Raw genomic sequence first — 55693 nt, forward strand, 5'->3', positions numbered from 1 at the left:
GCCAAAGGTCCACTGACTGCTTTCGAAATCACTGTCGACGCCAAGTGCATCGCCAGCAGCGTAGGTTTCAAGCTCGTCATCCCATGTTGAGTAACTTGCAAACACGCGGATTTCAGGACGGTTCCAGAACCCGCCGACCTGGGGCTTGAAGGTGGGCGCTACAGTAAAACGGCTGTAGTCTCCATCCACGGAATTTCTACCCTGATAGCCGAGGGTGGTGAGATCCATGGTCTGCCAGGAGGCCTCGTACTGCATTTCAAAATTCGCACTCAGCTCCTGGGCAACACGGGCATTAAAGGTCAGCCACTGGTATTCGTCGCCCTTGATGTAACGATCCTCACTGGTTTCCGCCAGAATCGCCGGTGCGAAACGCCAGGTTTCGCTGAGGTAGGTGGTGCCGTATACCGCTACACGGGTGCTGACCGCATCTTCGTGCAGGTCGCCATCGGCGCCGATGTTCTTGGTTTCGGCGCCCAGGCCGGTACCGTGAATTATCGCGGCCTTGAAGCTACCGTCTGAGATTCCGAAGAAACTGTCCCCGTGGTAGGCAAGCATGGTGTGCAGGCCGGTCTCGGCGGCTTCGGTCACGCCACCGACTACCCGCAAATCGTTCTCCTGAGCCTTCATACCATTGATCAACCACTGGACGTTCCCGAAGTAGTTATTGGCAGTGAGGATCAGATTGTCAGTGTCTGCGGTGATGTCCTGATCCTGGATATCGGAAGGGAACTCCAGGAAGCTTCGGCCATAGAGGGAGAAGTTGGATTTCAGGCTGTCTGAAAACGTGACGTCGTAAACACCCGCGCCCAGACCTCCCAGGAAAACGATGTCACTGTCGAGCCAGTGGATATCGAAGTTCAGATCCCGGTCGAAACGCTTGCCGGCCCAGATCGCGGCGTCGTCGAAAATACCGGAAAAGCTGGCCAGGTTACTGAATTCCACATAGGCCTGGCGAACGTTCAGGGCACCGTCACCGGCCGTCCAGTCGTTCGAGGACGTGGTTGAGTCGGCAATCATCAGCCTGTAGTGGGATTTGGTCCCGTTCTCGGCCACCTGCTTGTAGTTCAGGATAGCCTCAAGATAGGTATCAGGCTCATTGCCGAGTCGACCGACTGCACCGCCAACGGAACCGGCGGGGGTCAGGTAGGGTCCGCCCGGGGCACTTTGCAGATCGCCGTTCAGAAGCAGGCCGGAGCGCGCATAGGTGTTGAAGGAAAAGCCCTCCAGACCACTGGCCTTCGGTTCAACCTCGGCCAGCTTTGCCTCGAGAGTCGCGAGCCGTTCTTCTACGGTCTGGTCCTGAGCCTGTGCCTGTCCGGTCATCAGGCTAAACGATATCAGGCCAACGGCAGCGGGTAACAGACGTACGTTGGGTGTTCTTTTTGCAGGGTTTGCAGGGGTAGTGCCATAGGTAACATTGAGCATTCTTGACTCCTTGTTTTTGTTTTATTGGCAACGATGGAGTCTATGGCAAGAAACGAACACGCTACGTATCAAAGGGAAATGCCCATGTAACAAGGTTGTTACACAAGCTGTCAGTGGCGGGGCAAGGTCAGCTGGACGTGCAATCCTCCGGTGGGGCGGTTGCTGATCTCCAGCTCACCGCCGTGACTCTGGGCAATGTTTCGCGCTATTCCGAGCCCGAGACCAAAACCCTGATGCTGATTTTTGTCCAGCCTGTAGTAGGGTTCGAAAATGCGGGACAACTGGTCATCGGATACACCGGGGCCTTCGTCCTCCACATGGATCACCAACTGCCCCCCCGTATCTTCAATCCTCACCATTGCTCTGGCCCCGTATTTGACGGCGTTGTCCACGAGATTTCCGAGGCACCGTTTCAGCGCCAGCGGCTTACCCCGATAGGAACTGCAATGTCCCTGCACGATCACCTGTCCGGAGCCCTCGCCCTGGTAGGCTTCAGCCATTCCCCTCAGCATTTGCTCAACATCCACCGACTCGGGATTTTCGTGAATGTCGGTATCCTTCATGGACTGGAGCGCATTTTTCGCCAGCAATTCCAGTTCCCGGAGGTCCGCTTCCAGACGTTCCCGCATCACATCGTCCTCAATCAGATCCACGCGCAAACGTAACCGCGTGATGGGTGTCTTGAGGTCGTGTGAAATGGCACGGAATAGCTGGTTCCGGTCGCTTATGTAACTCTGCAACCGGCGGCGCATGGTGTTAAAGCTGCGGGTCACGGCCAGGATTTCCGCACTGCCCTTCTCGACCAGGGGTGGCTGATTGTCCTCGAGCGGCAGATCCCGGGCCGCCTTGGCGAGCTTCCTTAGCGGGCGCGTCTGTTGCCGGATAAGCCACGCGAGCACGGGAAAAAGGATGGCGATCATCACCACCAGAAACAGAATCTGCTGCCCCGGGATGCCTTCATCCTCCAGTGACACGAAGGGTGCCGGCAGTGCCGCAGCCAGGTACAACCATTCACCGTCTGCGACTTCGATCTGGGTGACCAGCACTGGCGGATTCAAAGGCTCCAGAGTCAGCGCATAGTGGGCCCAGGATTGCGGCAGCGCATCCAGGGGCAATTCAGTGTTCAGGATCCTCAACTCGGCGGGGTCGACAAAATCGACATACAAGTTGATCCGGTTGCCCAGTCTCTTGTGCAGTACCGTTTCAACCTCTTCGGTAACCAGCTGTTTTCGTTCGGTGTCTGGTAACGGCACCATATCGATACGCTTATCATTGAGCGAGACGAAAAAGCGGGTGCCGCCCATGTCACGTAGCTGATCCAGCACAATGTGCCGGTATTCCAACGGAAGCGAGTTAAAAAACTGCGCCGTTGCCGCGGCCGACTGAGCCAGGTTACGGGTGGTGGCCACCAGTCCCTCAACCTGCTGGGCCCGAAACGTGGCTATCCAGGCGGCGCTGGAAATAATCTGGGCGCTGGCCATCGCCAGCAGTGTCAGCAGCAATACCCGTCCAAGCAATGAGGAAGGAAACCAGCGCCAGGATTTCTTTTCCGCTTTACCCGCCTTACTCCGAAACATGAGTCACCGTTGCTGCCAGAAGGTAACCGGCACCCCGGACTGTCTTGATCAGACGGGGATTACGACCCTGATCTCCCAGCCGTTGCCTCAGGCGGCTTACCGCCACATCGACGACCCTATCAAGGGGCATGGACTCCCGGCCACGAGTAACATCCGATATGGTGTCCCGATCCAGAACCTCGTTGGGATGGCTCAGAAACAGCTGCAGCAAGGCAAAGTCCGCCCCGGACAGTGCCGTACCTTGCTGGTTCTCATCAATCAGTTCATGGGCCAGCGTATCCAACCGCCAACGATCGAAGTCGACGTAGCGAGGGTTGTCGGACCGACTGAAGCTGGCCCTGCGGAGAAGAGCTTTCACTCTGGCCTGCAATTCGCGGGCGCTGAAGGGTTTGGCGAGGTAGTCATCAGCACCCAGCTCCAGCCCAACGACACGATCTGTCTCGTCAGAGCTCGCCGTCAACATGATGATGGGCACCCGGCTGTATTCGCGAATCTGCCGGCAAAGGGTGAAACCATCATCCCCCGGCAGCATGACATCCAGCACAATCAGATCGACATGGGAGGAGTTCAGCCGCTCTCGCATCTGATCGCCATCTCCCGCAGTCCTCACGTCATAACCTACACGGGTCAAATGCTCCTCTAACAGCTCGCGGATGGCGGCGTCGTCATCCACGACCAGTACTGATGCTTTTCTTTCGTTCATGGGTTGGACTTTGTTGTTGTTCATGGTTAACAGAATATGTTCTTAAGTTGTGCAGCAAAAGCCCCACATTGGTGCTAGCCTGACATTAGGATTGTTAACACCATGGACGCGGCCCCGACGATGAACCTTCGACTGGCAGTGGGTCTGACAACTGTACTGGCATCACCCCTTTGCCAGGCCCAGCCTCCAATCCTGAACCTCTACACCTTTGAAAGCCCGCCGTATCAGATGGTGGGCTCTGACACGGGTGGAGAAAGTCAGATCTCCGGTGAAACCGCAGACACGGTGATTTGTGCTGCCAACCGGGCCGGCTGGTCAACCCGCATCCGGATTACGCCCCAGAACCGGGCCATACATTCGCTGGAACGCAATATGATCGATGGCTATTTTGCCATTGATCCTTCTGCAGAACTCGACACCATTGCCACCCGGAGCGATCCGGTGGCGCTTGAGAAGTGGTACTTTTTCACTCGCGACGACAAAGCGTTTACCAAAGACCTTCGAATAGGCGTTGTCGCCGGCAGCAACGAAGAGGCCTGGCTGAGCGCTAAAGGCTATGGGATTTTCCTGAGCGTATCCTCCCCCTCACAGCTGTTGGCCCTGCTCAAGCGGGGCCGAATTGATACCGCCCTGATGGATGAGCGAGTCATGGATCGTCTGCGCCAGGCCAAAGAATTGGCCGGCACGCAGCTCCGTGCGCACTTCGTTCGCTATGCCCCGCTCTACCTTTATCTGGGCGAAACCTTTACCTCAGACAACCCCGAATTTCTCGGCATATTCAACCGCACGCTGAACAGCTGTATGGCTGGGCAACTTGCGCTGTCACAGGAAGAAGATCGACGCATTTCCGAGCTGTCGAGCCGGCTTTTCAAGGAAATGAACAGCATCCTCGATGTTCGCCAGATCATCGACGAAGGACCGAGGCAGGAGAGCTTTACTGACGTAATGACCATCGACAGCCAATGGACGGCGCTGTCACCCCTTGCAGTGCCAGATCTGGCAGCGGACATACTGGCACTTCCAGGCTCCAAAGCGCTGCAGGCGTGGCAACATTCCCACCAGGGCCTTGTCACAGAGGTAATGCTGGTCAATGACATGGGAACCCTCGCAGCGATGAGCCAGCTCACCTCGGACTACTGGCAAGGTGATGAGCCCAAATTCCAGAAAGTCATGGAAAATCGGGCAACCCAACCCGGTGGCGATCCACCGATATACCTCTCACCCATTCGGTATGACAAGTCCGCGGCCAGATTCCAGGTTACCGCCAGCAGGCCGGTTTTGAATGATCACGGGGAACCGGCCCTCGGTGTGATCGTGATCGGACTCAGTATCGAGGAAGCACTGAGCAACTCTGAACAATACTGATTGATTCAATCGCCCTCCCGGCAAAGCAGACACTTAGGGCGGTCCGACTTCACAAGCCAACACCAGGGCCCAGAACTCCGAGAAGTCATTGACCACCACATCCGGCTTATCCGGGTGTTTGTGGGTACCCGGAAAAATCTTGTTCAGCCAGGGCAGATCCCACTGGGCTCCGTTGAAGAATACCGAGGTCAGGCCCGCGCGCTTGGCGGCAATAACGTCAGTCGTGCTATCGCCCACGTACCACACACTCGGGTCGGGCGGGTAATCCAGTTTCTGGACCGCCAGCAGCAGTTGATCCGGGTGGGGCTTGCGCAGGGGTGTATCGTCGCCGCAGACGTCAACATCAAACAGATGCGTCCAGCCGGTATCCTCCACCGCCGCCAGTTCGTGCTCGAAAAACTCGCGGTCCCGGTTGGTAATGACACCCACCTGGATGCCCAGCCGCCGTAACCCTTCCAGAACTTCGCGCACCTTCGGCTCAAACGCCTTCACGGTACCGTAGTGTTTCCGGTAGTGGTGGTTGAACGCCTGGTGGGCAATCTGCTTGGCTTCCTGGTCATCCCCGAACAACACCTCAAAGATATCGGTTCGGGAAATCTTGCGGTCTGCCTTCACCTTCGGATGCAGCTTCGCAAACTCCCTGACGTAGGCAACCAGCTTCACATCTTCCGGGGTTTTGCTGTCTTCCGGCGCCACCATGCGGTCCATCAGTTTGAGTTTGTGGAAATCCGGCAGCATGTCGTCCACCGCGTGGTACATGGCGTCGAGGGTATCTACCAGGGTGGCGTGCCAGTCGAACAGGATGACTGCCGGACGGATGAGCTTGACCACCGCCGGGTGCCAGTCCGGCTCAATTCTCGGCTCGGGTCGCTGTGGCGGCGGAAAGGGCCGGGGTCGAACCTCGGCAGGCGTCTGCTCGAAGGCCTCCGGCTGGCTCCGCTCAAGCAGGGCTAAAAGGTCCATGAGGTCCTCAAAGCTGTCCAGAATGGCCGCGGGCGCGTCCCGGTGCGAGAACCAGCTGTCGATCCGGCCGGATTCCCAGCAGGCGCCGTTGTAGAACACGCCCGACACGCCGGCCTTGTTGGCGGTGAGCATGTCGACGTAGCTGTCGCCGACATACCAGGCCGTTTCATCCGCTGGCAGACCGAGCTTTTCAAGCGCCTTGAGAATCACCTCGGGGTCGGGCTTGTACTCGGTTACGTCGTCGGCACAGACCGTGGCATCGAACAGGCGTCGCCATCGGCCTTCGTCAACCGTCTGTAATTCACGATCCAGAAACTCCCGGTTCCGGTTGGTGGATACCGCCAGCCGAATCCCCATCGCTTTCAGGGCGCTGAGGTACTCATACGCGCCAGGTTGAAACGGTTTTACCTGCCCGAAATAACGGCGGTAGGCCTCGTTGTAGGCCTTGTGGGCAATCAGCTTGGCTTCTTTGTCGTCGCCAAAGATGGCATTGAAAATGTCCGTCCTTGAAACCCGCCGCTCTGCCAGAATACGCGGATGCAGGCGCCGGAAGATCCGGATGTAGCGCACCAGGCGCGCGTCGTCGCCGGTACGGCATTTATCCTCCGGCAGCAGCCGCTCCACGAGCCCCAGCTCTTCCAGTTGCGGCAGCATATCTTCCATGGCACTGAACATGGCATCGTGGGTGTCGACGAGGGTGCCGTGCCAGTCAAAGATCAACGCCGACGGTGCTGAAATGGAATCGCAAAATCGGGCCATGCCTCGCCTCCATCAGAAGTTGCCTCAAGCCGGCCTTGAAATCCGCCGCCGGGCCGGCAAAACTCAGCGGTACTGACAAGAAAGATAAACCCGGTTTCCACTGCGTGCACGCATCGAGTCTGATCCATGCCAGTATCGAGCTACCTGCTGCCCTACGACTTTTCACCGCTGACCCTGCTCAGTTATATGCTGGTGCTCGGGTTTTACGGTGTAGCGCTACTGAGGATGCCGGAGCAGGACCGGCCGGGATCGGGCCGTATCGTCACTTTCACGCTCGGGGTCATGCTCTGCTATGCGGTAATGCAGACCCGCTTCGACTACTACTCCCAGTACATGTTTTTCGTTCACCGGGGACAACACCTTATTCTTCACCACCTGGGGCCAATTCTGATTGCGCTGTCCAATCCACTGCCCGTGATGCGATTCTGGTATCAGAGGATCTCCCCGTCTGTGCGTTATTGGCTGCAACCTCTGGGGTGGCTTTACCGCCTATTGCAGCAACCCCTGATCGCCTCGGTACTTTTCGTGGGACTGATCTACTTCTGGCTCTGGCCGTCCATCCATTTTGACGCCATGCTCAGCCGGCAGCTGTACTGGATCATGAACTGGAGCATGCTGCTGGACGGCCTGCTGTTCTGGTGGCTGATCTTCGATCCCCGCAGTCCTGCAGTCACGAATGCGCTTGGCTACGGGAAACGTATCCTGCTGCTGGCGCTGGTGGCGATTCCCCAGATGATTCTCGGAGCCTGGATCGTATTCTCCAGGGGCATGGTGTATGACGTCTACGAGGTCTGCGGCCGGGCATGGCCCATGCCTCCGGAGACGGACCAGTTGCTGGGCGGCCTGCTGACCTGGATTCCCCCGGCCATGATGAGCATCCTGGGCATCCTGATCGTGCTTCGCCGGGCCATGCATGAAGATGGCAAATTCCCGAAAAGCCGCTCTCTGGCGGGAGGTAACGCATGAACAGAATACGGCTACTCTGGCTGATTTTCGTGGCACTGATGTTCACCGGCTGCACCGGGAATGATGAAAGCTGGCACGGCAAAGACATCTCAGGCCTGATGCCCGAGCTTGAGTTCCAGCTCGAGGGCACTGATGGGAATACCGTGACCCCCGCTGACTCACGAGGCACCATCCGGCTATTGTACTTCGGCTTCACCTCCTGCCCGGATGTCTGCCCGACCACGCTGACCGATCTTCGCCGGTCCGTTGGGCAACTGCCCGAAGAGTACCGGGACGATGTAACAACCCTGTTCGTCAGCGTTGACCCGCGCAGGGATACGCCGGAACGCCTGGCCAGCTACGTGGATTTTTTCGGTGATCGGGTTGTTGGCATGACAGCGGAAGAACCCGCGCTTCGAGAGCTCACCAAACGCTATCGAACAACCTTCGGTTACGACAAGCCCGACGCCAGCGGCAACTACAACGTCTCCCACAGCAGCGCCGTTTACGTGTTCGATCGCAGTGGCAACGCCCGGCTGCTGCTACGCCCCGGCCTGTCGCCCGAGCAGATCAGTGAAGATCTGGCCCAGCTGGCCCGGGAATCGGGTTAATCTCACCCTTGACCCTGTAGCAACTACAGGGTTTTGAATGCTCCCCAGAATCATCAAAAAACGGAGAGCAGAAAATGCACAGCCACCACGATCACAGCCACGGGCACGGCCATGCGCAGCATTTCGACACGCATAATCGCTCGTTTGCGCTGGCCGTCGTGCTCAATGTGGTCTTTGTTGCCATTGAGGCGGTCTACGGTGTCCTGTCCGGATCCCTGGCCCTGCTGGCAGATGCCGGCCATAACCTGAGCGATGTGCTCGGCCTTGTCATGGCCTGGGTTGCGAGTTGGCTTGCCACCCAGAAAGCCACCGACCGGAACACCTACGGACTGAAAAAATCCACTATCCTGGCAGCTCTGTTCAATGCGCTTTTTCTGATTGCTGCCGTTGGCGGCATTGCCTGGGAGGCCATTGGCCGTTTCAGCGAACCGGCGGAGGTTACCGGTTTGACCGTCATCGTGGTCGCCGGCATCGGGGTCATTATCAATGGCCTCACGATGCTACTGTTCATGAAAGGCCAGGAGGGCGATCTTAATATCCGCGGGGCGTTCCTCCACATGGCGGCAGACACGGCTGTGTCCGTAGGCGTTGTGGTTGCCGGCCTTGTGATCCTGCTTACCGGCCTTGACTGGATAGATCCGCTCGCAAGTCTGGTGATCGCAGCAGTGATCTTTATGGGAACCTGGCAGTTGCTCAAGGATTCGCTCAATCTTGCGGTAGACGCGGTACCCAGGGACATCAACCCGCAGGAAGTCCTCGACAGTCTGAAAGGACTGCCCGGTGTTGAATCGGTTCATCATCTCCACATCTGGGGGCTGAGCACAACGGAGAACGCTCTCACAGTCCATCTGGTAAAGCCCGACCCGGCCAGTGACGATCAGATCATCGAGCAGGCCACCCGAATGCTGGCAAGTGACTTCAATATCCAGCATGTGACCATTCAATGGGAGCGGGAGGCCAGCAATTGCCCGACACTTGCCTACTGCTGATCCCCGGGAAGGAGCCGGACGTACTATGGCCAGAAACCTGAACGGAGCTCGCTAGTGCCTCACAAGAAGCTGAATCTCCCTGAAAAGACCTGCCCGGTCTGCCAGCGGCCCTTCGCGTGGCGGAAAAAGTGGGCAAAGGACTGGGAAAATGTCCGCTACTGCAGCGAACGTTGCCGGCGCGAGAGGAACGCATCCACATGACGACCGTTGTGTGGTTCAAGCGCGATTTGCGTACACGGGATCATGCCCCCCTGGTGGCGGCAGCCAGCCTGGGAGAGCCCGTCATTCCGTTGTATGTTATCGAGGATGAGTACTGGCAACTGCCGGATACCAGCGGCCGGCAGTGGGCGTTTATCCGGGATTCTCTGGGCGACCTGGACCGACAGTTGCGCAAGGCCGGCAGCCAGTTGCTGGTGATTCGAAGCTCGGTGACCGATGCGTTGAAGCAGCTTCAGGCCCGCCAGGGCATCAACCGCATCTTCTGCCATCAGGAAACCGGCGGACACTGGACCTTCGAGCGAGACAGGGCGGTAATTGGCTGGTGTTCGGAAAACCAGGTGGAATTCCGTGAGTGGAACCAGTTCGGTGTGGTTCGCCGCCTGAGCGACCGGGATGTCTGGGACAGGGCGTGGACCGAGCTGATGCGCCAGCCAGTGCTGGAGGCTCCGACTGCAATCCCGACATCGGATACCCTGAAGACCGATTGGGCTTCCGACAATGGCCAGGGTTTCGAAGTGCCAGACTCATGCCCGGACCGCCAGAAAGGCGGCAGCGCGAGAGGGGAAAAGCTCCTCGACTCCTTCCTGGATCGCCGCTGCGTCGGTTACCAGTACAACATTTCCAGCCCGAACACCGCCGTCAGGGCCTGCTCGCGCCTGAGTCCGCATATTGCCTACGGCACCGTCAGCCTGCGGGAGATCTACCAGGAGGCCAAGGCCACCGGCAACCACCGCAACACCCTGCCCCGAAAAAAGAAAAGCCTGACCAGCTTCCGCTCCCGGTTGCACTGGCATTGCCATTTCATCCAGAAACTGGAAGACGAGCCGGAGTTGGAGTTCCGGGCCATGCACCGGGAAATGGAGGCGTTGAAAACCGGGCCCAATGATTCCGAGCGACTGCAACGCTGGCAGGAAGGCCAGACCGGATGGCCCCTGGTGGACGCCAGCATGCGTGCGCTGGCTCATTCTGGCTGGATCAACTTCCGGATGCGAGCCATGCTGATGGCAATCGCCAGCTACCAGCTGTGGCTGCACTGGCGCGATCCGACCCTTCACCTGGCCCGCTTGTTTACCGATTTCGAGCCGGGCATTCACTACTCACAGACCCAGATGCAGTCCGGCCTGACCGGCATCAACGCCCTGCGAATCTACAACCCGGTGCTGCAGAGCCAGAAACTGGACCCGGAGGGCGAGTTCATCCGGCGGTGGATTCCCGAGCTGGCCGGCGTGCCCAGTGAAATGATCCACACACCCTGGCTGATGACACCGGCCCAGAAAGAGCGTTATGGCGGCAACACCTACATCTCACCGGTGTGTGACCATGAGCAGGCCGCTCGGGTTGCCCGCAAGGCGGTTGGCGACTTTCGCAAGCAGCATGTCAGCAAGACAGAAACAGACCGGGTGCTGTTACGCCACGGCAGTCGCAAGGGACCTGTCCAGAAACGCCCCGGCGTGCCAGCGAAGCAGCAGCCCGATCAATTGTCACTCTTCGACTAGAGGGCACAATCACATCATTTGCGGTTCATTTGCCGTTGATGCTCCAGCATTTGCTCCATCATCATCTGCATCTGGTTTATCCGGTTCTCCATCATCTGAAGACGCTGCTCGTTGTCCATCCCGGGCCCGCCAGAGCGATTGCTCTGGGCATTACCAGACTGCTTTTTACCCTGGCCCTGATTATTCATCATGCCCTGGCCGCTGCCCATCATTCCCTGACTATTGCCCATCATGCCCTGGCCCATCATCCCGGGCCCCATCATGCCGCCACGCATCATCTGCATGTGCTCCTGCATGTACTCCATGTGCTGCTCGCGCAGTCTCTGGCGTTCAGCGTTGGAATTGGCGTTCCGCATTTCCTGCATCATGGCCTGCATGCGTGCCATGTTTTCATTCATCTGCTGCACTTGTTCCTCAGTCATCATGCCGCCGCGAGGCATTTGCCCCGGGTTTCCCTGGGCAAAAGCGAAGGCAGGCAAAGCAACGAGCACGGAACACGCTACGAAACGGGTTAATCTGTTCATGAGATCCTCCTTATAGGCTGCAACTTTGTGCATCCTTATCAGTAAAGACCATGAAACTGAATTGAGGCTGAAAAAGGCCCCTTGAACCCCGTTTAAGTCCTCTCAGGTTGATCTGTGTCATCCAAACGCCCGGGGAGATCATAACTCTCATTGTGATACCCTGAATTCAGGCTTTGCCTTGATGACAGGACTTAAGGCAACCGTCCATTTTCCAGGTCGTGTCTGGGGTATCATGCGATGAAAATCGGTGAATTGGCGAAAGTCACAAACATTCCCGTTGAAACCATCCGCTACTATGAAAAGATCGGCCTACTGCCGGAACCGAATCGAGACAGCAGCGGCTACCGCTCTTACCGTAACGCTCACCTGGACCGCCTTCTATTCATTAAACGCTGTCGCAACCTGGACATGGCTCAGGACGAGATCCGCGAGCTGATCGGGTTGGCCGAACAACCGGAAGCAGACTGCAGCGATGTAGACGCCCTGCTTGCCCGCCACCTGACTCACGTGCGCGAGCGATTGAAAGAACTGGCGAGCCTGGAAGAGACCCTGGTGCGGCTTCAGGAAGCCTGTACTGATGGCAGAACGGTCCGGGAGTGCGGCATTCTTGGCGGCCTGAATTCCGAACTCGGTGCATTGGAGCCAGAGGATCGCCACAACCACGTACCCGGTACCCATGGCCCCGGCCAAAAGTGACCGGTGTTAAAAATTTCGGCAACAACTGTTGACCCTGTAGCAACTACAGGGTTTTAAATAGAGACATTCGAATACAGGAGGTCTTTATGGCGTGCAGTTGTTCTGCCACCGAACCCAAATCCCCTGCCCCGGGCTTTCGCAAGGCATTATGGATTGCGTTGTGGGTGAACCTGGCCATGTTCGTTGTCGAGGGCGTCGCCAGCCTGTCATCCGGTTCTGTCTCACTGATGGCGGACGCCATCGATTTCTTCGGCGACAGCGCCAACTACATCCTCTCCCTGACCGTGCTTTCCATGGGAATGTTGTGGCGCGGCCGGGCAGCCATAGTCAAGGGTATTACCATGACGGCATTCGGCCTGGTGGTCTGGGCACGGGCAGTCTGGGTGGTGCAGGCGGGCATAACACCAGAGCCGCTGACCATGGGAGCGGTTGGGCTGCTGGCACTTGCCGCCAATGTAAGCGTGGCCGCAATGCTGTTCAAATTTCGTGAAGGGGATTCGGACATGCGCTCGGTCTGGCTGTGCAGCCGAAACGATGCCATCAGCAACATCGCCGTTATGGTGGCTGCGCTCGGCGTGTTCGGCACCGGAACCGCCTGGCCCGATCTGATTGTGGCGGCCATCATGGGCACCCTGGCGATTACAGCCGGCATCAGCGTGATGCGCCATGCCCGCAGCGACATTGCCCAAGCCAGGGCCAGTGAAGCGCAACCGGCAGCTACAGCATCGGGCAGCCGCTAAAACGCCAGGGAAATCATTACCGGGATAAACGCCAGGGCAAACAGCGTGGTAAGCAACACCGTACCCGCTGCCTGCCTCGGCGAGGTATCCAGCAGCGTGGCGATAACCACGGTGTTAGCGGCAATCGGGGTGATCGAGATCAGAAACATGGCCTTGTGAACCGCTGGCTCGTATATGCCCAGCATTTCTGAATCAACCCACCAGAACACAATCGCCACCAGTGGCCAGATCACGAACTTCCCGAAAAACGCCAGCGCGGTGAAGCGGACATTGCCCGCCAGTCCACGAAAGCTGGTGATGCTCATGCCGATGATCATCATGCCCAGAATGCTGTAGGCCCCGCGCAGGTTATCGAACAGCGGCACGAAGATATCGGGAATCGCAACACCCGCCAGATTGAGGGCAACGGCCGCCAGGAAGGCATAGACAGACGGGAGTTTCAGCACCCGCCAGAGCGCATCCTTGATGCTGTAGCGTCCTCTCGCCGCCAGATAGAAGCCCACGGAGTTCTCGAACAGTGTGGTGCCCAGCATGCACACGATGTAGAGCCCGAGCCCCTCTTCACCGAACAGCAACAACGCAACCGGCACCCCGAAGTACCCGGTGTTACCGGAACCCACACACAGGGGAATGATGTTGGCACTGCCGTCGGAGAGCACCCTCTTTGCCAGCTTTAATTGCACAATTCCCAGAACAGAAGAAATCCCGAATACCAGAAAGGGCAGCAGGATGACTTCGGGAGAAAGCGGCGCTGCCATAACACCGGAAAAAACCACGGATGGTGTCACGATGTAGAGCATGATGCCGGCAATATGGCGACCACTGGCCTCAAGATAGCGACCGGCGATCCAGCCCAGTGCGACGGTCACATAGAGCGGTATAAGCTTGAAGAAAAGGGCAAGGGCTGCAGCCATCGGAACTCCGTGAGGCAAGGGTAAACTTCCAGCGACAGGAGGCGGAGTCTATCACTGAACTTTCAGCGAATCGCGATATCGACTCAGTGAAAAAGCCTTAATGATTTAAGTCATTTCAAAAGATTCTTCTCTGATACCATAATTGAGGTGACACTCATAACAGGGTCAATGCCATGAACAGTATTTTCAGGCCAGACGTCTCCTCGGCTCCATGCATGCTGGGAGAAAACAACCCGGATATTGTTGAGCAGGATGCCGCACCAGAGTCGGCAGCCCTCCTGCATGGCCTGAGCCGGGTATTCGGTATTCGTCTGGCGGGCCATGAAAATGATCCGGACGCCCGGTTTCTGGCAGACCTTGCACGCCTGTTCCACCTCAGACGGGTGGACCCCGAAACTGCACTGGAAAAGCACGATAAACCCTGGGCAAACGTTTACCTGATTCAGTACGGCATACTCCGGCTTTTCCGGGAAGCGCCAAGTGGCAAGGTGTCGGTGCACCATTTCTTTTCCGAAGGCGATATGGTCTGGCCGGTTTTTGGCCGAACCCGCACGGTACGCAATACCCTTTGCCTGACTACGGTCACGCCGGTGACTACCTGGGTGGCCGACTTCTCGGCTTTCCGGTCGGCGATCCAGTCTCATGGAGAGGGGCTCTGGCCCCAGTTCGCCCTGGCACTGACAGAAGAAATCGCAGAGCTCACCAGCATGAGGGAATTCCGAAAGCACACAATGCCGGCCCGTGATCGATATCGGTTATTGCTCGAGGAATATCCGGAACTGGTCAAACGGGTGCCGGACAATCAGCTGGCGTCATGGCTCGGTGTTGTGCCGGCGACTTTTTCCCGTCTGAAAACCGGAGCCGCAAGAACCTGACTGTGAAGGCGAGGCTCCAGGAGCGCTGCATAAAAAAGGGCAGCAAGCTCTCGCCTGCCGCCCTGAAAAACGCTCAACGCTTTGCTAAAACCTCAGTCTTATCCGTGCAGCTTTACTGCCAGTTCGGCAACGTGCTTACCCTGGAAGCGGGCAATGGCGAGTTCCTTTTCACTCGGTTGCCTGGAGCCATCGCCACCGGCGATGGTTGAAGCGCCATAGGGCGTTCCACCGTTCACTTCAGAGATATCGAAGAACTCTGGAATGCCATACCCGAGGGGCACAATCACCATGCCGTGGTGCGCCAGGGTGGTCCAGAAAGAGCTGATAGTATGCTCCTGTCCGCCCCCGGTGCCGGTAGACGTGAACACGCTGGCTACTTTGCCGTGGAGCTTGCCTTCAGCCCACAAGCCACCCGTCTGGTCCAGAAAGGTACGCATCTGGCCCGCCATGTTGCCGAAACGAGTGGGCGTACCGAAAATCACCGCATCGTATTCTGCCAACTCTTTCGGATCAGCCACTGGCGCTTCCTGATCCGACTTTCCGCCAGCACTGGCAAACGCTTCGTCGCCCATCGTCTCGGGCACGCGCTTGATGGTTACATCGACACCGTCAACGCCTTTAGCGCCGTCGGCAATGGTGTTTGCCATCGTCTCGATGTGGCCATACATGGAGTAATAGAGCACAAGTACTTTTGCCATGAGAAAAACCTCCCGTGTCTTTAAATCGATATACGGATGCTAACCACAGGCAGACTCGAGAGAAATCGGAAGTTTTCCGACAGGTTATTCAGTTTTTCTGAACAGCCTCACAGGATGGTCACTCTGGGCCATTGCGTACACGTGTACGCTCAAGTATTTTATTGGCATGACATATCAGGAAGACCATTCAGTGACAGCGACAGCAACTCCATCCCCGGCACCCAATACCCATCACCGCATTGAGGAATGGCTGAACAGTGCCACCCACGGGCTCGGAGCCATCCTGAGCATTATCGGCACTGCGGCCTTGATCATTGGCGCCAGCCAGTTCGGGGATATTTGGAAGATAGTCAGCTTCAGTATTTTTGGCGCTTCGCTGATCCTGCTATACCTGGCCTCCGCCCTGTATCACAGTGCCAGGCGGCCGGAACTGAAAAGCGCCTTCAAGACCCTGGATCATTGCGCCATTTTTCTGCTGATCGCCGGTACCTATACGCCGTTCCTCCTGGTAAACATGCGAGGCTCAGTGGGCTGGACGCTGTTTGCGGTGATCTGGTCACTGGCGATTACCGGGGTGGTGCTGAAGGTTATTTTCAAGAACCGGTTCAAACTGGCGAGGGTCGGCATCTATATCGCCATGGGCTGGTTGATCACTTTCGCCTCTTCCGATCTGGTGGCCAACCTGAGTGAGACCGCCCTGAACCTGACGATTGCCGGCGGCGTTGTCTACACCGCCGGCGTCGCCTTCTACCTGGCTGACCGCATACCTTACATGCATGCGATCTGGCACCTGTTCGTGATCGGCGGCAGCGCCTGCCACTTCAGTGCCATCTACTATGGCGTGCTGCCCCATGTGGTCTGATCAGAATGCCCAGACCATGGCCATCAGAACACCCCATGCCAGCAAGGACGCTGCCATCACCGTGTAAGTGGCGGACATGACCACCACATCGTTATCGCTTCGCTCGCAAAATGAACGAACGCCCTGGTACACCAGTGCGCAGGAAAGGAACAAAGCAGCGAAAACCGCCACCACGCTCACTGCCAGCACCGGCATCAACAATGCCAGTGATGACAACCAGAGCGGCAGCGGCGCAATTGCGGCCAGCAAATAGGCATCCTGATAGCGGATTTTCAATTGATGACTGTTCATAACCGCGTGAATCAGCCACCCCATCACGAAGAACGTCAGTAGCTCTGCCAGGAAAAGGATCGTGGTTATAAACCGCCACTCTTTGTCACCGAAGCCCTGCATGAAGGCGTCGCCGTAGTGCGTGCCGGCATAATAGAGCAGCACCGGCGGCAGAAACGACATCGGTACTACCACCACCCAGGCCAGGAACGGAATGGAGAGGTCGAGGCGTCGCAATTCGGACCACGCGCCATTGCCGGAAAAAGGTAGACGGGCAAGCTCTGTAATATTCATGATGCACCTTTGAAATGTATCCCGCGTTATTTTTACTGATAGTTTCGGGAGTCTTGGGGGTCAAGAATGCGGCATGACCTGGAGCAACTCACGCCCGCCCGGGTGGAAATGATTGGCTACCTCCACTGCGCTGACAACCGGCTTGCCTACCCCCTTCGGATTATTACCACCGTATCTTTTTGATTTTAATTATTTTTTCAGAGCTCAAACAGCCCTTGAAGAGCGTATAAAAACCGGCCACTCACCCCGCCGTCTTGTCCTTGAGCAATATCAAGAATTAGCCCCCCTCCTGCTTTGCACAATGGCACAAAGCCCTGACGCCTCTGACCGGAGGCAAAGGGGTATGCAAACCGAGGAGCACGAATCATGGCTAACAGTACAGCGAGCGCCGGCCACATTGGCGCAAAGAGCAGGACCAACGCAGACATCGAACACTGGGATGTCGAAAGCGAAGAATTCTGGGAACGGGAAGGCAAGCGTATCGCTTCCCGCAACCTGTGGATTTCCATACCCAGCCTGCTGATGGGCTTTGCCGTCTGGCTGATGTGGGGAATGATCACCACCCAGATGAAGAACCTGGGTTTTCCATTCACCATTGATCAGCTGTTTACCCTTTCTGCGATTGCCGGCCTGTCCGGGGCCACCTTGCGGATCCCGGCCTCGTTCATGATCAAGATTGCCGGCGGGCGAAACACGGTGTTCCTGACCACCGCCCTGCTGATGATTCCTGCTGCCGGTACCGGCATCGCCCTGATGAACCCAGACACACCGTTTATCGTGTTCCAGGCCCTGGCACTGCTCTCCGGTATCGGTGGCGGTAACTTTGCCTGCTCCATGAGCAACATCAGCACCTTCTACCCGAAAAGCAAACAGGGCTATGGCCTGGGCATGAATGCCGGTCTCGGTAACTTCGGTGTCACCACCATGCAGGTGGTCATCCCACTGGTAATGACAGTGGGCATCTTCGGCGCTCTCGCCGGCGACCCGATGCAGCTACAGAGCCCGAGCGGCACCTTGATTGGCCGCATTGAAGCGGGTACCGATACCTGGATCCAGAACGCCGGCTTTATCTGGCTGGTATTCCTGATTCCGCTGGCGTTTGCCGGCTGGTTCGGCATGAACAACCTGAAAGTGGTTACCCCGAACCCGGGCAACCCGCTTTCAGCATTTGGCAAGATTCTCGGACTGTATGGCGTGGGTATTCTCGCTTCCATCGCCGGCGTCTGGGCTCTCAGCGTACTGAACATGTGGCTGGCCCTGCCCCTGACCATCGTGCTCACGCTGATTCTTCTGCGACTGATCCCCGGCGATATCAAACCGAACATCCAGAATCAGTTTGCCATCTTCAGCAACAAGCACACTTGGTCCATGACCGTGCTCTACATACTGACCTTCGGCTCATTCATCGGCTTCTCCGCGGCCCTGCCGCTGTCCATCAGCGTTATCTTCGGCAACATGATGGACGTCGCAGCCGACGGCACCGTGACCCGCGTGGTGAACCCGGATGCGCCAAGCGCACTGACCTGGGCCTGGATGGGACCGTTTGTGGGCGCGCTGATTCGCCCTGTAGGCGGCTGGATTTCCGACAAGGTGGGCGGATCCATCGTTACCCAGATCATCTCGGTTGTGATGGTCGCGGCATCTGTGGCGACTGGCTATGTGATGATGCTGGCCTACAACTCCACCGATCCGAACGCCTACTTTGCGCCGTTCCTGATCCTGTTCATCATCATGTTTGCGGCCAGCGGCATCGGCAACGGTTCCACCTTCCGCAGCATCGGCTTCATCTTCAACCAGCAGCAGAAAGGCCCGGTTCTGGGCTGGACCTCCGCGGTTGCCGCCTACGGCGCGTTCATCGCTCCCCGGGTCATGGGCCAGGAAATCCAGGCCGGCACCCCGGAAGTGGCCATGTACGGATTTGCGGTGTTCTACGCCCTCTGCCTGGTGGTTAACTGGTGGTTCTACCTGCGCAAGGGCGCGTACATCGAGAATCCCTGATACCACGCTCCTAAAAACAGCCGGCGTCCGTCAAGGACGCCGGTTTTTTTACGCCTGATCTCTACTGAAGGCTCCCGCCTCGACTGCCTCGACCGGACGAAATGACGCAAACGCCGGCAAATGCCAGATTCAGAATATTGGATTTAATCCCGATAGAACCAGGGAGCCTGCCATGTCCTTCGAAGAGCTGTTCGACGCAAGCTACGAGCGCGTCCTCAAGAGTCCACCTGAGCTACCTGACTTCTTTGAAGCCTTCTATCGCCGGTTCCTCATGTCTTCACCTGAAGTCCGGGTACTGTTTCGCAACACGGATATGGCGGTTTAGCGAAGCATGCTGAAGAAATCCTTTTTCAGCCTCGTGGCCTTTTACGCCAGCGGCAACGTTGACAATGTCCTCCATCGAATTGCCTGCCTGCACAGCGCCCGCCATCTGAATATCAAGCCCTACCTCTACGACCTCTGGCTCGAATGCCTGACGGACACCGTATGGGCCTATGATCGGGAGTGCAGCGACGATATCGAACTGGCCTGGCGGTTGGTACTGAGTCCTGGAATCACATACATGAAATTCGGATACGATCATTTCTGATCTGAGGTGAGCACCAGATCCAGATTCCCGTCAGATCTGATTTACAGCAAGACCTGCGCCCGGGCCGCGTGAAGACCAACAGTGATCCCCGAAAGACTCCCCTACCAACGAAAAAAGGCCGCCGGGCAGTGCCTCGGCGGCCTTTTCTTCAATAGTGCAGGGTTAGCTGGTCGCCGCAGCCTGTCGACGCCGCTCTTCCTCTTCGATCTGGAGATCCACAGAAGACACCTGATACTCGTCGGCAAACCCGGATTCCGGCTCTTTCAGCCACATGATACACAGTAGCCAGCTGATGAACGCGCCACCGGCAATGATGTAGAAGAATTGAGTCGGGGTTACGAAGGTGAAGATGGTGAGGTACACAACCGCGCCCACATTGCCATAAGCCCCGGCCATGCCTGAAATCTGGCCTGTCAGGCGCCGCTTGATAGAGGGAATAATACCAAAGGTTGCGCCCTCGGCACCCTGTACGAAGAAGGAGGTGAATACGGTAATGCCCACGGCGATAATCAGCGGCCAGTTGGAGTTCATCAGACCCATGAGCGCGAAGCCGACCGAGATGCCGAACATGTAGCTGAGCATCACAAACCGGCGGTTACCCATACGGTCTGAAACCAGGCCACCCATCGGGCGCGCCACCAGGTTCACGAAGGCGAAAGAAGCAGCAATAAGGCCGGCGGCGGTCGCACTCAGGCTCCAGGTTTCCTCGAAGAACATCGGCAGCATGGAGACCACGGCAAGCTCGGCGCCGAAGTTGGCGAAGTACGTGCTGTTCAACGCTGCCACGCTGTTAAACGGGTATTTGTCGTCTTCCGGCACGCCCTGTTTCAGCAAGGGAACGTTTACTCTGAGAATCTGGATAATCTGGTAACACACGATTGCGACAATCACGGCGTAGCAGATGAAGGCGCCGGTGGCACTCAGATAGCCCATGTTCTCGATGCGCCATACCAGAATGGCCAGAACGCCCACCAGCGGGATGGTCCAGAGGATCAGCTTGATCATGTCGACCCAGCTGCTGACTTCCAGCGCAACGGCCTTGCGGGGCTTGCGGTGGACCGTGCCTGCCGGGCCGTCGGTAATCGCAAACCAGTAGTAGACACCATAGGCCGCCATCACGATCGCGCTCTGGGCGATGGCCCAGCGCCAGCCGTCTTCACCGCCATACATGTGCAGCGCGATGGTTGGCAGTGTTATGGCCGCCGCGGCGGAGCCAAAGTTGCCCCAACCGGCATAAAAGCCCTCGGCAAAGCCGATGTCTTTCGGCTTGAACCACATGGCGGTCATGTGGATACCCACCACAAAGCTGGCACCAATGGAGCTGAGCACCAGACGGCTGACCAGGAGCTGGGTCATGGTGTTACCAAAGGCAAACACCAGGGCCGGGATGGACATCAGGACCATCAGAACGGAAAACACGCGACGGGGACCAAAACGGTCCAGGGCCATGCCCACGATGATCCGGGCTGGAATGGTTAATGCCACGTTGCAGATGGCAAACAGGCGTAGGTCATCGGCGGTCAGCCAGTCGACGCTTTTGAGCATACTCGATGCCAGCGGCGCCATGTTGAACCACACGTAAAAGGTAATGAAGAATGCAATCCAGGTCAGGTGCAGTGCCCTGACTTCCGGATTCTTGACGTGGAAAACGTCTGCGACTTTCATGTCAGCCTCCCTGGGCTTTCAATTACAGAAACGGTTATAGCCAGACCTAGCGGCTGGGCAGGATAAGAAGCGGGCACTGGATGCGGCGGGCGAGAAACGAACTCACACTGCCGAAGGTCATGTAATCCAGTTCGTCCACGAAATAGGTCAGTGAGCGGGCAATAAAGCCGCCATCGGGCTCATGGCTGTGACGTGCGAGGACCAGCATGTCGGGATGGATCTTCTTCTCCGCCGCGAACAACAGCATCTTTCTGGGGTCACCCTCCAGAAGCATGTTTGCAGCAGAGATCTGTTCCTGGCTGCAAACCTCCATGGCCTCGGCAAGATGCTTCTTGAGATCGGCAACTTCCTGCTGGAACATATCCTCGTTTCCGGAGGTGATGTCCCGTGGGTTTTCAGCAACTGCGACCAGAGTGATCACAGGCTTGAGGTCGCGGAACATGGTGATGGTCTGTGCCAGTGCCAACCTGGCATTTCGCGAGCCGTCGTAGGCAATCATGATTTTCATTTCTGGGTTCTCCCGAAGGCATTTTCCGGTGCCCTACTCAAGGGCAGATCAAAGGACATCCATTGATATCTGTCAGCATTAGCCCACACTCCGATGCCGCCCATAATTGACGTAAATCAACGCTGACAGCGCGTACCCCACGAGAGAAATCAAGGATCTATCCCTCTCCCTTCAAAATCCCGGAATTGCCTACCACCACTGCACCCAGCAGGAGGTACCTCCAATGCCCCGCACCCGAAATCCCGGGTTTTGATAGGGTTTCAGAGGTGCTTTCAAACATCCTCGATCAACATTCGGAAGGAGGTACGCATGGCCATCAGCCCGTCAAAACCCGAGCAGTATCGCGCCCTGGGTCTGTCCACGTTCGCCTTCACCCTGTGCTTCGCTGTGTGGACCATCTTTTCCATCATCGGCATCCGGATAAGCGAGGATCTGGGTTTATCGGATACCCAGTTGGGCCTTCTGATGGCGACCCCCATTCTCACCGGCTCCATCAGCCGACTCTTCCTGGGCATCTGGACAGACCGGTACGGTGGTCGCTGGGTCTTTGGCATACTGATGCTCACCACCGCTGCCTGCGTTTACCTGCTGACCTTCGCAACCACCTACATCATGCTTCTGGTAGGGGCTCTCGGCGTTGGCCTGGCCGGTGGCGCATTCATCGTGGGCGTTGCCTACACAGCGGCCTGGTTTGAGCCGGCACGGCAGGGAACGGCGCTGGGGATTTTTGGTGCAGGTAACGTTGGGGCGGCGGTGACCAATTTCGGAGCGCCATTCCTGCTGGTCGCATTCGGCTGGGAAAGCACTGCCCAGATCTACGCCACGGTGCTGGCAATCATGGGTGTTGTTTTCATCGTGTTGGCCAAGGAAGACCCGATGGCCGCCGAGCGCGCGGGCGAAAAGGCAAAGTCCTTCATGGAGCAGATGGAGCCGCTGCGGGAACTGAGGGTCTGGCGGTTTGCCCTGTACTATTTTTTCGTTTTTGGCGCGTTCGTGGCCCTGGCGCTCTGGCTGCCGCACTTCCTGATCGGCGTTTACGGCCTGGACATCAAAACCGCCGGCATCATTGCGGCGCTCTATACCATCCCAGCGTCCCTGTTCCGGATTCTCGGTGGCTGGATGTCGGACCGTTTCGGCGCCCGCCGGGTAATGTACTGGACCTTCGGAGCGTCGGTTCTGTGCACGTTTCTGTTGAGCTACCCGCCCACCGATTATGTGGTACAGGGCATTGATGGCGATATCCGCTTTACCCTGGCCATGAACCTGCCCATGTTTGTAGCCCTGATCTTTGTCCTCGGCTTTTTCATGTCCCTGGGCAAGGCCGCCGTATACAAACACATTCCGGTTTACTACCCCATGCACGTCGGCGCAGTGGGCGGTGTAGTCGGCATGATTGGCGGCCTCGGCGGATTCATCCTGCCGCTGACATTCGGCGTACTGAACGATCTCACCGGGATCTGGCAGAGCTGTTTCATGCTGATGTTCGTGATCGTCGCCGCTGCTCTTATGTGGATGCACTACGCAATCCGGTCTGCCGAGCGGGTGGAATGGGCCGCAAACGAGGAAAGAACGGACTTGCCGGAATTGGCTTCGCCACAGTTGTTTTACCCGCTGAACCGCAAAAAGCCGAGAGAACCGCTGGCGCCACCGCCAACCGCGGGACGCTCATGAAGCGTTTCACCAATTACGCCTTGTTGCCCCGCACAGCGGGGCTTTTCCGTATAATTGCCAGGTGCGATGAGGCAGATCCGGAAACAGGGGTGAGACATCATGACGAAGTGGCTGGTTAAATCAGAACCTGCAGAATGCGGCATCGAGGATTTTGCCAAGGCCCCGAACGGTGTAATCCCCTGGGATGGCGTGCGCAACTACCAGGCCCGGAATTTTCTGGCGCGCATGGCAGAGGGTGACGAGGTCTTTCTTTACCACTCCAGCTGCAAACACATCGGGATAGCCGGTATCGTAAAGGTCGTTCGCAGCGCCTATCCAGATCCGACCCAGTTTGATCCTGAATCGCCCTATTTTGATGCCAAGAGCACCGCTGAGAAGCCTCGCTGGCAAGCCGTGGACATGAAGTACGTTCGCTCCCTGCCGAAACTGATCCCGCTGGATAAGCTTAAATCCATGGCCGGGCTTGAGGACCTGCCTTTGGTCCGCAAGGGTAACCGGCTCTCGGTGATGCCCGTGAGCGAGGAGGAATGGCAGATCATCCTGGGCCAGGCTGGCTGACACCAGGGATCTGCCATCAGCTCGTCACTCGTCGTGGGGAATCGGGTCCGGGCTGCGATCCCAGCCCACGAGAGCCAGGGTTGCCACCACGCCTATCAACAGCCCCATCCATGGCTCAAAGAACGCCAGAGCAGCGCCGATCAGAACCACCGTACCCCTTGAGGCATTGTCCCTCGGGATCGACATGGCAATGTAAGCACAGGCAAAACCGGTCAGCACGAGAGTCAGCGACAGCGCAACACCCAGCAGCGGTTTGAGCCCGGTCAGCAGCGGCAACAGGAAGAAGATGAACGGCAGGCCCATCAGGTAGTAGGAGGCCAGGCCGCTGTGCAAGCTGTTCATGGCCTTCGGCCCCTGCTTCCAGCGCTGCACCACAATTACATGTACGCCGGTCCACACCGCTCCCTGGGTAGGGAAGAAGGGCGCCACAACACCCATGATGGCGTTACGGATCGACAGGGAGAAATGGGTGCGGTTCAGGTTGATATCCACGTGCTCGTCCTTGCGCACCTTCAAGCCATCCCGGAGCACTTCATTCCCGGTGACCAGATCGCCAAACAGAATGATGTAGGCAATCAGTGCCAGCGGAATACTCTGGAGAATCATCTCCTGGGACGGCCAGCCGATGGCCAGTGGAGAAACCTTCGCCAATGCCTCGCCCAGTGGTGGCACCAGGATTCCCCATTGAATATCGAAATCCACCTCGCCAACCAAGGGCCCGACGATGGCCGCGGCCAGAAAGCCCGGCAGCAGGCCCAGGGCTCCCAACATAAAGAAGAATCGGCTGCGCTCCTTGAGCTTCTGCATTGGAATGGAGAACGTGAATATCAAACAGATGGCACAGGCAAGACCCGTGGCGATGGGCTGTTCAAGCAGAAAGCGCTCGGCATCGTCCACGAACACCCGCTTGAGCGCAGCTATCGACGCCCCGAGAATGATGCCGGCCTTGAGCGTGTCGGGTAGCCAGATCACGAAGCGACGACCCAGGCCGGTTATCCCGAGAAACAGGACAAGCGAGGCAAACACCAGGCTCAGCGCGGTCATCGCCTGGAACCGGCTCACCGGGTCCTCGTAGCCCCCTATTACAAACGCCAGAATCAGGGGCAACGCGGGGGTAATCCAGCCGCCAGCGTAGGGCTCGCCGAAAACAATCACCGCCGAGGCAATCAGGGAGGCATGGATCATCGACAATGCGACGGCTTCTTCAAAACTGAGGCCGAAGAAGGCGGTCATTACGGGAATCAATGCCAGGCCTGTAGCGGCTGAAACAAACAGCCCTTGCAGGAACTCGGACCAACACAGGCGCGTGTGGTAAAAGGGCACGCGGAACGTGAACGGCCCCCAGCGCCAGCCGGCTAACTCCGGTCTATCTTCCATGGATTGTCACTCGCTTTTTGGTTTTATTGTTTGCGACTTGATTATGGGAAGGGTTTGCGGATCGCACGAATGAATATTTCTGATCAGGCTGAATAAATCCTGCTAATTACACCCAGCGGGACACCTTGCACAACGAACGACCCTTGTTGAGGCTATCCAATTCTGTCCCGGCCCTTTAGAATTCGGCCTTCCCCGAATCTTCTGGAGCCGTCGCCTGCCATGCCGTCCCAACTGAACCCCGCCTCCGGTTTCGAGAAACTCCGCCGCATTGAGTCCAGCAAGGTTTTCCAGGGCGCAGTCATCACCATCATCATCCTGTCGGCACTGACCATCGGCGCCAAAACCTATGATCTGCCTCCCCTGGTGGAGAAGTCGCTCATCGTGATGGACAACGCCATCACCCTGTTTTTCCTGCTGGAAATCCTGTTCCGATTTGGTGTGTGCGCTAACAAGAAACGTTTTCTGTTCGACGGATGGAACCTGTTCGATACCCTCGTGGTCATCGGCAGCCTGATTCCTCTGGATAACTCCGAAGCGGTTCTGCTGGGACGTCTGTTGCGGGTTTTCCGGGTGTTGCGCCTGGTGTCGGTGGTTCCGGAGCTCCGGTTCCTGATCAACTCGCTGCTAAAAGCGATTCCGCGCATGGGCTACATCGCCCTGCTGATGTTCATCATTTTCTACATTTACGCGGCCATGGGTTCGATGTTCTTCGCCAGCGTGGACGAGGAACTCTGGGGCGACGTGGCCATTGCCATGCTGACACTCTTCCGGGTGGCTACCTTCGAGGACTGGACGGATGTGATGTACGCCACCATGGAGCAGTATCCGCTGAGCTGGGTTTTCTACATCACCTTCATATTCCTGACGGCGTTTGTTTTCCTGAATATGATGATCGGGGCAATCCTGGAGGTCATGAGTGAGGAGCAGAACGCCAAGCAGGCCCAGAAGGCCCACGATGAGCGGGACGAAATTGCCCGCCAGCTCCAGGCCGTTCAGGTACAACTGGCGGAGCTGACGAAGCAGATCAGCGAAAAGCGCTGACTCAGAACGGCTTGGCCAGGGCCAGATGAAGAATGGCCGTAACCTGCACCAGGGCCAGTACCGCCGCGGAAATTCGAACGGGCTTTCCGAGGGTGGTTTTCAGGGCGAACACGCCAGCGATGATGTAGCCGACCAGTAAGACAATTTTGGCAATCAGCCAACCCGGCATGGCCGAAGCGTACCCGGCCACAAAAACCAGAGAGATCGCCGCCACCAGCAAAATGGTGTCGTTGATGTGGGGAATAAACCGCAGCGGTGTCTGTCGCCACCCAGGTCTTCCGACGGCGTCCAGGAGCAGACGCAGGGCAAAGAGGGTGATGGTGAGGTACGCGGTGGTCACGTGCAGGTGTTTCAGAATCATGTACGCGGTCATGAAAGTTCCTTAGTTAACAGGCGTTTTGCCGCATTGTACGCAATCTACCTACAAGCAGGTATGGTTAACGCGGTTGTCAGGGTTTAACATATACACAGAATACATGTATATGGGAGACATCTATGCGGGCCATTTCTACTTCCCCTGAACGGGCGTCGGTCAGCGTCAGCCAATTATTTTCCTACCCCTTTCGGATTTTCTTTCTGTCCATGACCGTTCTGGCCCTTGCCGTCATTCCCCTCTGGGTGATGCAGGTCAATGGTGTTATCAGTCTTCCACTGGCCATGCCCGGGTTATTCTGGCACCAGCACGAGATGTTGTTTGGCTTTCTGTCGGCAGCGATCGCGGGGTTCCTGTTAACCGCAGTGTGCGTGTGGACCCAGACGGAACGAACCCATGGATTCAGATTGGTGCTGCTCTGGGGCGTCTGGCTGGCCGGCCGTGTACTGCTGGCAACCGGTGCTGACCTGCCCTTTTGGCTGGTTCAGGGAGTAAACCTGGCATTCCTGCCCCTGGTGATGGTGGATGCCGGCTGGCGTATCTGGCACGCCCGGCAAAAACGACAACTGATGATCATGGTGGTACTCGGCCTGCTTTGGCTGATGCAGATTGGCTTTGTCACCCGCCTCGACATGGCCTTCAGCTATGGTGCCCTGATCATGGCCATGGCACTGATCAGTATTGTCGGTGGCCGCATCACTCCGGCGTTTTCCACCGGCTGGTTGCGCCAGAGGGGACTCGACAGCAACGCTGTAAAGACCATTCCCGCGCTGGACATGGCAACTGTATTCAGCCTGATTCTGCTGATGGCATCCCTGGTGACTGGCTGGCAAACCGTTACTGGTTTGCTGGCGCTGCTGTCCGGTGGGCTTATGCTGGTGCGTCTGGCGGGATGGAAGGGCTGGCTCGTACGCCAGGAGCCCCTGCTCTGGATTCTGCACCTGTCCATCCTGTGGGTGCCGGTGGCCCTGTTCCTGCTGGCAGGCACACTGTTCGCGGGCTGGCCCTCCAACGCCTGGAGCCATGCAGCCGGCACCGGGGCGGTGGCGTGCCTGATTCTGGGGGTTATTTCCCGGGTCGCCCTCGGCCACAGCGGCAGACCGCTGGTGTTGCCGAAGGGAATGGTGTTTGCCTTCGTTGCAATTCATCTGGCCGCGCTGGTACGAGTACTCACAGCCTTCGAGATCATCCCATGGCACCCGGGCATTGGTGGCAGCGCACTGCTCTGGCTGGTCGCCTTTGGTATATTCCTGTACCGCTACACCGCCATCCTGGCCAGCCCCAGACCGGATGGCCGAGAAGGCTGAGCATTTTCCATTCGGTCGCACAAGCACCTTGATGACCATCAAACGGGATTAACAGACGAGTTCGGGGAACTTCAAACCGGCAATCATCCACTAAAGGTCAATAGCAGCTCCCGAAATTCGAGCTAAAGTATGAGGAAATCATTTTGTAACAGAGACACTGGCACTATGAACCCGGATCATTTTGACAAAGAAGACCTGATCAAATGCGGCCATGGCGAGCTCTTCCCCGGCTCCATGCGCCTGCCCATCAACGAGATGCTGATGTTTGACCGCGTCACGCACATTGCGGACGACGACGGCCTCTACGGCAAGGGCAGCCTGGTAGCGGAGCTCGACATCAATCCGGACCTGTGGTTCTTCAAGGTGCACTTCGTTGATGATCCCGTGATGCCGGGCTGCCTCGGCCTCGATGCCATGTGGCAGCTGGTAGGCTTCTTCCTCGCCTGGGGTGGCGGTGAAGGCAAGGGCCGCGCATTGGGCGCCGGTGAAGTGAAGTTCACCGGCCAGGTCTTGCCAACGGCCAAGAAAGTCACCTACCGTCTGGATCTCAAACGCGTGATCAGGCGCAAACTGACCATGGCAATTGCCGATGGCCGGATGGAGGTAGACGGCCGGGAAATCTACACAGCCAAAGACCTGCGGGTCGGCATGTTCACCTCGACCGATGATTTTTAGGAGTTAACAGGATGCGTCGTGTTGTAATCACCGGTATGGGCATTGTTTCCAGCCTTGGTACCAACCAGAAGGAAGTCGCCCAGTCACTCAGGGAATCCCGCTCAGGCATCGGCTTTAGCGAAGAGGCCCGGGACAATGGTCTGCGCAGCCACATCTGCGGCCAGATCAACCTGAACCTGCCCGAATTGATTGACCGGAAACTGTGGCGTTTCATGTGCCCCGCTTCCGGTTACACCTATCTGGCGATGCTTGAGGCTATCGAGCAGGCCGGGCTGACCGATGAGCACATCAAGGCCGACACCACCGGTATCATCTTTGGCCAGGGCGGCGCCTCGACGGTTGAGCTGCTGGATTCCATCGATACCCATCGCGACCGCGGTATCCGCCGTGTCGGGCCCTATCGCGTGCCGCGCACCATGGGCAGTGCGATCAATGCGTCACTGGCAACCGGATTTGGCATTCGCGGCATCAACTACGGCATCACCTCTGCCTGCGCTACCAGCGCGCATTCGATCGGCCATGCCGCCGATCTGATTGCTCTCGGGCGCCAGGATGTCATGTTTGCCGGCGGTGGCGAAGATATCCACTGGACCCTGAGCCTGCTGTTCGATGCCATGGGCGCCCTGTCGACGAAATACAACGACACGCCTGAACTGGCGTCACGCACCTATGACGCGAACCGGGACGGCTTCGTGATTTCTGGTGGTGGCGGTGTGTTGGCCCTTGAAGCGCTGGAGCACGCAGAAGCGCGGGGCGCAAACATCCTGGCAGAGCTCGTCGGCTTCGGTGCAACTTCCGATGGCGCCGACATGGTTGCCCCGAGTGGCGAGGGCGCAGTGCGCTGCATGAAGCAGGCAATGAAGAACCTGGATGGCGAAATCAGCTACGTGAATACTCACGGCACCAGCACCCCGGCCGGAGACATCACCGAGCTGAAAGCATTGAAAGAGACGTTTGGCGACAAGATCCCGCCGCTGAGCTCCACCAAACCCCTTTGCGGCCACGCTCTTGGCGCGGCGGGCGTACACGAGGCTATTTACAGCCTGATCATGCTGCGTGAAGGCTTTATTGCTCCATCGGCAAATATCCAGGACCTTGATGAAGGGGCCGAAGGCTACCCGATCGTTCGGGAACGCATGGATAACCAGAAACTGGACCTGGTGATGAGCAACAGCTTTGGCTTTGGTGGTACCAATGCCTCACTGGTGTTCAAAAAAGTCTGATCCGGATCAGGATAGCCTGACAGAGCGATATTCAGCCGGGGATGTTCCCATCCAGCGCTTGAAAGCCCGGCTGAATGCGCTCAACTCCGAAAAACCGAGCTGCTCGGCAATCTCCACCAGCGGTTTGGTCCTGTCCTGCATGTAGGTCAGCGCCTGCCTGCGGCGAACATCCTCCAGCAAACGGGCGAATGTCAGCCCTTCACGCTTCAGTTTCTTGTGCAACGTGTAGCGGCTCATATGCAGCTGCGACGCCACGACTTCCACACCAACTTTGCCACGAGCAAGCTGAACACTGATCAGGGAACTGACCCTGACACTCAGCGAAGCCCGCGCCACCTCTGGCGTCAGAGGCTTTGATGCCATCCTGAATTCCTCCTTTGCAACGCTTCGGCCCGAAAAGCCCGAACCGTGAGCGTACACATGTTAGCCGAAAACAATCAATAAGACCTTTGAGCAGGATCAAGGGAACGGCCGACGGCATACGGCAGAATGCCCCGTTTTCAGAATCGCCCGGAGCCACTATGAACACCCCGGAACTGCTCGCCCCCGCGGGCACCCCCGAACACCTTGAAACCGCCTTTGCCTATGGCGCCGATGCGGTCTACGCCGGCCAGCCGCGCTATTCGCTGAGAGTAAGAAACAACAGTTTCAAAGACGTTGCAGCGCTTGGCGCGGGCATTGAACGGGCCCACGAACTGGGCAAACAGTTCTACCTTGTCTCCAACATAGCACCTCACAACGACAAGGTGCGGTCCTATCTGAGAGATCTGGCGCCAGTACTGGAACGAAAACCCGACGCGCTGATCATGTCGGATCCCGGCCTGATCATGCTGGTGCGGGAAAAATGGCCAGACCAACCCATCCATCTTTCAGTACAGGCCAACGCGGTGAACTGGGCCACGGTAGAGTTCTGGCGGCGCCAGGGAATCAGCCGGGTCATCCTCTCCCGTGAACTGGCCCTGAATGAAATTCGCGAGATCCGCGAACGGGTCCCGGAGATGGAGCTCGAAATCTTCGTTCACGGCGCCCTGTGCATGGCTTATTCTGGCCGCTGCCTGCTCTCGGGTTACATGAACCACCGGGACGCCAACCAGGGTGCCTGCACCAACGCCTGCCGCTGGAACTACAAACAGGTCCAGCACGGCCACGACCAGACCGGCGACCTGATCGCCACCTGTGGCGGCGGCGACGTACAGGAGGTGGCACCGAAAGAAATCCTGCTGGAAGAGCCCAACCGCCCGGGCGGATTCATACCCGCCTATGAAGACGAGCACGGCACCTACATCATGAACTCAAAGGATTTGAGAGCCGTTCAACACGTCGCTGAACTGGCAAAGATGGGCGTTCATTCCCTGAAAATCGAAGGCCGCACGAAGAGCACCTACTACGTGGCCCGCACCACCCAGGTCTACCGCCGCGCCATCGACGAGGCGATGCAAGGAAAGCCGTTCGACATGAACCTGATGGACGAATTGGAAGCCCTCTCCAACCGGGGCTATACCGAAGGCTTCCTGCGCCGCCATATGCCCCGGGAATACCAGACCTACGAACAGGGCTCCTCATTCCTTGGCACCCAGCAGGTGGTTGGCACCATTACTGACTTGGATGACCAGTGGCTGACCATAGACGTGAAAAACAAATTCGCGCCCGGCGACCAACTGGAACTGATCAGCCCAGCCGGCAACATCCGGTTCTCGGCTAATGTCATGGAAAACCGAAACAGCCAGGCCATGGACTATGCGCCGGGCAGCGGGCATATCGTTCGAATTCCAAAACCGGCTGATCTTCCACAAACTCTGGAGCACAGCTACCTCACCAGAATCCTGGCTACCGGCGACTAGCAATTAGTCTGAGGCGCCAAGCGGGATTGCCTCCCAAAACCGTGCATTGCCATGGATGGCAATGCCGAGCCCCCAGGGATAGGTTCACGGCGTGTTTTGGGAGGCAATCCCGCTTGGCGCCCTTCTCAAAAACTCCAGTCCTGCAAGAACCTAACTATCAGCCTCATTACCACCCCCTTAGTGCCCCAAAGGCCGATTAAGGTATAATCACCCCACGTTCAAATTAATACCTGACTATTTTACTCTGGTATTGTATAATCGCTGCCCAGAAACGATGGATTCAAGCTGCTTTTCTGCTTATTTATCAGCATCAGCTTTGGAAGTCCGTCATCCAAAAAGCGATTGCAGGGCGTACTCACAGGATGAGCGATCACTGCAACACCCAAACTGATGACATCCGATCGACAGCCCATTCATGAGGCTGCCGGCGACACCAAGGGCGCAAGCCCGCGATGAGAGAATACGGAGCGACGATCATGGCGACCACCGACACCGAGGTGAACGAGCTGATCAAACGGGAATACGAATACGGATTTGTAACAGACATTGAATCCGACACATTCGAACCCGGCCTTAATGAAGACGTTATCGCCCGCCTTTCCGGCCTCAAGAAAGAACCGGAATGGATGCTGGAGTGGCGGCTGAAAGCCTACCGTCGCTGGCTCGAGATGGACGAGCCGGACTGGGCCCATGTGGGCTATCCGAAAATCGACTACAACTCGATTTCATATTACTCCGCGCCCAAGCGTCCGGAAGACATGCCCCAGAGCCTGGACGAAGTGGATCCGGAACTGCTGAAAACCTACGAAAAGCTGGGCATCCCCCTGCACGAGCGTGAAAAGCTGGCGGGCGTGGCTGTTGATGCCGTCTTCGATTCGGTTTCCGTAGCAACAACGTTCAAGGAGCCACTGGCCAAGGCCGGCGTTATTTTCTGTTCCATCTCCGAAGCGATCCAGGATTACCCGGAGCTGGTCAAAAAATACCTGGGCTCGGTAGTGCCTGCCGGTGACAACTTTTTCGCCGGGCTGAACTCCGCGGTCTTCTCCGACGGTACCTTTGTCTATGTACCCAAGGGCGTTCGCTGCCCCATGGAGTTGTCCACCTATTTCCGCATCAACGCAGCCAACACCGGACAGTTCGAGCGTACTCTCATTATTGCCGAAGACAGCAGCTACGTGAGTTACCTTGAAGGTTGCACCGCGCCCATGCGGGACGAGAACCAGCTGCACGCTGCGGTTGTTGAACTGGTGGCCCTGGACGACGCCCAGATCAAATACTCCACGGTGCAGAACTGGTACCCGGGTGATGAAGAAGGTAAAGGCGGCATTTTCAACTTTGTCACCAAGCGTGGCGCCGCCATCGGCAAGAACTCCAAGATTTCCTGGACCCAAGTCGAAACCGGCTCCGCGGTCACCTGGAAGTATCCGAGCTGTGTCCTGCGTGGCGAAAACAGCGTTGGTGAGTTCTATTCCGTGGCACTGACCAACAACTACCAGCAGGCCGACACCGGCACCAAGATGATTCACCTGGGCAAGAACACCTCCAGCACAATCATCTCCAAGGGTATTTCCGCCGGCAAGAGCTCCAACGCTTACCGCGGCCTGGTGAAATTCGGCCCCGGGGCGGAAGGTGCACGTAACTTTACCCAGTGCGATTCGCTCCTGATCGGCGACCGCTGCGGCGCCCACACGTTCCCTTACATCGAAAGCAAGAACAAGTCGGCCATCGTAGAGCACGAGGCAACCACTTCGAAGGTCAGCGACGAGCAGATGTTCCTTTGCCGCCAACGCGGTATCGACCCGGAACAGGCGGTCTCCATGATCGTGAACGGCTTCTGTAAGGAAGTGTTCAAAGAGCTGCCCATGGAGTTCGCTGTCGAGGCCGGCAAGCTGCTCGAGGTGAGCCTCGAAGGGTCCGTTGGTTAACAGGACGGCAAGCACAAAAGTATCGCAGAAGCCGTCGGGCAGGCCCTTCCGGGATCGTCGAAATCAGGGATGATTTCGTCGAGCGTACAGGGATGTATTTACAGCGTATCCCGGAAGGGCCTGCCCGATGGCTGACTCCCCCAGTTAGGGGCAGGCAACAGAATTCAGACGGTTAAATGAGAGAGACGCTACAAATGCTGAGCATCAAGAACCTGCACGCATCCGTTGAGGGCAAAGAAATCCTCAAGGGCATCAACCTGGAAATCAAGGCCGGGGAAGTTCACGCCATCATGGGCCCCAACGGCTCTGGTAAGAGCACCCTGTCGCAGGTGCTGGCAGGCAACGAAGCATTTGAAGTTACCGAGGGTGAAATCACCCTGAACGGCGACAACCTGCTGGAACTTGAAACCGAAGAGCGTGCCCGCGAAGGTATCTTCCTTGCGTTCCAGTACCCGGTAGAAATACCCGGCGTGAGCAACCTGCAGTTCCTGCGCACCGCCGTGAACGCCATGCGCCAGCACAAAGGCCAGGACGAGATGAACGCGGCCGAGTTCATGAAGCTCGCCAAAGAAATTTCCAAGCAGGTGGATCTGGATCCGGCGTTCCTGAAGCGGGGCGTCAACGAGGGCTTCTCCGGTGGTGAGAAGAAGCGTAATGAGATCATGCAGGCCCTGCTGCTGCAGCCGAAGCTCGCGATTCTCGACGAGACCGACTCGGGGCTCGATATCGACGCCCTGAAGGTTGTTTCTGACGGCGTGAATGCTCTGCGCGCGGAAGACCGCGCCATCCTGATGGTGACCCACTACCAGCGTCTGCTGAACCACATTGTGCCGGACTACGTGCACGTTCTGGCGGGCGGCAAGATCATCAAATCCGGTGGCCGCGAGCTGGCGCTGGAGCTGGAAGAACGCGGCTACGGCTGGCTGGGCATCAAGGATGAAGACACTGCCGACAGTTCAGCCAACTAAGGAGGTCGCGGAATGAAACCAGCACCCACTCTTTCCACCTCGTTCCTGCACCCGGCCGGGCAGTCCCTGCCGGAGCCCCTGCTCGCCCTGCGCAAGCAGCGTGGAACCGCTCTGGTCGACATGCCGTTGCCGACCCGGAAAACCGAAAACTGGAAATACTCCAGCAAGTACCTGAAGCTGACCGACGACATGGCCATCTCCCTGCCGGCGGATGGCAAGACCGGCAGCGGCCTGGCAGTGCCCGGCTACAAGGTTGCGTTCCTTAACGGTGTAATGATGCCAGAGGCCTGCGAATATCCGGATCTGGACGGCATCAGCATCAAGAGCTTCGGCGATCTGAGCGATGAGGAAGCCAGCGATCTGGCGGACCGCCTGGACAGCACCCTGGACAACAAGGCGGTTCAGATGGCCCGGCTGAATTCAGCCCGTTTTGAAGACGGCCTGCTGATTCGCCTGAAGCCAGACGCAGTGCTCGACCAGCCGCTGTTCATTGTTCATGAGGTAACGGCCGAGGCTAGCGGTTCGGCTTTCCCGCGCATTTTCGTGGATGCCGGCCGTCATAGCCAGATTACGCTCGTGGAGGAGTACATCTCCAGCGGCTCGGCCCAGGTCATGGTCAATACCGTCACTGAATTCAATGTGGCCGACGGCGCCAACATCACCAGCATTCGCCTGAACATGGAAGGTGAGAACGTCCAGCACATTGGCTCAACCGGCGTCCTGCAACAGCGCAGCTCCCGTTTTGAGAGCCATACCGTTGGGTTTGGTGGCCCCCTGCGCCGGCATGATCTGCAGGTACGGCTTGAAGGTGAAGGCGCTGAGTGCAAGCTCAACGGGGTAGTTGTTACCCAGGGCAAACAGCACTATGACAACCACACCACCATCGAGCACGTGGCTGCCCACTGCAACAGCGAAGAAACCTATCGCAATATCGCAGCGGACCAGTCCCACGCCGTGTTCAATGGCCGGATTCATATCCATCAGGACGCCCAGAAGTCCAATGCGGATATGAACAACAAGAACCTGCTGCTGTCCAACGGGGCAGAGATTGACACCAAGCCGGAACTGGAAATTTATGCCGATGACGTGAAATGTGCCCATGGCGCGACCATCGGCCAGCTTGACGAAATCTCGCTGTTTTACCTGGTTTCACGGGGTATCGGCCGGCGTCAGGCGAACGTTCTGCTCACCATGGCCTTTATCAACGAGCTGGTCGAGCAGATTCCGGTTGAAGCAGTGCGAGAGACGGTCCAGGGCCGTCTGAACCACTTCTTCGAACAGACATTTCAGGAGGCGTAACCGGTTATGACCGATCTGTCCGTGGCAAGCACCGCCAAGCGCACCACCTTCGACGTGGACGCGATTCGCCGGGATTTCCCGATCCTGTCCCAGCAGGTAAACGGAAAGCCCCTGGTGTATCTGGACAACGGTGCGTCGGCCCAGAAGCCGGAGGCTGTGCTGGATGCCATGGATCGGTATTACCGTGAGATGCACTCCAACGTCCATCGGGGCGCCCATACGCTGGGAGACCGTGCGACCTCCGCCTTCGAGGGTGCCCGCGAGACTGTTCGAAACTTCCTGAACGCCGAAAGCACCCGGGAAATTATCTGGACCCGCGGCACGACCGAGGCCATCAACCTGGTTGCCAATGGGCTCGCCCCGCGCCTGAGGGCTGGCAACGAGATCCTGGTGAGCCACATGGAACACCACGCCAACATCGTGCCCTGGCAGATGATTGCCGAGCGCACGGGTGCGAAAGTGGTGCCTGTTCAGGTGACACCGGAAGGCGAGCTGGACCTTGAATCCTTCACCAGCCTGCTCAATGAGAAGACTCGGGTGCTGGCAATCACCCACGTTTCCAACGTTCTTGGCACGGTGAACCCGGTGGCGGCCCTGATTGAACAGGCCAAGGCCCACGGCATCATCACCCTGGTGGACGGGGCCCAGGCGGTACCTCATTACCAGCCGGACGTTCAGGCGCTGGGCTGCGACTTTTACGTGTTCTCATCGCACAAGCTGTTTGGCCCCACAGGTATTGGTGTGCTTTACGGTAAGGCCCAGTTGCTGGAGGAAATGCCTCCCTACCAGGGCGGCGGCGAGATGATCGAACGAGTGTCCTTTGAGCGGACCACCTGGAATACCCTGCCCTACAAATTCGAGGCAGGCACCCCGGCCATTGCCGAGGCAGTCGGACTGGGAGCCGCCATCGACTACCTGAACGGCCTGGATCGTTCCGCCATGGAAGCGGCCGAGACCGCCCTCCTTGAGCGGGCCAACCAGCTGGTGGAAACCGTACCCGGCATGGAGATTATCGGTACGGCAAAAAACAAAGTGCCGGTTATATCCTTTAAAATTGCCGGCCTGCACCCCAGTGATATAGGCACGCTGCTGGATCAGCAGGGAATCGCAATCCGCACGGGCCACCATTGCGCCATGCCGCTGATGGATTTCTATGGAGTTCCCGGTACAGCCAGGGCTTCATTCGCGTTCTACAATACCCTGGACGAGGTGGATACATTGTTTACCGCCCTGCAGAAAGTCCAGCGTCTGTTTGCCTGATGGAGGTGGAATTATGACAGCCGAAGTCTTCACCCCGACCGTCGCCGTCACCATGACGCCCAGCGCGGTCAAGCACGTGCGCAAACAGCTGGAGAAAAAGCCGGACGCCAAGGGCATTCGGCTGGCCATCAAGAAAAGTGGCTGCTCCGGCTTCAAATACGAAACCCAATGGGTGGAAGACACCGCCGCCGACGACAAGGTGTTTCACATTGATGGCGTCGATGTTTTCGTGAAAGAAGAGCATCTGCCGCTGGTGAACGGCATCGAGATCGATTTTGTGACGGAGGGCGTGAACTCCATGTTCCAGTTCCGCAATCCGAACGCCACCGCAGAGTGCGGTTGCGGCGAGAGTTTTACCGTCGCGTAATCCGATATAAAGATTGAAAAGAGCGAGGCCCGAACAGGCATGCAAGAACGGGAAGTGGTCCTGACCAAACGCGAGGTGGAAGCCCGCCTTGTTCCTTCCGGAACCGAAATCATGATTCCGTCGGACACCTTTGTGACCATCACGCAGTCGCTGGGTGGCACCTTTACGGTCGCTGTTAACGGTAACCTTGCCCGGATTGAAGGCCACAATGCCGACGCGCTCGGCAAGAAACCCCTTGAAAGCAGCTTTGAAACCCCGGAAGACGGCACCGTCAACGAAAACCAGGTCTGGGAAGCCATGCAGAACTGCTACGATCCGGAAATTCCGGTGAACGTAGTGGATCTGGGCCTGATTTACGAGTGCAGGATTGAAAATGGTACCGAAGACGGCAACCATGTGTACGTGCTGATGACGCTGACTGCCGCCGGCTGCGGCATGGGCCCGGTGATAACCGAAGATGTGAAAACCAAGCTCGAGCATGTGCCCAATGTGGACAAGGTGACCGTTGAACTGACCTTCGATCCGCCCTGGAGCAACGAAATGCTCACCGACGAAGCCAAACTCGAACTGGGAATGCTGTAAATGACTGCCAGTGAACAGGACTTTCTGAACAACCCCTTGGGTAAAGACACCACCCTGGATGACGTTCTCGATGGCTTCGAGCTGCTGGACGACTGGGAAGAGCGCTACGCTTTTATCATTGATCTGGGCAAGCAGCTTCCTGCGTTTCCCGAGGAATCCCGGGTTGAAGAAAACTATGTTCATGGCTGCCAGAGCCAGGTCTGGCTGATTCATCATTACGATGAAGACAGTGGCCGGCTGTACCTGTTGATTGACTCCGACGCCATGATTGTTCGTGGACTAGCTGCCATCATCCTGGTCGCCCTTAACGGCAAAACCCCGAGGGACCTGCTGGCCACGGACATTGATGAGTTATTCGAGCAGCTGGACCTGTTCCGGCACATTTCCCCGACCCGCGGCAACGGGCTCAGGGCGATGGTTGGCAAGATCCGCGACATTGCGGCCGCCGAGGTGGCCAACGCCAGCAATTGATGCCCGTCAGTCCTACCAGATAATCGCTATATCATCTCTCTGGATATTCACGATGCCGCCAAGTTGCGGCATGGTACCCCGGCTGAAATGCGGCTGAACTTTTTCGAGCGTCACTGACAAGTCGCTGTCCTGTAACTCTGGTGAGTCATCGGGTGATTCCAGGTAGCGCTTGCTGCGATAGATCTTTAACTCATCACCCGGTCTGAGGCCTGCTGTAGCCCCGGATTCCAGCGTTACAGAAAAGTCGTCTACCCGCGCAATTCTGGTCATGAAGGGCTGACACGCCAATGCATCCGTTACTGCCATCGCCATGTCTGCGATAACATCCTCGACAGCCTGACCGTAGGCGGTTTTCTGGAAGCCGGCAGAGCCGAATCCTGCTGAACTGCCAGGCCCGGCATCCCAATCGGCCGCGGCTTCAAATCTCTGACGATAGACCGGCGCGCCACTGAAGCCGTCGAAGATAACGAGATCAGCCGCAAACCGGCGCCGTTGATCTACCGCCCCGATGCCCCGCTGCATTTTATCCAGCACGGAGGTGCCCCAAGCTGACGGATCCGCAACGCCAAGATCCCGGATAACGCCTGTCACTACGAACTGAACGCCCATTTCACGGGCCAGTTCCAGCACGTTGGTCAATCGATTGTCGCCCCGTTGTACCGTAGGCGCGTTCAGCAGATCCGTGAACATCCGTGAGGTTGTCGCCCCAAAAACCTGCAATCCGCCCTGAGCCACCAAACGCTGCTGGAGTTGTTGCGGCAAGATTTCGCCGGCGTCATCAATCCGCCCCACCCTGGCCTGGTCGGGATACAACAAAGGAAATCCGGTCACTGCGACACGCTTTTTCAGGCGCCCGGAGTCTCCCGATCCGCATTGGCTGCGACTCTCGCTGATATCGCCCCGGACAATCACCCGCAACAGATTGCCACTCTGGTACTCATCAATTACCCGCACATTCCGGGCTCTGGCGCTTGACGCCAGATCCATACGTGACTCGGTGATCACGCCGTTTTTCATAGTGTCGTGCGTGCTTACCCTGGCTTCATACTGCAGGGAAAGGTCCCGGATTGCGGCCTTGCGGGCCTCAGCCCGGGCGGCTTCCAGGTTGCCATTGTGGATATTGGCGTGGCCCACGCCTTCCAGAACCACCGCATGGGCGGCAGAAACCACGAAAAGCGCCAGAGCTCCGAGCACAGCCAGTGACAGCAAGCGTTTCATAATTCTCGATACTCCCTACACTCTCTATACTCTCGATCAATCAAGGTAATACAGGGAATCCACGCCTTTGCTCTGCACATCGCCCACGCTGTCATTTTCCTGCGGCATGGGAATCGGGCAGAGATCCCGCACCTGATCATCAGCAACCTTGGCCACACAGGCCCGGAAACGTGGCTCGAGCTTCAGTTCCATTACCGTTTCGAAGACACCGTCGCTGTGCTCGTTGACCGCGACCAACTTGGCGCCGCGAATGTAGCTGTCGACGTAGGTTCTGAAGGTGTCATTGCGCAGCACAAAATCATTAACGGTGGAACTGCCGTACACGACGGTACCGTAGACCCGTTCAACGAGATTCCGGTAGGCGTCCAGCTGGGAGGCCCGGCGGGCCATCAGACGTTTGCGGGTATTTGAACGGTCGGCCGCAACATCCTCATAGGTACCCAGACCGCTCACCCGCACAGTAATTGGCTCCAGCATCGTATCCTGACGGGACTGGTTGCCATTATCCCCCTGATAACTGCCAACCGGCGCACAAGCAGCCACCGTTGTTGCCAGCAGAGGCATAAGTATCCAGCGAAGGTTCATTGCGTGTCTCCAGAAAACGTCATTTCCGATTTCCCATGAAAAAACTACGCCAGTTTTTCTAACTGCCTGATATTCCGATCAACAACTCCCAACCGCATTATTTTGCAATCCCTATGCGGCAAAAAACTGCCTCTGTTTACACATCAAAAACAAACCGTTACCCCATGCGTCATGAGCTGGATAAGGTTCTGCCTTACCCTTTCAGGTACGTAACATCTATTTTGCCTTTTTACCTGACAGGAATCTTCATGACCGGATATCGCCTGACCAAACTTTCTCTGGCTATTGGTCTTTCCATTGCCACCAGTTCTGCACTGGCCAGCCCGCAGTCGTTTATGTCTGCCCGCTCTTTTGCCATGGGTGGCACTGGCGTCGCTGTAGCAACGCCATCATCAGCGCCGATGGATAACCCGGCGATGATGGCCTCCGATCACCACAGCTGGAACGATGATTTTGGGTTGATGCTGCCCTCGGTGAATGCTCGCGCAGCGGATGAGGAAGAAACAGTTGACCAGGTGGATGATATCCAGGATGTAATCACTGATCTTGAATCGCTCGTTTCCGGTTTTGATCCCAATACCGACGACCCACAAAGTATTCAGGACGGCGCCGCCGATCTCAGCGACCGTTTGACCGAATTCGACAGGGACACCATGCGAGTGAACGCCGCTCTGGGGCTGGGCCTGGCTGTGCCGGGACAATCTCTGGCTGTCGGCGTGTTTACCAATGCAAACCTGACAGCAACCGTTCGTGGTGACGTGTCCGATCAGGATATTACCGCACTGAATGCGATTGCCACTGCAGCAACGGCCCAGGACGTTCAGAATGCCGTCGACCAGATCAGTACGAATGGCACCCTGAACCTGACATCACAAGGAAAAATACTGGCATCCGCCGTCGGGGAAGTGGGCATCAGCTTCGCACGGGCTTTTGAGCTACAGGATGGCAACAGCTTCCAGCTTGGCCTATCGCCGAAATACGTGGAGCTGCGCACCTTCCAGTACACGGAAGCGGTTTCCGGTTTCGAAGATGACGAATTCGACGATGACCAGTATCAGACTGAAAAGAGCGGCTTCAACCTCGACGTGGGCGCAGCCTACAGCTTTGGTGATTCCAACCAGTGGAACACCGGAATTGTCGTTAAAAACCTGATCCCCATGGAGCTCGACTCCGCTGCGAGCCGGCCTTTGCTCGGAGAGGAAGTTCGCACATTAAAGCTGGACCCGATGGTTACAGCGGGCATCGCGCACAAGAGCGAATACCACGTTATCACCGCGGAAGTGGACCTGACTAAAAAGGAAGCCTTTGGCTTTGAGGACGACACCCAGTGGGCAGCTCTTGGCGCCGAATTCGACGCCTTCCGTTACGCCCAGTTGCGGGTGGGTGTTCGCCACAACCTGGCCAGCAACGATGACAACGACGGCATTGAAGAGAAAACCCAGTTCACTGCAGGTCTCGGACTGAACATTGTCGGCGTCCGCCTCGATATCGGCGCCCTGTACAGCGATGCTGATGCCGGTGCCGCCCTGGAGCTTGGCACCGCGTTCTGATGAAAAGCTGAAAGTGGGGTCAGATGAAGATTTCATCTGACCCCAAGCTCCAATCAAAGCCCGCCCGGGCAATCCGGGCGGGCTTTTTTATGGCCCTCATGCGTCACAGGTTTGCCTGCCCTGCCCGGGAACCGGATAATCCACCGACACACTCCCGAAAGGAATCAGCGATTTCATGCAGGCCTATCTGGTTGGCGGTGCCGTTCGTGACGAATTACTCGGCCTTGAGGTCAAGGACCGGGATTGGGTGGTGGTCGGCGCAACTCCAAGGGAAATGCTAGCCAACGGCTTCAAGCAGGTGGGCGCGGACTTCCCGGTATTTCTGCATCCCCGAACCCGGGAAGAATATGCCCTGGCTCGCACCGAACGGAAACAGGGTCGCGGCTACCATGGCTTCACTGTTTACAGCGCGCCCGACGTCACCCTTGAGCAGGATTTGAAGCGCCGGGACCTGACCATCAATGCGATGGCAAAAGCTGAAAACGGCGATCTGGTCGACCCCTTTGAAGGCCGCAGAGATATTGAAGATCGCAAGCTTCGGCATGTCTCGGAGGCCTTCGCGGAAGACCCCCTGAGAATTCTGCGCACCGCACGGTTCGCAGCCCGCTTTCACCCGCTGGGATTTTCCGTGTGCGACCAGACCATGGCCCTGATGAAGCGCATGGTGGATAGCGGAGAAGTAGACCACCTGGTGCCCGAACGGGTCTGGCAAGAATTCCAGCGGGCGCTGCATGAACAGGCGCCCGAGGCCTTTTTCGAAGTTCTTCGTGACTGCGGCGCCCTTGAGGTTCTTATTCCGGAATTAGCTTCGGAAAAAGTTTTTCAACTCGCGATGGCGGCACTTGGCTGCGTCCACCGCCGCTTGCACGCCCAGACGGAGGAGCGTTTTGCGGCCCTGCTCTCCCCTCTGGATGCCCCTGTTGCAAAGGACCGGGCCAAAGCCCTGAAGGCACCCAATGACTGTCAGAATCTGGCGCGACTGGTTACTGCCTTCACACCCCAGATCCGGGACATTGATGCGCAACGACCGGAAGCCGAAACGCTTCTGGACCTGCTCGACCAGGCGGACGTCTGGCGCCGCCCGGAACGTTTTTCGCAACTCACGAAGGTGCTCGAGTGCGCCTTGCCGGGCGATTCCCTCACACTGGACCTGCTGCGAACCGCCTCGGAAGCGGCGACCGGCGTTGAGCCGAGAACCCTCCTGGCGCAAGGGTATAAAGGCAAGGAACTGGGCAGCGCAATCCGGACTGAACGCCTGAAACGCATCGGCGACGCCGTCGCCCCGACCAACCACTGAGGAGGCACCATGCCGTCCACAACGCCTGTTGCCCTGATCACCGGCGCAGCCCACCGTCTTGGCGCAGAGACTGCCCGGACACTTCACGAAAGAGGGTGGAACCTGGTGATTCACTACCGAAGCCGGGAAGAGCAGGCGAACTCACTGATTGCGCAGATGAACCGCCAACGGCCCGACTCCGCCTGCGCCCTGCAGGGGGATTTGAGCCAGTTAACTGGAGTGGACCGGCTGGCCAGTGACGCCATCGCACAGTGGGGCCGACTGGACGCACTGGTGAACAATGCATCGGTCTTCTACCCCACCCCGACCGCAGACGCCACCGAAGACGACTGGAACACAATCCTGAACACCAACCTACGGGCCCCATTTTTCCTGCTTCAGGGATGCCTGGCCGAACTTCGGCGAAACCGCGGCAGCGTTGTAAATCTGATCGATATTTACAGCGAAAGACCCATCGATGATCACCCGCTGTACTGCGCCACCAAGGCCGGCCTGGCTGCCCTGACGCGCTCCTGGGCAAAAGACCTGGCGCCGGACGTGCGCGTGAACGGCGTATCGCCAGGCGCAATCCTCTGGCCAGAGGGCGAAGCAGAGATGGACCAATCCGCCCAGCAGGCAATCCTTCAGAAGACGCCACTGGCCCGCACCGGCAACCCTGACGATATTTCCGAAACCATTGCGTTCCTGATCTGCGATGCGCCCTTTATCACCGGGCAGATCGTCTCTGTTGATGGCGGCCGAAGCCTGAACATGTAGCACAACCCGCACATGACAGACCTGTTCTTTGGCCGGTGACCGCTTTCCGGATACAATGCCAGCAGTTTTCAATCCTGCTCGCGCCGGCCCCAATCCCGCGCGCGCCACTGATCCGGAGAATTCCCATGCGTGATGTCGTTATTGTTGCCGCCCGCCGTACTGCTATCGGAACCTTTGGCGGAGGTCTTTCCAGACTGAGCGCAGACCAGCTGGGAACCGCCGTCATCAAGGCACTAATGGAAGAAACCGGCGTTGCCGGTGACCAGATCAACGAGGTGGTACTGGGCCAGGTTCTTACCGCCGGCTGTGGTCAGAACCCGGCTCGCCAGTCTGCCATTAACGCCGGCATTCCAGCGTCGGTGCCCGCCATGACCATCAACAAGGTCTGCGGCTCAGGGCTGAAAGCGGTTCACATGGCGGTACAGGCCATCCGCTGTGGCGACGCCGAGATGATGATCGCCGGTGGCCAGGAGAGCATGAGCCAGGCGCCCCATGTGCTGCCCAACAGCCGGAATGGCCAGCGGATGGGCAACTGGTCGATGGTGGATACCATGATCAAGGACGGCCTGTGGGACGCCTTCAACGATTACCACATGGGCATCACGGCCGAGAACATCGTCGAGAAATACGGCATCAGCCGGGACGAGCAGGACGAGTTTGCAGCGGCGTCCCAGCAGAAGGCCGCCGCCGCTCGCGAAGCCGGCTATTTCGATGGCCAGATTGTTCCGGTCTCCATTCCCCAGCGTAAGGGAGACCCGATTGTCGTTGACCGCGATGAAGGCCCCCGCGACGGCGTCACTGCCGAGGGGCTTGGCAAACTCCGTGCGGCCTTCAAGAAAGACGGCACCGTTACCGCCGGCAACGCCTCATCCCTCAACGATGGCGCCGCAGCCGTGATGGTCTGCAGTGCCGAGAAAGCGAAAGAACTGGGGCTGACTCCGATCGCCACCATCAAGGCCTACGCCAACGCAGGCGTGGACCCGACGATTATGGGCACCGGCCCGATCCCGGCCAGCCAGCGCTGCCTGAAGCTTGCCGGTTGGAGCACGGAGGATCTGGACCTGGTGGAAGCCAACGAAGCCTTCGCTGCCCAGGCCATTTCCGTGAATCGCGACATGGGCTGGGACACCGGCAAGGTTAACGTGAACGGCGGTGCCATTGCCCTGGGCCACCCCATCGGCGCATCCGGCTGCCGCATTCTGGTCTCCCTGCTGCATGAAATGGTTCGCCGCGATGTTCACAAGGGCCTGGCCACACTGTGCATCGGAGGCGGCATGGGCGTTGCCCTGGCCGTCGAGCGCTAAGCTTCATGCTCCACGTTGTGCTGTACGAGCCGGAGATACCGCCGAACACCGGCAATATCATCCGGCTCTGCGCCAACACCGGCTGCCAGCTGCATCTGATCGAACCTCTGGGTTTTAACCTGGAAGACAAGCAAATGCGGCGGGCCGGGCTGGATTACAGCGAGTACGCAACGGTCAGGATCCACAAGAGTTACCAGGACTTCCTGGCCAGCGAGCAACCCGGACGCCTGTTCGGGTTCACCACCAAAGGCAGCGCCCATTACCACGAAGTGAGCTACCAGGATGGCGACTACCTGATGTTCGGCCCGGAAACCCGCGGCCTTCCCGCTGATGTCCGCGAGGGGTTGCTGCCTGAGCATCGCCTGCGGGTTCCCATGCAACCGCATAGCCGCAGCCTGAATCTCTCCAATACCACAGCCCTGGCGGTTTACGAGGCCTGGCGGCAGCTGGGGTTTAACGGAGCGACATAAAAAAACCGGCCTGAGCCGGTTTTTTTATATCTGATCACAGTGGTTCGGATCAGTGAGTCTGCTGCTCTTCGCTTGCCTCACCAGCAGCTTCTTCCTGCTTGCGCTTGAGCGCCTGGGCATAGATGGCGTCGAAGTTCACCGGCGCCAGCATCAGGGCCGGGAAGCTGCCCTTGCTCACAATACCGTCGATCGCTTCGCGCGCATACGGGAACAGGATGGTCGGGCAGTAGGCGCCCAGCATCTGGCCCAGCTGCTGGCCTTCGATGCCCTGAACCAGGAACACGCCGCCCTGCTGGATCTCGACGATGTAAGCTACCTTCTCACCCACTTTCGCGGTGACGGTCAGGGAAAGCACAACCTCATACTGGTTGTCGCTGACCTTGTTGTGAGACGTATTCAGATCCAGATTCACCTGCGGCTTCCACTGCTCCTGAAATACCAGCGGAGAGTTGGGTGACTCAAAAGACAGGTCCTTCACATAGATGCGCTGAAGGGCAAACTGGGGTTGGTTCTGGTTGTCACTGCCTGCTGCGGCTTGCTGATTCTCAGCCATTTTCAATCCTTTCGTTCTCGATCATGGGCTCTGGGCCCGTTGTTATGGGATGTTGTGAAGTGTGCTGCCGGGACATTCTACGTTGGCGCCGGGCCGGCTTATGTGAAACAGTGCGGCAGAATGATCTTCAGATCAAGGGCTGCTCTATTTCTTCACCAGCGGAAGATTGCTGGCTTTCCAGTCGGCAACGCCGCCGTTCAGGCGAACCACATTGCTGAAGCCTTCCGCGTTCAGCTGTTTAACCGCCATGGCAGAATGCTGGCCCATCTTGTCGGCAACGATGATCTGTTTGTCCTTGAACTTGCTCAGCTCACCAACCCGGCTCTTCAGGCTGTTCAGGGGAATATTGATCGAGCCGGTAATGCGGCCCTCACCAAACTCCTTGCGGTCCCGGATGTCGACTACAACGGCTTCATCCTTGTTGATCAGATTGACCGCACCCTGGGCCGAGATCTTGGCACCGCCACGACGGGACTCCAGAATGAGAATGGCAACCAGGAATGCCACGAACAGCGACACAAGAATGTAGTGGTTAACGACAAATTCAAACAACCGGTCCATGAATTTACCCTGATAATGAGTTTGGCGGGATTATACACAGCCTGCTCCCCGGACAGAAGGTGACGAAAGTGGCCAGTAAATGCGAAAATAGATAAACTTCGTTTTCGTTTTAGTAAATTTACTAACATTTTACTTCCGGACTTAATGATGACTGCAATGCGCAAGCCGACTGCACTGATTATCCTGGACGGCTGGGGCCATCGCGACCCGGCTGAAGACAATGCCATCAGCAATGCCAGCACCCCGTTCTGGGACAAACTCTGGCAAAACCAGCCCAAAACCCTGATCAATACATCGGGCATGTTTGTCGGGCTGCCGCAGGGGCAAATGGGTAACTCGGAAGTTGGCCACATGAACCTGGGCGCAGGGCGCGTGGTCTATCAAAGCCTTACTCGTATCGACAAAGATCTGGAAGAAGGCACTTTCCAGCAGAACGAAGTACTCTGCTCAGCGATCGACAAGGCTGTTCAGAGCGGCCGAGCCGTTCATCTCATGGGTCTGATGTCGCCCGGTGGTGTACACAGCCACGAAGACCACATTATTGCCGCTGCCGAACTTGCCGCCGCACGTGGCGCGAAGGAAGTTTACATCCACGCCTTCCTCGATGGCCGCGACATGCCGCCCCGCAGCGCAAAACCATCCCTTGAGAAGGCCGCGGCCAAACTGAAGAGCCTCGGCGTCGGCCGCGTTGCCTCGATTGTGGGCCGCTACTATGCCATGGATCGCGACAACCGCTGGGACCGCGTGGAAGCGGCCTATAATCTGATGACCCAGGGCACCGCGGAATTCACTGCGGCCGATCCGGTATCCGGGCTGGAACAGGCTTATGAGCGCGGGGAAAACGACGAGTTTGTAACGCCAACCCGAATCCACGCTCCGGGCGAGCCCGAGGGAACGATCAACGATGGTGACACGGTGCTGTTCATGAATTTCCGTGCCGACCGTGCCCGGGAAATGACCCGCACCTTTGTGGAGAAGGACTTCGACGGATTCGAGCGCAAGAAGCACCCGGAACTGGCCGACTTCGTCATGCTGACCGAGTATGCGGCGGACATCAAAACTTCCTGCGCCTACCCGCCCGAACAGCTTACCAATGGCCTTGGCGAATATATGGCGAAGCAGGGCAAGACCCAGTTGCGCATCGCCGAAACCGAGAAATACGCCCACGTAACCTTCTTTTTCAATGGCGGCCTGGAAACACCGTTCGACGGTGAAGAGCGCATTCTTGTGCCCTCACCCAAGGTGGCGACCTACGATCTGCAGCCCGAAATGAGCGCACCAGAGGTAACCGACAAGCTGGTGGAAGCGATCAAGAGCGGCAAGTACGATCTGGTTGTTTGCAATTACGCCAACGGCGACATGGTTGGTCACACGGGCAAGCTGGACGCTGCAATCAAGGCGGCCGAATGCCTGGACGAATGCGTGAAACGCGTTGTCGAGGCCCTGGATGAGGTAGGCGGCGAAGCTCTGATCACGGCTGACCACGGCAACTGCGAACAGATGACCGATCCGAATTCAGGCCAGGTTCACACTGCCCACACCATCGGCCCGGTGCCGCTGGTATACACCGGCCACCGCAAAGTTGTGTTGAAGAACGACGGCAGCCTGAGCGACGTTGCACCCTCTTTGCTCGCCCTGATGGGAATGGAGCAACCGAAGGAAATGACCGGGCACAGCCTGGTTGAGATCGGCTGATCCGGGAACGGAACCAACCCTTGCAACTCCACGCGATTCTGGCGCTCGCCCTCCTTCTGGGCGCAGCGCCGGCAACAGCCCAGCAGGATGTAACCCCGGCTCAGATCGAGGAACTCAAGGAACGCATTGAGGACATCGACGACTGGCTGGAGGACGCCGAAGAGGACCGCTCCTCGATGGAGCGGCAACTTGCCGCGACCGAAAAGAATATCAGCCGCCTGACCCGTGAACGCCGCTCCCTGCGCCAGCAGGCCGAACAGCAGCAGCATAGGCTCCGTGAACTGGAAAGCGAGGCGCAGGAGCTCACCCGAACCCTTGACCGCCAGCGGGACAGTCTCAAGAAGCAGATCCGCGCCGCCTGGATGGAAGGCGATGCGCCAGCCGTAAAGGTACTGCTTAACGAAATTGATCCGGACAAGATCGCCCGGACCATGACCTACTACGAATACCTCAGCAAGGACACAGTCGACCGCCTAGAGGCGTTCAGACAAAGCCTGCAAGAACTCAGAAGCACACAGGCTGCCGTGCAATCAACCCGGGTTGAACTGGCCAGAACTGAGGAAAACGTCGCCAAACGCCAGCAGGAACTGACAGCATCGAGAAAGGAGCGCCAACAGACACTGGCCGCCCTCAATGCCGACATCCAGAACCGGCGCAGCGAGCGGGAAGAACTGGAATCCGACCGCAAACGGCTTGAAAACCTGCTGGCAGAAGTGCAGCAGGCGATCAACAACATCCCCTCACCCAATGAATCCCAGCCCTTCGCCTCATTACGTAACAAACTGCCCTGGCCCGTAAAGGGACAGGTCCTGAGTCGCTACGGAGAGCGCTATGCCGACGGCAAACTCCGTCGCAACGGCCTGCTGATCGGCACCGGGGACGAAGCGGAGATCCGCGCCATACACTATGGCCGGGTGGTATTTGCCAACTGGCTTCGGGGCTTTGGCCTGATCACCATCATCGACCACGGCGACGGCTACATGACCCTGTACGGCCACAGCAGCAGCTTGTTTACCAGCCCAGGCGACTGGGTGGCTGCCGGCGAACCCATTGCCCAGGCGGGCCGTACCGGCGGCACAGATTCCCCGGCGCTCTACTTTGAAGTCCGGCACAATGGGAAACCCGACAACCCTGGCCGATGGCTGGCAAACTGAGAGCCCCCGGGAGGGCTGACAAACGCCGCAGGTAACGCCATACTGTCCGAAGTCAGGGAAACCAGTCCAACTATCGGAATAAAAACGGGATATGTGAATGAAACGGGTCAGAAGTACACTCCACGCCTTGCCATTACGCAGCATTGCTCTCGCTACCTGTTTCGCAACCGCTTCCGGACTGGCCTGGGCCCAGGATAAAGACGCCGCCACCGAGCAGCTGCTGGAAGGCATCCAGAACGGCGAACGTGTGGAAATAAGCCTGCCGGATCCGGAGAAGCAGCTGCCACTGGAAGACCTCCGCAAGTTCACCGAGGTATTCAGCCGCATCAAAGATGCGTACGTCGAGGAAGTAAGCGATCGCAAACTCCTCGAAAGCGCCATTAAAGGCATGCTGTCAGACCTCGATCCTCACTCCACCTACCTGGCACCCAAGGACTACGAAGAGCTCGAAGAGAGCACCTCCGGCGAGTTCGGCGGGCTGGGCATTGAAGTGGGCATGGAAAACGGCTTTGTGAAAGTGATTGCCCCCATCGACGACACGCCAGCGCAGAAGGCAGGGGTTCAGGCGGGGGACCTGATCATCAAGCTGGATGAAAAACCGGTTAAAGGCATGAGCCTGGAAGAGGCTGTCCAGCTCATGCGGGGCAAACCCGGCTCGATCCTGACGCTCACCATTATGCGTGAGGGCGAAAGCGCTCCCATCGAAATCGAAGTGGAACGGGACGTTATCAAGGTCACCAGTGTGAAATCCCGAATGCTGGAAAATGGTTACGGCTATGTTCGCATTACCCAGTTCCAGGCGGATACCGGCTCGCAGTTCAAGGATGCCCTCAATGGACTGGAAGACGAACTCGGACGCGATCTTGACGGCCTTGTTATCGACCTGCGCAACAACCCGGGCGGGGTGCTGCAGGCGGCCGTAGAGACCGCAGATGCCCTGCTTGATGACGGACTGATCGTCTACACCGAGGGCCGCATCCAGAGTTCCCGCCTGCGCTTCAGCGCGCGGTCGGGCGACATCATGGAAGGCACGCCTATTGTCGTGCTGATCAACGGCGGCTCCGCCTCTGCTTCAGAAATCCTCGCCGGCGCGCTTCAGGACCATGAGCGCGCTGTGGTGATGGGCACCAAATCCTTTGGCAAGGGCAGTGTCCAGACGGTCATTCCGCTGGATGAGACCCACGCCATCAAGATGACTACCGCGCGCTATTACACACCGGATGGCCGCTCCATCCAGGCCACCGGCATCAAACCCGATATTGAAGTACGTCCGGCGGAACTCAAGGAGCTCGACAGCAAGCCGTTCTTCACCGAAGCGGATCTGAGCGGGCACCTTGAAGGACAGAACGAAGGGCAGGACCAAGATGGAAACGATGATGCCCAGAACGCAACCGGTTCTCTTGCCGACCGGGATTATCAGCTACGCTCGGCACTGAACCTGCTCAAGGGAATCCGGATTCTGAACCCGAACAAGAGCGCCAAGGCAGAAGGAAGCGATCAGTGAGAGTAGTCAGTACTCTGCTGGCCGTAGCATTCTGTTTTACTGCCGGCACGGTGTCCGCGGAGCCGGCCCGAAAGGCACTGCCGCCCACAATTGCCATCATTATTGATGACATGGGCCACAGCCTTGTTGAAGGTGAGCGACTGGCAAATCTGGATCAGCCGCTCACGCTGGCTTTTCTACCGTACCGTCCACACACGGACAGTCTGGCCCGGCTCGCCTATAAGCAGCACAAGGAAATCATGCTGCACGCCCCCATGGCCAACACCCGCAACTATGGCCTGGGTCCGGGCGGCCTGACCCCCGAGATGGACGAACAGAGCATGGTGACCACCCTTCGCCGTGCCTTGCAGTCGATTCCCCATGTCCAGGGCGTGAACAACCATATGGGCAGCCTGCTGACCCAGCAACTGCAGCCCATGGACTGGGTCATGAAAGAGCTGTTCCGCTACCCGGTGTACTTTATCGACAGCCGCACCATCGCCTCATCCGTGGCCGGTGATGTCGCAGCGGCGTACCGCATTCCGACCATGACCCGGGACGTGTTTCTCGACCACGAACAGACCGAAGAGTTTGTGGATCGCCAGTTCAAACTGCTGATCAAGCGCGCCAAAGAAAACGGTAGCGCCATCGGCATTGGCCATCCTCACAAAGTCACCGTGGATTACCTGGAGAAGCACCTACCCAAACTGGATGAGCAAGGCATCGCCATTGCCACGGTCAGCGGCCTTTGGGCCATGCGCAACGGCAATCGGGAGATGTTTGCGGAAGGAGAAAAGCAGGCCATTCGACCTGCTTTTGCAAAGAAGGATTAATCGCGGACTTCTATGCCCTGAGCCTTCATGAAGGCCTTCGCTTCAGGAATGGTGTGCTGTCCGAAGTGAAAGATTGACGCCGCCAATACCGCATCGGCACCGCCCTGAGTCACGCCATCAGCCAGGTGCTGCAGCTCTCCGACACCGCCTGAGGCAATCACCGGCACAATCACAGCGTCGCTGATGGCTTTGGTCAGCCCGAGATCAAATCCGATCTTGGTGCCGTCCCGGTCCATGCTGGTCAGCAGTAACTCACCAGCGCCCATTTCCACCATCTTGCGGGCCCATTCCACGGCATCCAGCCCTGTGGGCTTGCGGCCACCGTGGGTAAAGATTTCCCACCGGGGCTCCTCGCCCTCTTCACTCACCCGCTTGGCATCAATGGCCACCACGATGCACTGGCTGCCAAAGCGATCCGCCGCTTCCCGGACAAACTCCGGGTTGAACACGGCTGCGGTATTGATCGACACCTTGTCTGCGCCAGCATTCAGGAGCTTGCGTATGTCATCGACGGTGCGCACACCACCGCCGACAGTCAGCGGAATGAAGACTTCCGCCGCCATTCGCTCAACGGTCTCGTAGGTGGTGTCACGGCTCTCATGGCTGGCCGTGATGTCGAGGAAGGTGATTTCATCGGCACCCTGCTCGTTGTAACGACGGGCCACTTCCACCGGGTCGCCGGCATCGCGGATATCAACGAAATTGACGCCCTTCACCACGCGGCCTTTATCGACATCGAGGCAGGGAATGATGCGTTTCGCCAGAGCCATAAGCCGCCCTTACCCCTTCAGACCGTCGCAGAAGGCCTGCGCTTCAGCGACATCCAGGGTGCCTTCATAGATCGCACGACCCGTGATGGCACCAAGGATGCCCTTGTCCGCCACGGTAGCCAGGCGTTTCAGATCATCCATATTGGTCACGCCACCAGAGGCGATAACCGGAATTCCGCCCTCTTCTGCCAGTGCAGCTGTTGCTTCCACATTAACGCCCTGCATCATGCCGTCTCGGCTGATATCGGTGTACACAATCGCGTCCACGCCGTCGTTGGCAAAGCGCTTGGCAAGATCGGTAGCCATCACTTCCGAGACCTCCGCCCAGCCATCGGTGGCCACGCGGCCGTCTTTGGCGTCCAGGCCGACGATGATGTGACCCGGGAATTTTTTGCACATCTCAGTGACAAATTCCGGCTCCTTCACCGCCTTGGTGCCAATGATGACCCACTGCACACCGGCCTTCAGGTAGGCTTCGATGGTTTCTGCCGACCGGATACCGCCACCGATCTGGATGGGAAGATCCGGGTATTTACGGGCAATGGCCTGGACAATCTCGCCGTTGACCGGCTCACCGGCAAACGCGCCGTTCAGGTCAACCAGGTGCAGCCGGCGGGCGCCGGCTTCCACCCAGCGAGTGGCCATATCGACAGGATCGTCACCAAACACCGTGGAGTCGTCCATCCGGCCCTGACGCAGGCGTACACATTTGCCGTCTTTCAGATCGATTGCAGGAATTATCAGCATTTTCCAGTCCAGTTTGTAAAATTCTCGAGCAACTGCAGGCCCGCCCGGGCACTTTTCTCCGGGTGGAATTGCACTGCAAAAATATTGTCTCGCGCGACTGCTGCCGCAAGGTCCACCCCATAGCGGGTGCGGCCTGCCATATCGATGTTGCCCTCGGCTTCTGCGTAGAAGCTGTGCACGAAGTAGAAACGGTCACCCTCGGGAATGTTATGCCAAAGGGGGTGATCAATGGTCTGCTGCACCTGGTTCCAGCCCATGTGGGGCACTTTCAGGCGCTCGCCGTTTTCCGTGAGGTGGTCACCGAAATAGCGTACTTCCGAAGGAAACAGGCCGATGCAGTCAACGCCGCCGTTCTCTTCACTGCGGGACATCAGGGCTTGCATGCCCACGCAGATGCCAAGAAACGGGCGATCCTGAGAGACCTCACGAACCAGATCCACTACCCCGAGACGATGCATTTCGGCCATACAGTCGCGAATGGCACCGACGCCAGGGAGGATGACACGATCGGCTTCACGGATTTTTTCGGCGTTGTCGGTGACCAGCACGGTGGTGTCCGGGGCAACGTGCTCCACTGCTTTTTTGGCAGAGTGAAGATTGCCCATGCCGTAGTCGATAATGGCAACGGTTTTCATGGTTGTTGCGGTGTCCTTGATTGACCGGTCAAACATGACCGGTTAAAGCGAGCCTTCTGGCGACGAGGCGTTTACAGCGAACCCTTGGTAGACGGTGTAATACCGGCCATCCGCTCGTCCATTTCAATCGCCATACGCAGGGCACGGCCGAAGGCCTTGAACACGGTTTCAATCTGATGGTGGGTGTTTTTACCCTTCAGATTGTCGATGTGCAGGGTCACCATGGAATGGTTCACGAAGCCGTGGAAAAACTCCTCGAACAGGTCGACGTCAAAGCCACCCACGGCACCGCGAGTGTATGGCACATCCATCATCAGGCCCGGGCGACCGGACAGATCGATAACGACTCGGGAGAGCGCCTCATCCAGCGGGACATAAGCGTGGCCGTAGCGGCGAATGCCCTTTTTGTCGCCAACCGCCTGTTTGAAGGCCTGGCCAAGGGTTATGCCGATGTCTTCCACGGTGTGGTGGTCATCAATGTGCAGGTCGCCCTTCGAAACGATATTCAGATCCACCAGACCGTGGCGGGCGATCTGGTCCATCATGTGCTCCAGAAACGGCACGCCGGTATCGAAACTGGATTTGCCGGTTCCGTCGAGATCAATCTCAACGGTGATCTGGGTTTCAAGGGTATTTCTCTCTACCCGAGCCTTGCGTTCGGCCATGGGGACTCCGTGACAATTGAGCGGCATAAAGCCGGAAAAATTCGATCCGGCGATTATACCTTTTATGTCGGCTGGAGTCCCACAACCGGTTTAATCGCTACGATAGCGAAGTGCAGGTAGATGGCAGAGAGGGCTGCGTCAGAACGCCTTCTTCAGATTGTTCATGTAAGTGTCTACGAGGCTGTTGAACTCGTGCTTGATAACCGGGCTGATGGCCAGCTTGAGCAGGCTGGGCAGGGGCACAGTCAACTCTGCGCTGGTCTGGAACTTCACGGCGGTGGCATTGTCGCCCTTGGACTTGATGGTCCAGGAACCACTCACGACGCCATTGCCCTCACCCTTCACCGGCTCCCAGGTAATCTTGCCGGCGTCTTTGTCCGAATGGTATTTGCAGGCGTACACCGACTGGATGGCGTGTTTGTCGACGCCCACTTTTTCCATTTCCCAACGGTAGGCGTTATCGCCGAGGTCGGTCAGTTTGTGGACTTTCGGGAAGTGACTGGCTGAACGTGGCACATCCGCCAGCAGATCGAACACTTCATCATAGCTGCCCGGAATCTCAAGTTCGCGGTTCAGCTCAATCGAAACGGTAATAGCCACGGCCAACTCCTTCTTGTGTTTATAGGTATCAATGTAGTCGGAAAATCAGGGTCGTGTATTTTGGCCCAACACTACCGCATTGTCATACTCCCGCGCTGTTAATTTGTTAACCCTGCGTTATCCTTTGGATCATTAGCGTCGGTATTCACAGCGAATACTGCAAGCTCCTAAAAATAGGAAGGAAGCCTGAATCA

59 protein-coding genes (2 of these 59 only partly in view) are annotated in these 55693 nt (G+C 57.7%); 37 read left to right on the forward strand and 22 right to left on the reverse strand.

The window, feature by feature from the left end:
- The 3 genes from EDB94_RS06675 to EDB94_RS06685 form a co-directional block, all read right to left on the reverse strand.
- Positions 1–1425 carry the 5' portion of a carbohydrate porin gene (locus tag EDB94_RS06675; RefSeq protein WP_108017845.1) on the reverse strand. It extends 24 nt beyond the left edge of the window, so 1425 of the gene's 1449 nt are visible here — the first part of the coding sequence; its start codon is at positions 1423–1425; its stop codon lies beyond the left edge, outside the window.
- Between the two features lie 110 nt (positions 1426–1535).
- Positions 1536–3002 (reverse strand): ATP-binding protein, encoded by a 1467-nt coding sequence (locus EDB94_RS06680; RefSeq protein WP_108017846.1) that lies wholly within the window; start codon positions 3000–3002, stop codon positions 1536–1538.
- The gene (locus tag EDB94_RS06685; protein WP_041646342.1) at positions 2989–3705 is read right to left on the reverse strand and encodes a response regulator; all 717 of its coding nucleotides are present in this window, start codon (positions 3703–3705) and stop codon (positions 2989–2991) included. Before EDB94_RS06685 ends, EDB94_RS06680 begins: the two co-directional genes overlap by 14 nt.
- 102 nt (positions 3706–3807) lie before the next feature.
- Here EDB94_RS06685 and EDB94_RS06690 point away from each other — a divergent pair, with 102 nt between their 5' ends.
- Positions 3808–5070, forward strand: coding sequence for an ABC transporter substrate-binding protein (locus tag EDB94_RS06690; protein WP_108017847.1), 1263 nt, complete (start codon positions 3808–3810; stop codon positions 5068–5070).
- Positions 5071–5103: 33 nt separating this feature from the next.
- Here the strand turns inward: EDB94_RS06690 and EDB94_RS06695 are convergent, their stop codons facing one another.
- Positions 5104–6792, reverse strand: a complete 1689-nt coding sequence (locus EDB94_RS06695) for an HAD family hydrolase (RefSeq protein ID WP_108017848.1) — start codon at positions 6790–6792, stop codon at positions 5104–5106.
- Positions 6793–6918: 126 nt separating this feature from the next.
- On the opposite strand from EDB94_RS06695, the gene EDB94_RS06700 reads away from it, so the two are divergent.
- The 5 genes from EDB94_RS06700 to EDB94_RS06720 all read left to right on the forward strand — a co-directional run bounded on the left by EDB94_RS06700 (position 6919) and on the right by EDB94_RS06720 (position 11052).
- A complete protein-coding gene (locus EDB94_RS06700; RefSeq protein WP_108017849.1) occupies positions 6919–7758 on the forward strand; it encodes a cytochrome c oxidase assembly protein in 840 nt (279 codons plus the stop codon).
- Entirely contained in the window at positions 7755–8348 is a 594-nt protein-coding gene (locus tag EDB94_RS06705) for an SCO family protein (protein WP_108017850.1), read from the forward strand. The genes EDB94_RS06700 and EDB94_RS06705 overlap by 4 nt, the downstream gene beginning before the upstream one ends.
- Before the next feature lie 74 nt (positions 8349–8422).
- On the forward strand, positions 8423–9337 hold the full coding sequence (locus EDB94_RS06710) for a cation diffusion facilitator family transporter (protein ID WP_108017851.1): 915 nt from the start codon (positions 8423–8425) through the stop codon (positions 9335–9337).
- A gap of 54 nt (positions 9338–9391) precedes the next feature.
- A complete protein-coding gene (locus EDB94_RS06715; protein WP_075267585.1) occupies positions 9392–9538 on the forward strand; it encodes a DUF2256 domain-containing protein in 147 nt (48 codons plus the stop codon).
- On the forward strand, positions 9535–11052 hold the full coding sequence (locus EDB94_RS06720; protein ID WP_108017852.1) for an FAD-binding domain-containing protein: 1518 nt from the start codon (positions 9535–9537) through the stop codon (positions 11050–11052). The genes EDB94_RS06715 and EDB94_RS06720 overlap by 4 nt, the downstream gene beginning before the upstream one ends.
- Before the next feature lie 14 nt (positions 11053–11066).
- Here EDB94_RS06720 and EDB94_RS06725 read toward each other — a convergent pair whose 3' ends face one another.
- Positions 11067–11576 carry a hypothetical protein gene (locus tag EDB94_RS06725; protein WP_260312523.1) on the reverse strand — a complete coding sequence of 170 codons (510 nt, stop codon included), beginning with the start codon at positions 11574–11576 and terminating at the stop codon, positions 11067–11069.
- 237 nt (positions 11577–11813) lie between these two features.
- Here EDB94_RS06725 and cadR point away from each other — a divergent pair, with 237 nt between their 5' ends.
- Together cadR and EDB94_RS06735 are read left to right on the forward strand one after the other, a co-directional pair.
- Entirely contained in the window at positions 11814–12272 is a 459-nt protein-coding gene (gene cadR / locus EDB94_RS06730; protein ID WP_062781132.1) for a Cd(II)/Pb(II)-responsive transcriptional regulator, read from the forward strand.
- Positions 12273–12358: 86 nt separating this feature from the next.
- Positions 12359–13012, forward strand: coding sequence for a cation diffusion facilitator family transporter (locus EDB94_RS06735; protein ID WP_108017854.1), 654 nt, complete (start codon positions 12359–12361; stop codon positions 13010–13012).
- Here the strand turns inward: EDB94_RS06735 and EDB94_RS06740 are convergent.
- Positions 13009–13926 (reverse strand): AEC family transporter, encoded by a 918-nt coding sequence (locus EDB94_RS06740; RefSeq protein WP_108017855.1) that lies wholly within the window; start codon positions 13924–13926, stop codon positions 13009–13011. The genes EDB94_RS06735 and EDB94_RS06740 overlap by 4 nt on opposite strands.
- 173 nt (positions 13927–14099) lie before the next feature.
- Here EDB94_RS06740 and EDB94_RS06745 point away from each other — a divergent pair, with 173 nt between their 5' ends.
- Entirely contained in the window at positions 14100–14801 is a 702-nt protein-coding gene (locus EDB94_RS06745) for a Crp/Fnr family transcriptional regulator (protein WP_053112975.1), read from the forward strand.
- A gap of 98 nt (positions 14802–14899) precedes the next feature.
- Here EDB94_RS06745 and wrbA read toward each other — a convergent pair whose 3' ends face one another.
- Complete coding sequence (wrbA, locus tag EDB94_RS06750) at positions 14900–15499, reverse strand: NAD(P)H:quinone oxidoreductase (protein ID WP_014578220.1); 600 nt, start codon at positions 15497–15499, stop codon at positions 14900–14902.
- A 166-nt stretch (positions 15500–15665) separates the two neighbouring features.
- Between wrbA and EDB94_RS06755 the strand changes: the two genes are divergently transcribed.
- A complete protein-coding gene (locus EDB94_RS06755) occupies positions 15666–16361 on the forward strand; it encodes a hemolysin III family protein (RefSeq protein WP_108017856.1) in 696 nt (231 codons plus the stop codon).
- Here EDB94_RS06755 and EDB94_RS06760 read toward each other — a convergent pair whose 3' ends face one another.
- On the reverse strand, positions 16362–16925 hold the full coding sequence (locus EDB94_RS06760) for a Yip1 family protein (RefSeq protein ID WP_062781120.1): 564 nt from the start codon (positions 16923–16925) through the stop codon (positions 16362–16364). It lies immediately after the preceding gene.
- Between the two features lie 366 nt (positions 16926–17291).
- Between EDB94_RS06760 and EDB94_RS06765 the strand changes: the two genes are divergently transcribed.
- From EDB94_RS06765 to EDB94_RS20860, 3 genes are all read left to right on the forward strand, one after another.
- Positions 17292–18923 carry an antiporter gene (locus tag EDB94_RS06765; protein WP_108017857.1) on the forward strand — a complete coding sequence of 544 codons (1632 nt, stop codon included), beginning with the start codon at positions 17292–17294 and terminating at the stop codon, positions 18921–18923.
- Positions 18924–19095: 172 nt separating this feature from the next.
- On the forward strand, positions 19096–19248 hold the full coding sequence (locus tag EDB94_RS20855) for a hypothetical protein (protein ID WP_260312524.1): 153 nt from the start codon (positions 19096–19098) through the stop codon (positions 19246–19248).
- Positions 19249–19254: 6 nt separating this feature from the next.
- Positions 19255–19512 carry a hypothetical protein gene (locus tag EDB94_RS20860; RefSeq protein ID WP_260312525.1) on the forward strand — a complete coding sequence of 86 codons (258 nt, stop codon included), beginning with the start codon at positions 19255–19257 and terminating at the stop codon, positions 19510–19512.
- 162 nt (positions 19513–19674) lie between these two features.
- Here the strand turns inward: EDB94_RS20860 and EDB94_RS06775 are convergent, their stop codons facing one another.
- Together EDB94_RS06775 and EDB94_RS06780 are read right to left on the reverse strand one after the other, a co-directional pair.
- Positions 19675–21177 (reverse strand): MFS transporter, encoded by a 1503-nt coding sequence (locus EDB94_RS06775; RefSeq protein ID WP_062781114.1) that lies wholly within the window; start codon positions 21175–21177, stop codon positions 19675–19677.
- Positions 21178–21223: 46 nt separating this feature from the next.
- Positions 21224–21685: a universal stress protein gene (locus EDB94_RS06780; RefSeq protein ID WP_108017858.1), complete on the reverse strand. Its 462-nt coding sequence runs from the start codon at positions 21683–21685 to the stop codon at positions 21224–21226.
- Between the two features lie 309 nt (positions 21686–21994).
- On the opposite strand from EDB94_RS06780, the gene EDB94_RS06785 reads away from it, so the two are divergent.
- A complete protein-coding gene (locus tag EDB94_RS06785) occupies positions 21995–23356 on the forward strand; it encodes a nitrate/nitrite transporter (RefSeq protein WP_104270729.1) in 1362 nt (453 codons plus the stop codon).
- 99 nt (positions 23357–23455) lie between these two features.
- Positions 23456–23914: an EVE domain-containing protein gene (locus EDB94_RS06790; RefSeq protein WP_092032093.1), complete on the forward strand. Its 459-nt coding sequence runs from the start codon at positions 23456–23458 to the stop codon at positions 23912–23914.
- A 24-nt stretch (positions 23915–23938) separates the two neighbouring features.
- On the opposite strand, the gene EDB94_RS06795 is transcribed toward EDB94_RS06790, so the two are convergent.
- Complete coding sequence (locus EDB94_RS06795; protein ID WP_108017859.1) at positions 23939–25291, reverse strand: hypothetical protein; 1353 nt, start codon at positions 25289–25291, stop codon at positions 23939–23941.
- A gap of 219 nt (positions 25292–25510) precedes the next feature.
- Here EDB94_RS06795 and EDB94_RS06800 point away from each other — a divergent pair, with 219 nt between their 5' ends.
- A complete protein-coding gene (locus EDB94_RS06800; RefSeq protein ID WP_014578224.1) occupies positions 25511–26332 on the forward strand; it encodes an ion transporter in 822 nt (273 codons plus the stop codon).
- A 1-nt stretch (position 26333) separates the two neighbouring features.
- Here EDB94_RS06800 and EDB94_RS06805 read toward each other — a convergent pair whose 3' ends face one another.
- Positions 26334–26705, reverse strand: coding sequence for a SirB2 family protein (locus tag EDB94_RS06805; protein ID WP_041645567.1), 372 nt, complete (start codon positions 26703–26705; stop codon positions 26334–26336).
- Positions 26706–26827: 122 nt separating this feature from the next.
- Between EDB94_RS06805 and EDB94_RS06810 the strand changes: the two genes are divergently transcribed.
- The 3 genes from EDB94_RS06810 to fabB all read left to right on the forward strand — a co-directional run bounded on the left by EDB94_RS06810 (position 26828) and on the right by fabB (position 29910).
- Positions 26828–28012, forward strand: a complete 1185-nt coding sequence (locus EDB94_RS06810; RefSeq protein ID WP_062781102.1) for an NnrS family protein — start codon at positions 26828–26830, stop codon at positions 28010–28012.
- Between the two features lie 165 nt (positions 28013–28177).
- Positions 28178–28687: a bifunctional 3-hydroxydecanoyl-ACP dehydratase/trans-2-decenoyl-ACP isomerase gene (fabA, locus tag EDB94_RS06815; protein ID WP_008169354.1), complete on the forward strand. Its 510-nt coding sequence runs from the start codon at positions 28178–28180 to the stop codon at positions 28685–28687.
- Between the two features lie 11 nt (positions 28688–28698).
- The gene (fabB, locus tag EDB94_RS06820; protein ID WP_008169352.1) at positions 28699–29910 is read left to right on the forward strand and encodes a beta-ketoacyl-ACP synthase I; all 1212 of its coding nucleotides are present in this window, start codon (positions 28699–28701) and stop codon (positions 29908–29910) included.
- Positions 29911–29916: 6 nt separating this feature from the next.
- On the opposite strand, the gene EDB94_RS06825 is transcribed toward fabB, so the two are convergent.
- Positions 29917–30273 (reverse strand): helix-turn-helix transcriptional regulator, encoded by a 357-nt coding sequence (locus EDB94_RS06825; protein WP_014578227.1) that lies wholly within the window; start codon positions 30271–30273, stop codon positions 29917–29919.
- Between the two features lie 158 nt (positions 30274–30431).
- Here EDB94_RS06825 and yegQ point away from each other — a divergent pair, with 158 nt between their 5' ends.
- From yegQ to EDB94_RS06865, 8 genes are all read left to right on the forward strand, one after another.
- Positions 30432–31751 (forward strand): tRNA 5-hydroxyuridine modification protein YegQ, encoded by a 1320-nt coding sequence (yegQ, locus tag EDB94_RS06830; protein ID WP_108017860.1) that lies wholly within the window; start codon positions 30432–30434, stop codon positions 31749–31751.
- A gap of 476 nt (positions 31752–32227) precedes the next feature.
- Positions 32228–33676: a Fe-S cluster assembly protein SufB gene (gene sufB / locus EDB94_RS06835; RefSeq protein ID WP_008169346.1), complete on the forward strand. Its 1449-nt coding sequence runs from the start codon at positions 32228–32230 to the stop codon at positions 33674–33676.
- 194 nt (positions 33677–33870) lie between these two features.
- Entirely contained in the window at positions 33871–34644 is a 774-nt protein-coding gene (gene sufC, locus EDB94_RS06840; RefSeq protein ID WP_108017861.1) for a Fe-S cluster assembly ATPase SufC, read from the forward strand.
- 12 nt (positions 34645–34656) lie between these two features.
- On the forward strand, positions 34657–35943 hold the full coding sequence (gene sufD / locus EDB94_RS06845; RefSeq protein ID WP_108017862.1) for a Fe-S cluster assembly protein SufD: 1287 nt from the start codon (positions 34657–34659) through the stop codon (positions 35941–35943).
- 6 nt (positions 35944–35949) lie between these two features.
- Positions 35950–37203 (forward strand): aminotransferase class V-fold PLP-dependent enzyme, encoded by a 1254-nt coding sequence (locus EDB94_RS06850; protein ID WP_108017863.1) that lies wholly within the window; start codon positions 35950–35952, stop codon positions 37201–37203.
- A gap of 13 nt (positions 37204–37216) precedes the next feature.
- On the forward strand, positions 37217–37570 hold the full coding sequence (locus EDB94_RS06855; RefSeq protein ID WP_008169339.1) for an iron-sulfur cluster assembly accessory protein: 354 nt from the start codon (positions 37217–37219) through the stop codon (positions 37568–37570).
- Between the two features lie 39 nt (positions 37571–37609).
- On the forward strand, positions 37610–38152 hold the full coding sequence (sufT, locus tag EDB94_RS06860; protein ID WP_008169336.1) for a putative Fe-S cluster assembly protein SufT: 543 nt from the start codon (positions 37610–37612) through the stop codon (positions 38150–38152).
- On the forward strand, positions 38153–38623 hold the full coding sequence (locus EDB94_RS06865; protein WP_008169334.1) for a SufE family protein: 471 nt from the start codon (positions 38153–38155) through the stop codon (positions 38621–38623).
- 12 nt (positions 38624–38635) lie between these two features.
- Here EDB94_RS06865 and EDB94_RS06870 read toward each other — a convergent pair whose 3' ends face one another.
- Positions 38636–39841: a flagellar assembly protein T N-terminal domain-containing protein gene (locus EDB94_RS06870; RefSeq protein WP_108017864.1), complete on the reverse strand. Its 1206-nt coding sequence runs from the start codon at positions 39839–39841 to the stop codon at positions 38636–38638.
- A gap of 36 nt (positions 39842–39877) precedes the next feature.
- Entirely contained in the window at positions 39878–40426 is a 549-nt protein-coding gene (locus EDB94_RS06875; protein ID WP_014578232.1) for an LPP20 family lipoprotein, read from the reverse strand.
- A 248-nt stretch (positions 40427–40674) separates the two neighbouring features.
- On the opposite strand from EDB94_RS06875, the gene traF reads away from it, so the two are divergent.
- The 5 genes from traF to trmL all read left to right on the forward strand — a co-directional run bounded on the left by traF (position 40675) and on the right by trmL (position 45803).
- Positions 40675–41976 (forward strand): conjugal transfer protein TraF, encoded by a 1302-nt coding sequence (traF, locus tag EDB94_RS06880; RefSeq protein WP_108017865.1) that lies wholly within the window; start codon positions 40675–40677, stop codon positions 41974–41976.
- A 175-nt stretch (positions 41977–42151) separates the two neighbouring features.
- The gene (locus EDB94_RS06885) at positions 42152–43273 is read left to right on the forward strand and encodes a multifunctional CCA tRNA nucleotidyl transferase/2'3'-cyclic phosphodiesterase/2'nucleotidase/phosphatase (RefSeq protein WP_108017866.1); all 1122 of its coding nucleotides are present in this window, start codon (positions 42152–42154) and stop codon (positions 43271–43273) included.
- 9 nt (positions 43274–43282) lie between these two features.
- Positions 43283–44029, forward strand: coding sequence for a pteridine reductase (locus EDB94_RS06890; RefSeq protein WP_108017867.1), 747 nt, complete (start codon positions 43283–43285; stop codon positions 44027–44029).
- A gap of 125 nt (positions 44030–44154) precedes the next feature.
- Complete coding sequence (locus EDB94_RS06895; RefSeq protein WP_108017868.1) at positions 44155–45333, forward strand: acetyl-CoA C-acetyltransferase; 1179 nt, start codon at positions 44155–44157, stop codon at positions 45331–45333.
- A 5-nt stretch (positions 45334–45338) separates the two neighbouring features.
- Positions 45339–45803 carry a tRNA (uridine(34)/cytosine(34)/5-carboxymethylaminomethyluridine(34)-2'-O)-methyltransferase TrmL gene (gene trmL, locus EDB94_RS06900; protein ID WP_108017869.1) on the forward strand — a complete coding sequence of 155 codons (465 nt, stop codon included), beginning with the start codon at positions 45339–45341 and terminating at the stop codon, positions 45801–45803.
- Between the two features lie 49 nt (positions 45804–45852).
- Here the strand turns inward: trmL and secB are convergent, their stop codons facing one another.
- Both secB and EDB94_RS06910 read right to left on the reverse strand, forming a co-directional pair.
- The gene (gene secB / locus EDB94_RS06905) at positions 45853–46356 is read right to left on the reverse strand and encodes a protein-export chaperone SecB (RefSeq protein WP_008169324.1); all 504 of its coding nucleotides are present in this window, start codon (positions 46354–46356) and stop codon (positions 45853–45855) included.
- A 144-nt stretch (positions 46357–46500) separates the two neighbouring features.
- Positions 46501–46917 (reverse strand): rhodanese-like domain-containing protein, encoded by a 417-nt coding sequence (locus tag EDB94_RS06910; protein WP_008169323.1) that lies wholly within the window; start codon positions 46915–46917, stop codon positions 46501–46503.
- A gap of 147 nt (positions 46918–47064) precedes the next feature.
- On the opposite strand from EDB94_RS06910, the gene gpmM reads away from it, so the two are divergent.
- The 4 genes from gpmM (at position 47065) to EDB94_RS06930 (ending at position 52082) form a co-directional block, all read left to right on the forward strand.
- Complete coding sequence (gene gpmM / locus EDB94_RS06915) at positions 47065–48612, forward strand: 2,3-bisphosphoglycerate-independent phosphoglycerate mutase (RefSeq protein ID WP_008169322.1); 1548 nt, start codon at positions 47065–47067, stop codon at positions 48610–48612.
- 20 nt (positions 48613–48632) lie between these two features.
- A complete protein-coding gene (locus EDB94_RS06920) occupies positions 48633–49766 on the forward strand; it encodes a murein hydrolase activator EnvC (protein WP_108017870.1) in 1134 nt (377 codons plus the stop codon).
- A gap of 97 nt (positions 49767–49863) precedes the next feature.
- Positions 49864–51270 carry a S41 family peptidase gene (locus EDB94_RS06925; RefSeq protein WP_008169320.1) on the forward strand — a complete coding sequence of 469 codons (1407 nt, stop codon included), beginning with the start codon at positions 49864–49866 and terminating at the stop codon, positions 51268–51270.
- A complete protein-coding gene (locus tag EDB94_RS06930; protein WP_008169319.1) occupies positions 51267–52082 on the forward strand; it encodes a divergent polysaccharide deacetylase family protein in 816 nt (271 codons plus the stop codon). The genes EDB94_RS06925 and EDB94_RS06930 overlap by 4 nt, the downstream gene beginning before the upstream one ends.
- On the opposite strand, the gene hisF is transcribed toward EDB94_RS06930, so the two are convergent.
- The 5 genes from hisF to EDB94_RS06955 form a co-directional block, all read right to left on the reverse strand.
- Positions 52079–52852 (reverse strand): imidazole glycerol phosphate synthase subunit HisF, encoded by a 774-nt coding sequence (gene hisF, locus EDB94_RS06935; RefSeq protein WP_014578247.1) that lies wholly within the window; start codon positions 52850–52852, stop codon positions 52079–52081. The two genes, EDB94_RS06930 and hisF, sit on opposite strands and share 4 nt — an antisense overlap.
- 9 nt (positions 52853–52861) lie before the next feature.
- Positions 52862–53599 carry a 1-(5-phosphoribosyl)-5-[(5-phosphoribosylamino)methylideneamino]imidazole-4-carboxamide isomerase gene (gene hisA / locus EDB94_RS06940; RefSeq protein ID WP_014578248.1) on the reverse strand — a complete coding sequence of 246 codons (738 nt, stop codon included), beginning with the start codon at positions 53597–53599 and terminating at the stop codon, positions 52862–52864.
- Positions 53593–54234, reverse strand: coding sequence for an imidazole glycerol phosphate synthase subunit HisH (hisH, locus tag EDB94_RS06945; protein ID WP_108017954.1), 642 nt, complete (start codon positions 54232–54234; stop codon positions 53593–53595). The genes hisA and hisH overlap by 7 nt, the downstream gene beginning before the upstream one ends.
- 71 nt (positions 54235–54305) lie before the next feature.
- On the reverse strand, positions 54306–54899 hold the full coding sequence (hisB, locus tag EDB94_RS06950; RefSeq protein ID WP_007153401.1) for an imidazoleglycerol-phosphate dehydratase HisB: 594 nt from the start codon (positions 54897–54899) through the stop codon (positions 54306–54308).
- Between the two features lie 138 nt (positions 54900–55037).
- Complete coding sequence (locus EDB94_RS06955; RefSeq protein WP_008169307.1) at positions 55038–55499, reverse strand: SRPBCC family protein; 462 nt, start codon at positions 55497–55499, stop codon at positions 55038–55040.
- A 193-nt stretch (positions 55500–55692) separates the two neighbouring features.
- On the opposite strand from EDB94_RS06955, the gene EDB94_RS06960 reads away from it, so the two are divergent.
- Position 55693, forward strand: a 1-nt sliver of a protein-coding gene (locus EDB94_RS06960) for an AsmA family protein (RefSeq protein ID WP_108017871.1). Its footprint extends 2165 nt past the window's final position; just 1 of its 2166 coding nucleotides falls inside the window; its start codon straddles the right edge of the window (only 1 of its three bases is visible, at position 55693); the stop codon falls past the right edge of the window.

This window comes from Marinobacter sp. 3-2, assembly GCF_003751355.1.
Taxonomy (GTDB): domain Bacteria; phylum Pseudomonadota; class Gammaproteobacteria; order Pseudomonadales; family Oleiphilaceae; genus Marinobacter; species Marinobacter adhaerens.

What these genes read in the sequence shown, in the direction of transcription:
- EDB94_RS06680 (WP_108017846.1), bottom strand. Translation starts at nt 3,002, where the DNA reads ATGTTTCGGAGTAAGGCGGGTAAAGCGGAAAAGAAATCCTGGCGCTGG.
- EDB94_RS06685 (WP_041646342.1), bottom strand. Translation starts at nt 3,705, where the DNA reads ATGAACGAAAGAAAAGCATCAGTACTGGTCGTGGATGACGACGCCGCC.
- EDB94_RS06690 (WP_108017847.1), top strand. Translation starts at nt 3,808, where the DNA reads ATGGACGCGGCCCCGACGATGAACCTTCGACTGGCAGTGGGTCTGACA.
- EDB94_RS06695 (WP_108017848.1), bottom strand. Translation starts at nt 6,792, where the DNA reads ATGGCCCGATTTTGCGATTCCATTTCAGCACCGTCGGCGTTGATCTTT.
- EDB94_RS06700 (WP_108017849.1), top strand. Translation starts at nt 6,919, where the DNA reads ATGCCAGTATCGAGCTACCTGCTGCCCTACGACTTTTCACCGCTGACC.
- EDB94_RS06705 (WP_108017850.1), top strand. Translation starts at nt 7,755, where the DNA reads ATGAACAGAATACGGCTACTCTGGCTGATTTTCGTGGCACTGATGTTC.
- EDB94_RS06710 (WP_108017851.1), top strand. Translation starts at nt 8,423, where the DNA reads ATGCACAGCCACCACGATCACAGCCACGGGCACGGCCATGCGCAGCAT.
- EDB94_RS06720 (WP_108017852.1), top strand. Translation starts at nt 9,535, where the DNA reads ATGACGACCGTTGTGTGGTTCAAGCGCGATTTGCGTACACGGGATCAT.
- EDB94_RS06725 (WP_260312523.1), bottom strand. Translation starts at nt 11,576, where the DNA reads ATGAACAGATTAACCCGTTTCGTAGCGTGTTCCGTGCTCGTTGCTTTG.
- cadR (WP_062781132.1), top strand. Translation starts at nt 11,814, where the DNA reads ATGAAAATCGGTGAATTGGCGAAAGTCACAAACATTCCCGTTGAAACC.
- EDB94_RS06735 (WP_108017854.1), top strand. Translation starts at nt 12,359, where the DNA reads ATGGCGTGCAGTTGTTCTGCCACCGAACCCAAATCCCCTGCCCCGGGC.
- EDB94_RS06740 (WP_108017855.1), bottom strand. Translation starts at nt 13,926, where the DNA reads ATGGCTGCAGCCCTTGCCCTTTTCTTCAAGCTTATACCGCTCTATGTG.
- EDB94_RS06745 (WP_053112975.1), top strand. Translation starts at nt 14,100, where the DNA reads ATGAACAGTATTTTCAGGCCAGACGTCTCCTCGGCTCCATGCATGCTG.
- wrbA (WP_014578220.1), bottom strand. Translation starts at nt 15,499, where the DNA reads ATGGCAAAAGTACTTGTGCTCTATTACTCCATGTATGGCCACATCGAG.
- EDB94_RS06755 (WP_108017856.1), top strand. Translation starts at nt 15,666, where the DNA reads ATGACATATCAGGAAGACCATTCAGTGACAGCGACAGCAACTCCATCC.
- EDB94_RS06760 (WP_062781120.1), bottom strand. Translation starts at nt 16,925, where the DNA reads ATGAATATTACAGAGCTTGCCCGTCTACCTTTTTCCGGCAATGGCGCG.
- EDB94_RS06765 (WP_108017857.1), top strand. Translation starts at nt 17,292, where the DNA reads ATGGCTAACAGTACAGCGAGCGCCGGCCACATTGGCGCAAAGAGCAGG.
- EDB94_RS20855 (WP_260312524.1), top strand. Translation starts at nt 19,096, where the DNA reads ATGTCCTTCGAAGAGCTGTTCGACGCAAGCTACGAGCGCGTCCTCAAG.
- EDB94_RS20860 (WP_260312525.1), top strand. Translation starts at nt 19,255, where the DNA reads ATGCTGAAGAAATCCTTTTTCAGCCTCGTGGCCTTTTACGCCAGCGGC.
- EDB94_RS06775 (WP_062781114.1), bottom strand. Translation starts at nt 21,177, where the DNA reads ATGAAAGTCGCAGACGTTTTCCACGTCAAGAATCCGGAAGTCAGGGCA.
- EDB94_RS06780 (WP_108017858.1), bottom strand. Translation starts at nt 21,685, where the DNA reads ATGAAAATCATGATTGCCTACGACGGCTCGCGAAATGCCAGGTTGGCA.
- EDB94_RS06785 (WP_104270729.1), top strand. Translation starts at nt 21,995, where the DNA reads ATGGCCATCAGCCCGTCAAAACCCGAGCAGTATCGCGCCCTGGGTCTG.
- EDB94_RS06790 (WP_092032093.1), top strand. Translation starts at nt 23,456, where the DNA reads ATGACGAAGTGGCTGGTTAAATCAGAACCTGCAGAATGCGGCATCGAG.
- EDB94_RS06795 (WP_108017859.1), bottom strand. Translation starts at nt 25,291, where the DNA reads ATGGAAGATAGACCGGAGTTAGCCGGCTGGCGCTGGGGGCCGTTCACG.
- EDB94_RS06800 (WP_014578224.1), top strand. Translation starts at nt 25,511, where the DNA reads ATGCCGTCCCAACTGAACCCCGCCTCCGGTTTCGAGAAACTCCGCCGC.
- EDB94_RS06805 (WP_041645567.1), bottom strand. Translation starts at nt 26,705, where the DNA reads ATGACCGCGTACATGATTCTGAAACACCTGCACGTGACCACCGCGTAC.
- EDB94_RS06810 (WP_062781102.1), top strand. Translation starts at nt 26,828, where the DNA reads ATGCGGGCCATTTCTACTTCCCCTGAACGGGCGTCGGTCAGCGTCAGC.
- fabA (WP_008169354.1), top strand. Translation starts at nt 28,178, where the DNA reads ATGAACCCGGATCATTTTGACAAAGAAGACCTGATCAAATGCGGCCAT.
- fabB (WP_008169352.1), top strand. Translation starts at nt 28,699, where the DNA reads ATGCGTCGTGTTGTAATCACCGGTATGGGCATTGTTTCCAGCCTTGGT.
- EDB94_RS06825 (WP_014578227.1), bottom strand. Translation starts at nt 30,273, where the DNA reads ATGGCATCAAAGCCTCTGACGCCAGAGGTGGCGCGGGCTTCGCTGAGT.
- yegQ (WP_108017860.1), top strand. Translation starts at nt 30,432, where the DNA reads ATGAACACCCCGGAACTGCTCGCCCCCGCGGGCACCCCCGAACACCTT.
- sufB (WP_008169346.1), top strand. Translation starts at nt 32,228, where the DNA reads ATGGCGACCACCGACACCGAGGTGAACGAGCTGATCAAACGGGAATAC.
- sufC (WP_108017861.1), top strand. Translation starts at nt 33,871, where the DNA reads ATGCTGAGCATCAAGAACCTGCACGCATCCGTTGAGGGCAAAGAAATC.
- sufD (WP_108017862.1), top strand. Translation starts at nt 34,657, where the DNA reads ATGAAACCAGCACCCACTCTTTCCACCTCGTTCCTGCACCCGGCCGGG.
- EDB94_RS06850 (WP_108017863.1), top strand. Translation starts at nt 35,950, where the DNA reads ATGACCGATCTGTCCGTGGCAAGCACCGCCAAGCGCACCACCTTCGAC.
- EDB94_RS06855 (WP_008169339.1), top strand. Translation starts at nt 37,217, where the DNA reads ATGACAGCCGAAGTCTTCACCCCGACCGTCGCCGTCACCATGACGCCC.
- sufT (WP_008169336.1), top strand. Translation starts at nt 37,610, where the DNA reads ATGCAAGAACGGGAAGTGGTCCTGACCAAACGCGAGGTGGAAGCCCGC.
- EDB94_RS06865 (WP_008169334.1), top strand. Translation starts at nt 38,153, where the DNA reads ATGACTGCCAGTGAACAGGACTTTCTGAACAACCCCTTGGGTAAAGAC.
- EDB94_RS06870 (WP_108017864.1), bottom strand. Translation starts at nt 39,841, where the DNA reads ATGAAACGCTTGCTGTCACTGGCTGTGCTCGGAGCTCTGGCGCTTTTC.
- EDB94_RS06875 (WP_014578232.1), bottom strand. Translation starts at nt 40,426, where the DNA reads ATGAACCTTCGCTGGATACTTATGCCTCTGCTGGCAACAACGGTGGCT.
- traF (WP_108017865.1), top strand. Translation starts at nt 40,675, where the DNA reads ATGACCGGATATCGCCTGACCAAACTTTCTCTGGCTATTGGTCTTTCC.
- EDB94_RS06885 (WP_108017866.1), top strand. Translation starts at nt 42,152, where the DNA reads ATGCAGGCCTATCTGGTTGGCGGTGCCGTTCGTGACGAATTACTCGGC.
- EDB94_RS06890 (WP_108017867.1), top strand. Translation starts at nt 43,283, where the DNA reads ATGCCGTCCACAACGCCTGTTGCCCTGATCACCGGCGCAGCCCACCGT.
- EDB94_RS06895 (WP_108017868.1), top strand. Translation starts at nt 44,155, where the DNA reads ATGCGTGATGTCGTTATTGTTGCCGCCCGCCGTACTGCTATCGGAACC.
- trmL (WP_108017869.1), top strand. Translation starts at nt 45,339, where the DNA reads ATGCTCCACGTTGTGCTGTACGAGCCGGAGATACCGCCGAACACCGGC.
- secB (WP_008169324.1), bottom strand. Translation starts at nt 46,356, where the DNA reads ATGGCTGAGAATCAGCAAGCCGCAGCAGGCAGTGACAACCAGAACCAA.
- EDB94_RS06910 (WP_008169323.1), bottom strand. Translation starts at nt 46,917, where the DNA reads ATGGACCGGTTGTTTGAATTTGTCGTTAACCACTACATTCTTGTGTCG.
- gpmM (WP_008169322.1), top strand. Translation starts at nt 47,065, where the DNA reads ATGACTGCAATGCGCAAGCCGACTGCACTGATTATCCTGGACGGCTGG.
- EDB94_RS06925 (WP_008169320.1), top strand. Translation starts at nt 49,864, where the DNA reads ATGAAACGGGTCAGAAGTACACTCCACGCCTTGCCATTACGCAGCATT.
- hisF (WP_014578247.1), bottom strand. Translation starts at nt 52,852, where the DNA reads ATGGCTCTGGCGAAACGCATCATTCCCTGCCTCGATGTCGATAAAGGC.
- hisA (WP_014578248.1), bottom strand. Translation starts at nt 53,599, where the DNA reads ATGCTGATAATTCCTGCAATCGATCTGAAAGACGGCAAATGTGTACGC.
- hisH (WP_108017954.1), bottom strand. Translation starts at nt 54,234, where the DNA reads ATGAAAACCGTTGCCATTATCGACTACGGCATGGGCAATCTTCACTCT.
- hisB (WP_007153401.1), bottom strand. Translation starts at nt 54,899, where the DNA reads ATGGCCGAACGCAAGGCTCGGGTAGAGAGAAATACCCTTGAAACCCAG.